Here is a 57671-nt window from a genome sequence, read left to right on the forward strand (position 1 = left end):
AGTTGACAAGGCAAAATTGGCGACCTGGGGTTTTGTCCCTGGCACTAAGGGCCTGCTGCACGATTTGTCAGGGACCGCCGCTCAAAGCGCCAAAACCAGCCAAAACCAGCCACAAACCAGCCACAAACCAGCCCGAAACCCCTAGACCTCCGACACACCCCGGCGGATGTCGCGGGTTTCAAAGAACCAGTTCTGAACACGCTGGATGATCAGGCCAACCAAGGACCCCAGCGCAACGCCGACGATCATGGCGAGCAGGGGGTAATCCGCAAGCAAGGAGCCGCCTGCGTAGCCCAAGCCCACGGCGAGGGTGGCCCAGAGGATGACACCGATGGTGTCGTAAATAAAGAAGGCGAACCAGTTGTAGCCAACGGAAGCAAAAACAATGGTGGCGACCCACCTGGCCCAGGGGAGGAAACGGCCGACGAGGATGGTGATGCCGGCGCTGCGTTTCATGTTGCGACGCACCCATTGGATGGCTTGGCCGGCTTTGGAGTCTGGGTCGAGGCGGTTGACCACGCCGATGAGGCGGCCGCCGAGGGCGAAACAGATATTGTCTCCAACCACACCACCGATGATGGCGGCGATGATGGTGTACTTCAGATCGGGTACACCTTGGGACGCGGAGAATGCCCCGGCCAGGTTAAGAATGGTTTCGCTGGGCAGGAGGGGGCAGATGGCGTCGCCCACAATGACAAGGCTGAGCAGCGGGTAGAAGAACGGCGTTGCCATCAGCATGTGCAGGAATGCAATGAATGCGTCCATGAGTGATGACATTGCTTCCACGCCGTAAGCCTCCTTCCAAATGCAGGGCCAAATGCAGGGCCAAATACAGGCCCAAAATAAGCTCCCCAGCGAGTGTAGTCTTCTGCGCCTCAAACCCTTGGGGGCAAGGTTCGCAGGGTCCTTGCAGGGGTAGTGTTGCCGTGATCTGCTACAAATGAGGAAGTTTCGGCAAAGTGAAGTGAGGTGTCACATCAGCGTGGCTGCGAGCGGCAAGACCCTGGTGATCGTTGAGTCGGCGACCAAGGCGAAGAAGATCCAAAAGTATTTGGGTGACAATTATATTGTGGAGGCCTCGGTGGGCCATATCCGCGATTTGCCCAGTCGCGCTGCCGATATTCCGGCGAAGTACAAAAATGAGCCGTGGGCGAAGCTGGGTGTGAACCCGGATGAAAGCTTCGCGCCTATCTATGTGGTCAGCCCGGATAAAAAGAAGAAGGTTTCGGACTTAAAGGCCAAGCTCAAGGAGTCGGACAAGCTTCTTCTGGCAACAGACCCGGACCGTGAGGGTGAGGCGATTGCCTGGCACTTGCTGGAGACGTTGAAGCCGAAGGTGCCGGTTGAGCGCATGGTGTTCAACGAGATTACTGAGTCCGCGATTCGTGAGGCCGCCGAAAACACTCGCGAGTTGGATATGGATTTGGTGGATGCGCAGGAAACGCGCCGCATCTTGGACCGTCTGTATGGCTATGAGGTCAGCCCGGTTTTGTGGAAGAAGGTTATGCCGCGTCTGTCGGCTGGCCGTGTGCAGTCGGTGGCTACGCGTGTGATTGTGGAGCGTGAACGTGAGCGCATGGCGTTCATTGCCGCGGAGTATTGGGATCTCACGGCGTCGTTGACCCCACAATCCGACGACACCAACTTCGATGCGAAGCTCATCACTATCGACGGCGCACGCATCGCCCAAGGACGCGACTTCGACGATAGGGGGCGGCTGAAGGGGGAGGCGGTGGTCGTCGATAAGCAAAAAGCCCAAAGCTTGGCTGGTGCGTTCGGCGACACCATGCGGGTGACCAGCGTGGAGGAGAAGCCCTACACGCGCAAGCCCTATGCGCCGTTTATGACGTCGACGCTACAGCAGGAGGCTGGCCGCAAGCTGCACTTTACGTCCGCACGCACGATGCGCATTGCGCAGCGTTTGTACGAAAACGGCCACATTACCTACATGCGTACGGACTCGACGTCCCTGTCCAAACAAGGGCTGGATGCGGCGCGAGCTGCGGCGCGTGAGCTTTATGGTGCGAACTTTGTGGCGGATTCACCGCGCGTCTATGAGCGTAAGGTGAAGAACTCCCAGGAGGCACACGAGGCGATCCGCCCAGCTGGTGAGCGTTTTGCAACGCCGGGTCAGCTGGCGGGGTCTCTGGACGCCGAGGAGTTCAAACTCTATGAGCTGATCTGGCAGCGCACTGTTGCCTCCCAGATGACGGACGCGCGTGGCAACTCCACGAAGATCACAGTGACCGGTGAGGCGAACACGGGCGAGGTGGCAGAGTTTGCCGCGACCGGCCGCACGATCACCTTCCCGGGCTGGCTGCGCGCCTACTCTGACCAGGACAAGGAGACGCACCTGCCGCAGGTGGCGGAAGGTGACGCGCTGAACATCAACGGCATCACCGCTGATGAGCACTCCACGAACCCGCCGGCGCGCTACACGGAAGCTTCCCTGGTGAAGAAGATGGAGGAGCTTGGCATCGGCCGCCCGTCCACCTACGCCAGCATTATCAAGACCATCCAGGATCGTGGCTACGTAGCTGCCCGCGGCAACGCACTTGTGCCTACGTGGGTTGCGTTTTCCGTGGTTGGCTTGCTGGAGAACAACTTTGACGCGCTGGTGGATTATGACTTCACCTCCTCCATGGAAGATGAGCTGGATGAGATTGCGCACGGCAATGAGGACCGTACGCAGTGGCTCACCGGCTTCTACTTCGGTGATGCGGATGCGCGTGACACCATGGCGGATGCCATTGCGCGCCGCGGCGGTTTGAAGCACATGATTGACGCAAACCTGGAGTCCATTGACGCCAGGGAGGCGAACTCGCTGAAGCTGTTCGAGGACAGCGAGGGCCGCGACGTGATCGTGCGTGTTGGCCGCTACGGCCCCTACATTGAGCGTGTGGTGGGTACCACCGCAGACGGCGAGCCGGAGTACCAGCGCGCGAATCTGTCCGAGTCCGTCACGCCGGATGAGATCACCCTTGAGATGGCGGAGAAGCTGTTTGCCACCCCGCAGTCCGGCCGTGAGCTGGGCGAAAACCCGGCCAACGGTCGCATGATTGTGGCCAAGGAGGGCCGTTACGGTCCGTACGTAACGGAGCTCGTGCGTGACGACGAACGCGTGAAAGCCGAAGCCCACGCCGAAGAAGTTGTCGCCGAAGAGCGTGCCGCGGAAGACAAGCAGCGTGCGGAAGAAGGCAAGCGCGCCAAGAACTGGGAGACCAAGACGGCGGCTGCGCAGAAGGAAAAGCGCATCGCAGCGCTGGTGGACGAGCAGCTCAAGCCAGCCACCGCATCCCTGTTTGCCTCCATGGAGCCGGCGACGGTGACGTTGGAAGAAGCGCTGAAGCTTTTGTCTCTGCCGCGTGAGGTTGGCGTTGACCCGGCTGACGGCGAGGTCATTACCGCGCAGAACGGCCGCTACGGCCCGTACCTGAAGAAGGGCAGCGACTCGCGCTCCCTTGCCAGCGAGGACCAGATCTTCAACATCACCTTGGAAGAGGCGCGCCGCATTTACGCGGAGCCGAAGCGTCGTGGCCGTGCCGCTGCGAAGCCGCCGCTGAAGATGCTGGGTGACAATGACGTGACCGGCAAGCCGATGTCCATCAAGGACGGCCGCTTCGGCCCGTACGTCACCGACGGCGTGACCAACGCGTCTCTGCAGCGTGGTGATACGCCGGAGACCATGACGGATGAGCGCGCCAACGAGCTGCTGTCTGCCCGCCGCGCCCGCGAGGCGGCGGATGGTGGTGCCGCCAAGAAGACCACCAAGAAAACCACTCGGAAGCCGGTCAAGAAACCAACGAAAACCACCAAGCGCGTGGTCAAGGCCCGCAGGAAGTAGCGGTCCGCGGGTGAGGACGGGTTAGGAGCGGTCCGCCAGGGTGGAGCGCACCGGGCGGGCCAGCTGCGTCATCTTGTTGCGGCCGCGCAGCTCCACGGACTTCATCAGGGTCCAGCGCTGCTGCTCCACCTCATTGGCTGCGCGCAGGGTCGCCGCGTTGGTGAGCACCTTGCCAGGGGTGTCCTTTGCCAGTTCCGTCAGGCGTGCGGCGGCGTTAACGGCGTCGCCGATCACGGTGTACTCGAAACGGTCGGAACCACCGATGTGGCCGGCAACCACGTGCCCGGACGCCACACCGATGCCTGCCTGGAGTTCAAGGCCAGCCAGTTCGTCGGTGAGTTCGCGGGCGGCTTGGAGGGCGTGTGACGCAGCGTCGTGAAGCGAAACTGGAGCTCCAAAAACCGCCAAGGCAGCGTCGCCCTGGAACTTGTTGATGATGCCCTTGTTCTCATGCACCACCTCCACGACGATCTCGAAGAAGCGGTTGAGCTCCGCCACAACCTCCTCCGGGGTGTGGTCGACGGCGAAGGTGGTGGACCCGATCACGTCGATGAACAGCACCGCCACACGGCGATCCTCACCACCTAGCTCCGGCTTTTCCTCTAGGGCCTTCTGGGCAACCTCGGCGCCGACATAGCGGCCAAAAATGTCGCGCACGCGCTGGCGTTCGTTCAGCCCGCGCATCATCTCGTTGAAACCGGCCTGCAGGACGCCGATCTCCGAGCCATCGTAGATATCCACCTGCGTGTTGCGCTCACCGCGACGCACGCGGTTAATCGCGTCCTGCAGCTCCTTAATCGGGTCCACCACGTTCATCACCGAAAATGCGGTGCCCACAAAGCCGGTGATCAGCGCTGCGATGGTCAGCACCAGAGCCGCCGGAATCAACTCGCCGGGTGTGTGGGTGAAAAAGCCTCGGGCCTGCGCAACAAACAGCAGCAGGATGCCCAGAAGCGGCACGCCGGAGGTGACCAGCCACGTCATGTACAAGCGCTGCTTGATCGGTGGCTCAAGCGTGGAATCTTCAAACCTGCGCGCCAGCGCCTCAGCCGCAACCGGTCGCACCAGGCGCTCTGCCTGCAGGTACGTCAACACCGCCATGACAAAACAGGTGAGCAACGTGGCTACGAAAATAACTAACGCCAGCTGCCACGACAGACGGGAGGCCACAAACGTGATGATTGCAATGCCAACCAGCCACACCGCAACCACAATGCCCGTCTGCAAAACAGGTAGGCGAAGCACCAGGTTGCGCACCATATTCGGGTCATGATCGTCCGGACTTAACTGCCATTCCAACACCGGGCGGAAGAGCAGCAGCGTCACAATCAGGCCAATAACCACGGCCAGGGCGAAGTAGATCACGCCGATGAGTCCCAGGCCCATGTGGTCCAGGCTGAGCTCTTCAACCTCGCGCATGGGCAGCAGGTAGCGCACGAACAACATGATGGCGATGGCGCCGACGACATTGGTGCCCAGCACACTCGCGGCGTACAGCGGCCACGATGTGCGCATGAGCCAGGTAAGGCCGCGCCAAAGTCGTTTCATGGTGTATCACCTTAGCGCCGAGTACCCTTAGCCGTTGTGACTACCGTAGCTCCGCGCAGCGTTGCTCAGCGACTTGCTGATGCACCCAAGGTCCGCGACACAATTTTGGCCGCCGCCGCAGCCGCCCGCGGAGTGGAAGGCGCGGACCCCCACGCCTTTGCGCACGCCTGGTTGTTCACGGGCCCGCCGGGCGCTGGCCGCTCCAATGCGGCGCTGGCGTTCGCCGCGGCGCTGATGTGCGAGGACCCGTCCGAGATCGGCTGCGGCCGCTGCAAGTCCTGCCGCGACGCCCTGGCCGGTACCCACACCGACCTGGTGCATGTTGTGCCGCGCGAGCTTGCCATCAAAGTTGAGCCGGTGCGTGAGATTGTTGCTCAAGCTTCCCGCTTGCCGACGGTTGCGTCACACCGCATCCTCATCATCCAAAACGCCGACCGCCTTACCAAGGAGGCGGCCGACGTGCTCCTCAAAACCGTTGAGGAGCCGCCGGAACAGACCGTGATCGTGTTGTGCGCGCCGTCCACGGACCCCCAAGACATCTCGCAGACGCTGCGCTCACGCTGTAGGCACCTCTACATCCCGGCGCCCTCGCAGCGGGAAGTGGTCCGCGTGCTTATGGAGGAAGAGGGCGCCAGTGAGCACGATGCGCAGCTGGCTGCGGCGGCCTCGCTGCACCACATCGGGCGCGCCCGCAAGCTGGTGACCATGGAATCGGTGCAGTCGCGCCGCGCCGCCGCCATCAACCTGGCGGAGCTGGTCTTCCATGGCGCCCAGGGCTTCCAAGCCGTGTCCACACTGGTCAAGCGCGTGCAGAAGGAGGCGGTGGACGACTACGCCGAGGCCGACGCTCTAGAGCGCGAAAAGCTTGAGGTGGCTCTTGGCGTTGGCACGAAGGGGCGCGGTGCCGCCAAAGCAATGTCCGGCACTGCCAGCGAGCTCAAAGAGCTTGAGGCCGCGCAGAAGGCGCGTGCTACTCGACGCAAACGTGACGCCCTCGACCTCGCCCTCGTAGACCTCGCCGGCATCTACCGCGACGCGCTGGTACTCAAGTCCGGTGCGGAAGTGCCCCTGACCCACCCGGACTTCTCCGGCCTGGCAGGCGAGATCGCCGCGCGCGTATCTCTTGACGGCCTGGTGGCCTGCCAGGACGCCATCGCCCAGTGCCGCGCCCGCCTACACCAAAGCGTTGATCCCACCGTGGCGTTTAACGGCATGCTTGGGCACATCCGTAAAGCTTGCGGCGCCCGCTGATGAGGTTTTTCTGGCCCTGACCAGTGCGTTTCTTTTGTTCGGTGATGTCCACTACACTGTCATCCCGGTACACACTGCGTACTGTGTTGCGCACAATGTTGTGTCCGGCCACCTTAGCTCAGTCGGTAGAGCATCTCACTCGTAATGAGAAGGTCGCGAGTTCGATTCTCGCAGGTGGCTCAACTAAAATCCCAGCTAGACAATAGTTTTAGCTGGGGTTTCGTTGTTGGTGTGGCTTGCCGAGTTGTCCCCGGTTGTGGTGGCCACCCCTAAAAGAACTCGGAGAGAAATTTGCTCTATGTGGCTCTTGGCGCAGTGGTCGCGCTCTTCATCTCGTTATGCATCATGGCAATGGGGTACCTAGTCCACCTGTCGGCTAAGCGAAAGGTGCTTTCTCCATACCGTTTCTTAGTCGTGATGGTTGTGCTAGCACCGGTTTTTCTGATCTACGACATACTCAGCGATGAGATGTGTAGCGGCCTTTTCAATTACGTGGTCAGCGGTTACTTAATTACCGCAGTCATCATCAGTTCTCTGTGGCGCATCATCACGGATGGTTTCAACAACGCGCGGGAATAGGGGCGATCACTGGGAAAGAGACCGCGTGCAGTACCGGATAGCCGGATGCGTCGATTAATCCGTTACGAGTACTAACTATGCGGAATCGACAGCCGTCTCGCCGCGCCCTCTAAACGGAGCTAGCTCCATCTAGGCCCGCATACCCACGACGCCACACACCCCGAACCTCAACCCCCAACAACCCCGCGCACCAGGTACCCGCGTTGAATCTGCGCGCTGCGGATGAGTGCGGAGCTCGCGGCGAGCACGGCGAACACCGCAAACGGCAGGCTCGGCCCGACGCGCGGCGTGATCCACGCGATCAGCGGCGAGATCCCGAACCCGATGTAGGTGGCCACGTAGTACAGCCCGATGACGCGGCCGCGTTTCTCGGGAGGGGTGTACTCGTCGACGTCGAGAAGCCCCTCGCGCAGGCACAGCCCGTACGCCAACCCGAGCAGCGCGGTAGCAGCCAGGAACACGGCGGCAGAAGGTCGTGCCCCGCCTACCGCGATGAGCGCCATGCCGCCGGCCGCACCGAGCGCCCCGACCACGCCTGCGCGCGGCCCCCACTGCCCGCGGCGCGCGAGCGCCTGCACGGCCAGCGCCACGCTAAAGCCCAGCACAGCGGCCACGCCGGGCATAAACGCCGCGCCGATGGCAAAGTCGGTGCGCCCGGCCAGCACCACCATCGCCGTCGTGATTGAGGCGAAGACCCAGATCCCCATCGGCACCGCAGTCGCAAGCGCCTTAGCCTCGCTGTGGGTGGGGTGAGCCTCAGCAGTCTGCGTCACCGCGGGTGCGCCGTCGTCGCGCATGCGTATCGACGCCACCATCACCCCCACAGCCATCACAATCGGCACCACGAACGGGATCTTCACCGCGTCCGCGGCCAGGTGGGCGACCACGCCGGAGGAAACCGGACCAAGCATGAACCCGGTGGTCAAGGCGATGCCCGCGGCGGTGGCGCCGCTCGCGCCGCGGAGCCTGCCTGCCCAGGCGGTGCCGGCGCTGACCACCAGACCCACCCCGAGCCCAACGATGAAGCGGCCGAGGAGCAACCCGTGTCCGGGGACGCCCAGCATGAGGTAGGCGTTGCCCGCGGCCGCGATGACGGTGCCCGCAACCACGGCGGGACGCGAACCGAAGCGGTCGGCGACCCACCCGCCGATGAGCAGGCTAGGGAAGAGCCCAACCGCGTAGATACCGTAGGCGCTGTTGGCCAACACGGCGGAGACGTCGTGGTCGCGGCGCAGCAGCACCAGCACCGACGCGAAGTGGTTCGCGGACCACCCGGCGGTGATCAAAAACGCGAGGGTGAGCGCGTACGTGGCGCGTGCCATTAGCTGTCCCGGCGGCTTTCCGGCAGCAAGCGCGGCACGACCTTGCCAATGGCGTTTCGCGGCAACTCCTCAACAAAGTGCACGTCACGCGGGATGGAATGGTCCGCCAGGTGGTTGCGCACCCAGTCGCGGACGGAATCTGCGGTGAGTGCATCCCCCGCCGAGTCACCAGCGCGGACGATCCAGACGGCGATGCGTTTAAACATCACGTCATCATCAACGCCGTGGGCGTAGACCTCGTCCACACCCGGCATCTCTTCGAGCACCTCAATGACGGATTGCGGGTGGACGTTTTCGCCGCCGACGATGATCATGTCGTCATTGCGGGACAGGACGTGGAGGAAGCCGTCCTCGTCGAAGTAGCCGAGGTCGCCGATCTCGATAAGCCCGTCGATTACTTCGGCCTTGGTCGCCGGGTTGGTGTAGCTGCGCAGGGCGGTTTCGTTGTGGAGGAAGATGCGGCCGGTTTCGCCGGTGGGGACTTCGTTGCCGTTGGCGTCGAAAAGCTTGAGCACCGTGCCAGGGGGAACCTTGCCCGCGATGCTTGGGTCTGCCTGCAGCTGTTCGGGTGTTGCGGCGGCGGCCAGGGCGAGCTCGGTGGAGCCGTAGATATTGGCAATGATCGGGCCGAAACGTTCGGTGGTGCGCCGCAACAGCGCCGGCGTGATGGCGTTTCCGGCGGTGGCTAGGTAGCGCAGGGTAGACGTGTCGTAGTTTTCGTCCAGGTCCAGCATCTGCTTGAAAAAGATCGGTGAGGAGATCAGGCCGGTGCAGCGGTAGTTCTGGATCTGTTGGAAGCACACTTCCGGGTCAAAAACGCGGCGCGTGACAATGGTGGAGCGGGTTGCCAGCGCTACCTGCAGTGCGGACCAGCCCCAGGTGTGGAAGATGGACGCGGAAAGCTGCACGGTGTCGCCGGCGCGCCACGGGATCGCCTCCAGGTAGCCCGCCACCACAAACGGCAGCTTCGGCTCGGGCCGCACGATGCCCTTGGGGATGCCGGTGGTGCCCGAGCTCATCAGCACAATGTTGCCGTGCTTGGGCCACATGGGCAGTTGCTTGCCGACGCCACGCCGACCCACCAACTCCGCCAACCTCAACATTCCCGCGCTGTCTTGGGCGGCCTCCTCTTCAAAGGCCTCTTCAAAGGCGCGGACAACCGTGATGTTGTCCATGATGGTGTCGGTTTCGGGGAGGCGGGGGAGGAACTCATCATCAATGAACAAGATGTTGATGCCGGTTTCTGCGAAGATGCCGCGCAGCTGCTCCGGGGAGGAGCCGATGTTGAGCAGGAAGATGTGCCCGCCGGCATAGCCCTTGGCGCCTAGCGGCAGGATGATGCCGCGGCCGTTGCGCGCCATCACGCCAATGCGTAGCTCATCAAGACCGCGTTCCTCCTTGGTCTCAAGGAGCCAGGCGGCGAGTGAGTGCGATTGGTCGCGAAGTTGGCGGTAGTTGAGGACGCCGGAGTCGTCGATAAGAGCGGTGCGCTCAGGCGTAGCGGCTGCGCCTTGTTCGATCTCCCTGGCGGTGGTGAAGTGGAAACGTGCCAGGTTGGGCAGGACTTTGAGGGCCGCAAGGGGGCCGCCTTCGGCGCTGATGATGCCCGCACGTGTAACGGCCGGGACGAATCGGGCGAAGGATTTCAGTAGAAACGTAGGGTGTGCGGTTGGTCGCATAGTGCTACGGTAGCGTAAGTTACTGAAGTTACAAATGTTTCCAGTGGGAAAATTGGGAGGAAAGCGAATGTTTGGAAAAACCGGGCGCACCAAAGCCCGCAATAAAACCAAAGCGCTCGTCGCTGCTGCGCTGTGCCTCGGCACATTCGCACAGTCTGTAACCGCACCACAGATGGCCCAGGCGCAGCAGCGCAACATGGTCGTTTTCGGTGACTCCGTAGTCTCCGACCCGAACATGGGACAGTGGCTCGGCGGCAAACTGGGCATCGGCGGCCAGGGCTCCTCCGACATCACCACCTGGTGCCCAACCAGCCCAACCAGCTGGGGTAAGCGCTCCGCCGCCAAGCTGGGCCTGCCAGCCTGGGACTACTCGTGCACCGGCACCGTTTCCATCCAAAAGGGCCCGCAGTTTTCCTCCCAGGTCACCCGCGCGGTTAACGACGGTGGCCTGAACCCCAACACCGCCCGCGTCATCATCTCCACCGGATTCAACGACACGTACCACAACGACGGACGCGATCGCGCCACCTTCCGCCGCGACTGGGTCGCCGCCATGGCGCCCCAAATCCAGCGCATCCGTGCCGCAGCCCCCAACGCGCGCATCCAGATTGTGGGCTACCCCAAGGTCACACAGAACGGCAACGTCTGCCTCTTCCACGTTGCGCCGAACGTCAGCGACACCACGCCGTTCCCGGCCGTTGCCGATTGGGAAGACAGCATCCAGTGGGCACAGGTAGACCTGGCGCGAGCAACCGGCATAGAGTTTCTGGACCTGAAGCCGTCCACGTGGAACAACAGCATGTGCGCACCTGACCACGCACGCATGTGGGCTGGCCTAGTGGACTTCTACAGCGGCGCCGGCAACCTGCCGATTCACGTGAACCAGCGCGGCCACGAGCACGTGGCCAACGTGATTGCGGCGTCTTAGTCTGCTTGCTTAGTCTGCTTCCGGCGGTACGGCGTTTTGTAACGCCACCGCCCGTGCGAGGCGCGCGTAGCGCAGTTCTTGTTCGCGGAAGCGGGTCCACGTGGAAATCGTCGTAAAGAAAAAAGCGACGATTAGCACGTACAGCATCAGATCCGTACCGCGGTCAACCCCCAACCAGTTGGCCAGGACCGTGACGTCATCCGGACGCAGAATCGCCCACACGGCAGCGAGCATCATCAGCACAAAACCAATCTTCACCCACGCTTTGGCATTCGCCTTCTTGCGGTTGGTGAAGAAATACACCGCCAACGCCACCGTGGCGGCAATTAGGATCAGCTGAATCACTTGAGCCTCCTCGCCATCAGGCCGTCTGCAAGAATGTTCACACCGTTGATCAGGGACTGGCCCTTGGACATGGAGTACTCCGTGTACAAAATATCCACCGGCTGCTCAGCCACACGCCAACCGTGATGATCAATCATCGCCACGATCTCAGAGGCGTGGCTCATCCCGTTCATGCGGATGTCCATCTCCTCGGCCACCTTGCGGTTGAAGGCGCGGAGGCCATTGTGAGCGTCGCTAAGACCCAGGCGCTTCGTGCGTGGCGACAGCATCACCACCGTTTTCAACACCACACGTTTAATCCACGGCACCTGCGAATTATCCTGGCCGGCAAAGCGTGTGCCCACGATGATGTCCACCGGCTCCGTGCGCAGCCGCTCAACCATCGCCACGACATCCTTGACCTGGTGCTGGCCATCTGCGTCAAAGGTGACAAAGTACTGCGCGCCCGGTTGTGCACGTGCGTACTCCACACCCGTCTGAATTGCCGCGCCCTGGCCCAAGTTCACCGGGTGGTTCACCAAATGCGCACCAGCAGCGTGGATGGCTTCCGCCGAGTTGTCGCGCGAGCCGTCATTGACCGCAACGATGTTGGGGAACGTCTCGCGAGCATTCGCAATAACGTCAAAAATCACCTGGCCCTCATTGAAGCAAGGAATGACAAGCCAGGTGTCGCTGAAATCAGGGAGTGTACGCGACGTATCCATCGCAGGGATACCTTAGTCGCCCTTACTGGCCACGGTGGAATAGACGCGAGTACACACGCTTAGTCACACCGATTGGCAGCATCCGGTACGCATTTCGCACCGCAAAGTTGAATACCGCCCGCGGGCGCGACACCAACCCATAGGCCACCAAGTTGCGCTGCATTGTCAGCTCCGCACGACGCGTCTCACCAGCCGCACGACGCCGCAACTGCGCATCATTAACCCGCAGATACGTCAACGGCTCCGGTAGATTCGCCAGCTCCCACCCGTTGCTGAGCAGCCGCGCCCAGAGGTCATAATCCTCCATAAACGGCACGTGCTGGTAGCTGCCCACCTGGCGCACCGCATCCGCGCGGAACATTACGGACGGATGATTCAACGGCGAATTCATCTTCGCGTAATTCCGTGGATTCTCCGGAAGTGCACGGACCGGGCCAGCGTCTTCAATACGATGCTCAAACTCGCGCACCGCCGAGCCAACGGCGGCCACCTCCGGGTGGTGGGCCAGAAACTCCAGCTGGCGCTCAAAGCGCTGCGGGTATGCCGCATCATCCGAATCCAGGCGGGCAACAAACTCCGAATCAACGGTTTCCAGTCCAGCGTTGAGCGCCTTGCCAAGGCCGACGTTGTGCTTCAACGGCACCAGGCGAGCCGGGAACCCCGCTAGCACCTCCATCACCGCTTCGGAGACCTGGCCGTCCAGCACCACCACAACCTCATCCGCCGGACGCGTCTGCGCCGCCAGCGACTGCAAGCACACAGCCAACTCGCCCGCATCTGTGCCGCGGTACACGCTCATCAAAACAGCTAGTGAAGCCATGTCACAAAACCCTAGTCCCGCACCGCATCCAGTAGGTAGCGCCCGTAGCCGGACTTCATCACCGGCTCCGCCAAACGCTCCAGTTGCGACGCGTCAATGAAGCCCTCCCGGTAGGCGGCCACCTCCGGGGAACCAATCACGGTGCCAGTACGCTTCTGTATGACCTCCACATACGCGCTGGCCTCACTCATGGAATCAATCGTGCCGGTATCCAACCACACGTCACCCCGGTGCAGGCGGTGCACCTTCAGCTGGCCGCGCTTGAGATATGCGTCATTCACCGCAGTGATTTCCAGTTCCCCGCGCTCGCTCGGGGTAATGGACTTTGCAATCTCCACCACCGAGTTGTCGTAGAAATACAGCCCCACCACCGCAAAGTTGGATTTCGGCGTTTCTGGCTTCTCCTCAATGGACAACACCGTGCCATCCGGGTCAAACTCCACCACGCCATAACGCTGCGGGTCCGAGACCTCGTAGGCAAAGATCGCGCCACCCTCCACCTTGCGCGTTTCGCCCAGGATGCGGGTCAGCTCCGAGCCGTCGAAGATGTTGTCGCCCAAGACCAGGGCCACCGAGTCGTCCCCAATGAAGTCCTCGCCGATGATGAACGCCTGCGCAAGACCATCCGGGGAGGGCTGCTCTGCGTAGGAGAGCATGAGGCCGAGCTGGGAGCCGTCGCCAAGCAGCCGCTCAAATGCCGGCCTATCCTCCGGGGTGGTGATCACCAGGATCTCGCGGATGCCCGCACTGATCAGGGTGGTCAGCGGGTAGTACACCATCGGCTTGTCATAAATAGGCATCAGCTGCTTCGAAATGCCCTGAGTAATCGGGTATAGCCGGGTGCCGGAACCGCCCGCGAGGATGATGCCCTTCATAGCTGCCTAGGGGTTAAAACGGCAGGTCGGGCAGTTGCTTGCGGACGTCCGCGAGCACCTTATCCACCTGCTCCTTATCCATCTGCAACGCCATATTTAGCAGTGCGGTGATGATGCCGATGACAAACAGGATGATGCCCGTCGTGCTCACCTCAGAGAAGTCACCCGAGGAAAACGCACGCAGAATAGTCAGCGTGTCGGACTTCTGCTCCGTGGTCGTCGGGGTGGTGGTCTTGGTGGACTTCGTCACCGTCACCGTTGGCTTGGTGGTCACGGTGGTGGTCACCGTCGAGCCCGGGGTGGGGGTTGCAGTGGCTGTTGGTGTTTCGGTGCCTGTGGCAGTTGCTGTTGCTGTTGCGGTTGGGGTCTCGGTTTCAGCGTCAGCGTTACTGACCAAAACAGTGGCGCACATGGCGGCTGTAGCCAGGCCAATTGCGGTGCGGGTGCGAATCATGCATGACAGTGTATGTCATCGATCGCCGCATGGTTGACTGATCGGTCGCGACATGGCGGGCAAGCAGGTGCCTCGGTGTTCAACCTCTTGGGGTGACGGGTTTTTGGGGCGGGGTGGCCCCAGTTGGGCTCGGTGAAGTCTCGTTTAGCGGTGCGGTTCGAACGGTTGTTTGGCATTTTCTTATCGACGGAAAGAGCGTGTAGAGGTAGGGGTCTATACTGAATGCAACCGCCAGCATGTGTGGTGAATGTGCATGCGGAAATAGTGCAATAAATGCTGGTTTACCCCTTGCGTATAGAACGGTTTGGCGGGTATAATTAGGGGCACAAAACAACGGGAACATAGGGAACACAACACTGGGGGTAGACCGTGGGCGAACCATACTTCCGCACACAGCGACCAGAAGATCCACTAAGCACGTTCAGTCAAGGCATTCGCGATATTTACTGGAATGCCTTCGGCCACTTCGCCACACCCGGGGCAAGTGTTGATATTGATGACTTCGACGTGACTGTGGTGGCCATGAGGGAAGCAACCGGCTGGACTAAAAGCTCGGTTGAGCAAGCGATCTTCTCCCATGCACGCCTGCAACACTTACCGAAGCTACGAGCCCTCCAGGCCAAGACGCGTGTGATGGATCTGCAGCATTTACGCGCCATCGATACCGTGCTTGCCGAGCTTGGCCCAGACATTACGGATGAGGCGTATGCCGAGTTCGACGAGATGTTGACTACTACGTTTACCCCAACCCGGCCTGGGCAACACACCCCACAAACCACCACGATTACTCGTCGTATCCGGGAGATGATTAAACGTATTGACCCAACCTGCGCTTATCAGCCGAAGCGACGCCAACAGCGAGTTGCGCAGGCACACGCGGCTGATGATGCGGTGATCTTTGACGTGTCTGCACAGTCCGGCACGGTCAAAACACTGGTTACGTTGGCGACCAACCCGTTGACGGCACAGGTCGTGCGTAACCACGTCTTGGCCACCGCACGGGAGCATAAAACCTCCATGGCAGATGCGATGGTCAAACTACTGTCCGGGGAAATCACCCCAACCAAGACCACGCTGCATGTGTTTGTGCCGAAAGACCGCGCACCTGGTGGGCCAGCCTATGTACCAGGGGTTGGGGCACTGACTCCGGAAGCCACCGCGGCACTCGATGATCTCCTGGCGTCAGCGAAGGTCACCGAAGTGGATATGGAGGCGGAACTTCAAGCACATACGGATAGCTACACCCCGACCGAAGCAATGCGACGAGTCGTGTGCGCACGCCACACGCATTGTGTATTCCCGGGATGCAGTGTGCCGTCATTGAGGTGTCAGTTGGATCACCGGATCCCGTTTGGCCAGGGTGGCAAAACCACACCGGGAAACCTCTACCCGTTGTGTCAAAAGCACCACAACCTGAAAACCGATAAACGTGGGTTCTATGTTCCGGATCCGGATACGGGTGAAATCTTGTGGCTTTTTGCCAACGGCACGTATGAAACCTGCACCCCAGATAGCTTGATTGCGCACAACACGAACGCCGCGGCGCCACGGTGGAAGTCAAACCTTGAGCAAGTGTGCCAGCGTCGCAGCCGAGTGGCGCAGTTTTACGCCAAGGGCCACAAAATATTGGATGATTTTGATAACCACCACAACCTTGACTTGGCCGATGCCCAGATCGCAGCGTTGGAGGAAGAATACGGCCTTATCTTCCCAATCAAGGCAGTGCTTCCGGAGCCGTTGCCAAAAGAACCCGATTTTTTCGAACCACCATTCCCCGACCCAGAAGATGCCTACGCCTGGTCGGAGAACTTCGACCCAGCAGAACTGGTCGATACCCGACCCCAATAAGGGAATGCAGGTAGCCAGGTTCAAAACAAAAAACAGGCCATTTTTCCGAGGGAGGCCTCGGCGTGGTTCCTGACTTGGGACAAATGAGTGACGAAATGAGCGCCGAACTTTCACCAACCACAAGCCCAAGCCCAAACCCAGAGGCCACAATGTCGAAGGGATCTTCAACGACCAACCGCGACCCAAGCCAGGTTCAGAACCGAAAAACAGCCCGTTTTTCCGAAGAGGCACGGGGCCGTCGTGGCTTCAGGCAATGCGGGAGCTCCCAAGCAGTGAGCTCCGAAACGTGTCAGCAGAAAACCCCAATTACAGATGCGCAGCAAGGTGGATAGCAAGTGCCGCACGCCAATTCATCGGCTGGAACCCGGTCGCCTTGATCTTGCTCAAATCCAGCGTGGAGTGCACTGGCCGCGGCGCCTCCGGGCCGGCAATCTCGGCATACTGCTGGGTGGTCACAGGTGTTACATCCGCAGGATCTTTGCCCACGCCCACGAAAACCGCCATAGCCATCTCATCCCGACCCACCGCATCACCATCAGACGACAGGTTGTACACGCCAAACTCCGCCTTCGTCCGTAGCAGGTGATCGATGCCCTTGGCCAGATCTTCCGTCCAGGTGGGGCGGCCCACCTGGTCCATGATCACGTTCACGCTCTTGTCTGCAAGGGCAAGCTTGGCCATGGTGTCCATGAAGTTCGCGCCGTCGCCAAACACCCAGGAGGTGCGGATCACGTAGTGGCGCCTCGCGGTCTGCGCCGCCGTATCGCCCGCTGCCTTGGACGCCCCGTACGCCGACAGCGGGCTGGCGTGCTCGGCTTCGGTGTGGACTTCGACGGTGCCGTCGAAAATGTAATCGCTGGACACGTGTACCAACGTCAAGTCGTGCTCATTGGCCACCCGGGCCAGCGCCGCCGGCGCATCCGCGTTCACGGCCCAGGCGGTCGCGCGGTCAGATTCTGCGCCGTTGACGTCGTTATACGCAGCGCAATTCACAATCGCGCTGTAGCCCGAGAAGTCAAAGCCCTCCGGAATCGCCGTGATGTCAAACTCCTCGCGAGTGACATATTCCGCACGATCCTCGCCCCACAATTGACGCAGCGCCCTGCCGAGCTGCCCGTTCGCGCCCGTGACTAGGACCTTCTTTGGCGGGACGGGGGTGGATTCGCTGAAGGGGGGATGTGTGGCGTCGGCAAGCGAAAGCTCTGTTGGCGCAAGCGGCCAGTCAATCTCCTTGTAGGAGCAGTACGCGTAGGTGCCGTTCGGGTTGTAGCGCTGGTTGACCAGGTAAATGTAGGCCGTGTTGTCCTCCAACGTCTGGAAACCGTTGGCCACACCCCGCGGCACAAACACCGCCTGGCCAGGGCCGATCTCGATGCCGAAAGTCTCGCCGAGAGTGGGGGAATCCTCACGCATATCCACCCACGCGGCAAACACCCTGCCCGTGGCAACCGAGATCCACTTATCCCACGGCTCCGCGTGCATCCCACGCGTCGTGCCAGCCTTGGCGTTGAAACTGACGTTGTTCTGCTTCGGCTGCAGCAGCTGACCAGCCCAGTTCTCCTTGAACCAGCCGCGGTTATCTTCGTGCAGCGGCAGGGTGTGGACGCTCAGGCCTTCGATCGGGGTTGTTGTTTGGGGCAATTCGGGCAATTCGGACACAGCTCCTTAGGGTATCCCAGGGTTATGTGGGAGTGAATGGGGATCGGATGCAGTAATTTCCCGAGATGGTGCAGCCACCTGGGCGAACGGGGGCCGAAATGCAGCAATTTCCAAATTACTGCGCAACCGCAACCCCAACGACACCCACCACTACTGCCCGCGCTGGGCGTAGGCCTCCTCAACGCCGCGCTTGGTGTCGCGCCACCACCATTCGTTCTCGCGGTACCAGTCGATGGTGCTTCCCAACCCAGCGTGCAGGTCGGTATAGTGGGGCTGCCAGCCAAGCTCGGTGCGCAGTTTGGTGGCGTTCATGGTGTAGCGCTGGTCGTGGCCGGGGCGGTCGGCGACGTGCTCGAAGGTGCCACCCATCAGCGAACAGATTGTCTCGATGACCTGCTTGTTCGTGACGTGCGGGGAGCCAGCAACACTTGCGCCAATGTTATAGGTCTGGCCGATCTCGCCGTGCTCAAGGATGGTCAGTACGGCGTCGTTGTGGTCGTCCACGTGGATCCAGTCGCGCACCTGGGCGCCGGTGCCGTAAAGCTTGGCGGGCTGGCCGCACAAAATATTGGTGATCTGGCGGGGGATGAACTTCTCTACGTGCTGGTAAGGGCCGTAATTGTTAGAGCAGTTCGAGATAGTCGCCGCGATGCCGAAGGAACGCACCCACGCGCGCACCAAATGGTCGGAGCCGGCCTTGGTGGCGGAGTAGGGCGAGGAGGGGTTATACGGCGTGGTCTCTAGGAAGGCGTCGGTGCCGCCCAAAGCGAGGTCGCCAAAGACTTCGTCGGTGGAGATGTGGTGGAAGCGCTTATCAAACTTGCGCACCGCCTCAAGCAGTACAAAAGTGCCCAACACGTTGGATTGCACGAACGCGGAGGGGTCACGCAGCGAGTTGTCGTTGTGGGATTCCGCGGCGAAGTGGACCACAGTATCCGCGCGAGCAACCAGCGGCTCAACAACAGACGCGTCCGCAACATCGCCGTGGACAAACTCCACGTCCAGTCCGGCGAGGTTGTCGCGGTTGCCGGCGTAGGTAAGTTTGTCCAGCACGATCACCTCGTGCAATCCCCGCCCACACACCATGTGTACGAAGTTGGATCCGATAAACCCGGCGCCGCCGGTGACCAGCATTGTTCCCATGGCTGGCTATGCTACTCGAACCCGTGCGCCCCACAGCCCGATGACGTGCACAATCGCACCCGCCAAAGGGCCCGCGAACAGGGCGACAACTACGGCGGTAACCACACCCCACGGCGCGGCGAAAAGCACCGCGAAGGCAACCACGGAGGCGGTGAGCCACCCGGCCACGTACCACCCGTGGCGCTGCAGGGCGAGCACAGCCACGCCGGTGATCATGAGGGTGCCCATGAAAGCGGAGGCAAACGTCAGCAGCGCAAGCGTGCGCCCAGGCACGAACAGTTCCGGCGGGAATGCCAGCTGCAGAATCCACGGCCCCAGCAGCCATGCCAGCGCAAACCCGACCACACCCAGGCCGAGCACAGCCACCACCGGCCCCAAAAGTGCACGGTAGATGTGCTTTTGCTTCTCGACGAAGCGCACAACCAACGCCGCCTGAAACCTTTGAAGGGGCACCAACACTGGTGCACGCGTAAGGATCACAGCGTTGTTAATGGCGGCAACCAGGATGGACACGGAGGCATCATTATCCGGAAACGCCGCGGACACGGCGGTGGGGAACCCCGTGATCAGCGCGGCTGACGCGCCGGAGGCAAGCATGGCGGTAAAGACGCGGCCGACGAACGCCTCACGGTCCACGTCCAGCGCGATGCGGATGCGGGAGCGCGCTTCACGCGAGACACCCAGGATCACCACCCAGCTCACCGCGCCGATGACCGTGATCAGCAAAAACGCGGGCAGCCCCCAGCCCAGTGCCCACGCCACCACGGCCAGCACCAGGCGGATGCCGGAATCCAGCGCAACCAGCGCCGCGTACTGGTTCCACAGCTGCGCGCCGGACAAAATACCCGAAAGTACCGCCTGGAAAACATAGCTGACCAGGCCAAACACCAGCAGCGTGGTGGCCGTGCCGGGGGACATGGGCACCCAGGCCCGCATCGCCCACAAGCCAAGGCTTAGGCCCACAAGCACCACAAACGTTGCCGCGGCAGCGCCGAAGCGCCAGGGATTCGCCGTGCCGCGAGAGCCAGTTTCGCTTGACGACGCCACAGCGCGCGTCGTTTCGTGCGTTATCCCGTCGATAAGACCCGCGGAGGCGAAAAACAACCCCCAGAACGCGGTGAAGTAACGGTAGGCGCTGCCGGTGTCCAGCGCCCAGCCAGCCACCCACATGAGCACGAACCCGGCGAGCGCCGAAAAGGCGGTGGCCAGCGTCAGATTTCTCATGAGCTATCGGAGCCTTATCGGATCTTCGGCACGTCGGGCAGCTCCGTGTGGTTCAACCATGCGTCCATGATCCCGGCGATGTCCACGCTAGGTGCGGCCGCCTTCAGCGCATTCTTCAGATCGAAGGGCTCCACAATGCCGTGCGTGGACTTGGCCACATAGGAGCGCACGCCGCTAAAGAACGCCTCATCACCCATGGCGGCGCGCAGTGCGTGCAAGGTGATCGCGCCGCGCTTGTACACCCAGTCATCAAACATGTGACGCGGGCCCGGGTTGGCAAGGGTCACGGTGGGGGTGGGGAGTTTGGCGTAGTGGTGGTTCACCGAGGCGTCGATAAGCATGCTGCCCTGCGCATCAGCCCACAGCCACTCGGCGTAACAAGCGAAGCCCTCATTGAGCCAAATGTCATCCCACTGCGCGATGCCCAGCGAGTTACCAAACCACTGATGGGCCAGCTCATGGGCAATCAGGCGCTCATTGCCGCGCGTGTGGTTGCGGCCAAAAATGGACTGGCCGGCCGCCTCAAGCGGGATCTCCAACGTCTCATCGTGCACGATCGCCGTGTAATGCTCATAGGGGTACGGGCCGAAGCAAGTCTCGAAGAAGTCCAGCATCTCCTGCTGCTTGGCAAAATCCCCCAACTGCAGGCCGCGCGGCAGGTACGCGCTGGTGTTGCGGCCAAGTTTGTGGTGCACAAACTGGCCAACGTTCACAGTGGCCAGGTAGGTCGGCAGCGGGCGAGACGTCTGCGTAGCAATGACCTGATACGGCTGGTCCGGACGCAGCGTAATGCGATACGTGGCCTTCTCATCAGGCGTGTCATCGCACGGGAACCACGTGGGCGCGCCATTCGGCTGGTTCGCAGTCAACGCGCCGTTTTCCAGCTCCTCCCACCCCAGCTGGCCCCAAGACGTACGACGCGGGCGCGGGGTGCCCGTGTACCGAATAGTCAGCTGGAACTCCGTATCCACCGCAATATCCTGCGTAAACGTGATACGCAGCTTGTTGCGGTAATGACGGAAACGCTTAATCTCCCCATGCGTTGTGGTGACGCTGCGCACCCGCAGGTTATCCATCAAATCCAACGTCATGTGGTTCAAATCGCGCCACGGCGTCAACGTCAACGTGGCGGTGGCGTCCACATAGTTCGGACCCACCTTGTAGTTCATCGCCACGTCATAATGCGTGACGTGGAACCCCAAGTTGAAGTCCACGCCCGTGTACTGATCACGATGCCCGGGGACCGGGGTTGAGCGGAGCCGATGAGTAGTCATAATGTTCGGCCATTCTAGCCCGCCGCGGCACAGGGCTGGTTATCGCTAGCTTGGGTCGGGGCTACATCCCAAACGCCGGGGCGATGGTGGTGAACCAGGACTTCTCCAGATCCTCACGCCAGTACGGCCAGGAGTGGGTGCCCACATTGCGCATCTCGTACGTTGCCGGAATGTTCAACGCGTCGAGCTTCGTCTTCAGGTCATGGGTGCACTGGTTGATCGCGGCCTCAATCGCACCGCCCTCAACCTGCAGCGTTACGGCAGCAACCTGCGCAACAACCTCAGGCGCACCCTGGCCAATCAGGTAGCTCACCTGGTCCTGGCGGCCCGCAAGGCCCGTAGCGGAAGAGATGTAGAGCGCGGTACCGCGCAGACGCTCAGCGTTGAGCAGCGCGTCGTTCCAGCGGTTGTACGGCCCGCCCATCGGACCCCACATCATCTCCGGGGTAACGGTTTTGAAGTCAGAGTAGCCACCGCGGTTCACCGTCACGCGGGCGAAGTTGTAGCCGTGCAGCGAGCTTGTAGACGCACACCCGGAGAACGACGCCGCCGCATCATAAAAGCCCGGATTGTGCTGCGGCAGCAACAGCGAAGACGTGGCGGACATGGAGAAACCAACAATCGCACGACGGTTGTCAGCGTTTAAGGTGCGCTCAATCGGGCCCGGCAGCTCCTTGGTCAGGAACGTCTCCCACTTCTGCGGTCCGCGCAGGTAGTTGGTGTTGAGGTTCGTCTCCACCCAGTCGGTGTAGTAGGAAAACGCGCCCGCCTGCGGGATGACCACGTTGACGCCCTTACCGGCGAAGAAGTCCTTCACCGGCGCCATCTTCAGCCAGTCCTGGTTCTGCTCCGCGCCGCCAGCACCGTTGAGCAGGTAGATGGTCGGCGCGTTTGCCACGCGCTGGCCCTGCGGGTTCGTCGCCGGCACAACGGCAACAGGGATGTCCCTGTTCATCGACGGCGAATGGACCAGGTAGCTCAGCGCCGTCTTGTGGTCTACCTGCTGGGTCCATTCTTGAGGACGATTCGCGTTGACCACCATTGGCGGGTTCGCCTTAGCGTCCCAAAGCTTGATCGTGCCCACCGGCGTCTGGCCAGCAACTTGGGCGGGTGTAACAGTCGCCGCGTTGGCTGGGATAGTTGCGGTGACGGTACCTGTGGTGATTGCAGCCGCGGTCAGGGCGGCAAGGACTGCAGATGCGGTGCGCTTCAGGCTCATGACTGGCTATATTACGGTCACACAAGACAAATTGTGTAACAATAATGAACAATTGCCACATCGTGTCTCAAGAAACATCAAGAAAAGGACAGTGAACAATGATCATTGAAAACGCACAGCTGCAGATCAACGAGCTCCTCGGCCAGCTGCTCCACTTCGGCTCCTCTGCGTCCTCCCAGATCGCCTTCGGCCTAGGCATGTTCTAAAACCCTAAAACGCAAAAAACATCGGGTAAGCGGTTATGCGCCGCTACCCGATGTTTTTGTTTTGTAAGGCTTTTCGCTGACCTACTCGCTCTCAAACAGTGCCGGGCGGATGACCTTCTCCCAAGACACCTTCAGGTCATCGCGCCACAGCGGCCAGGAGTGGGTGCCAACCGGACGCTTATTAAAGTAGGTATCCACGCCCAGGCTGTTCAGCTTGGTATTGAAGTCATGCGTGCAAGCGTTCATCGCGGCCTCAATTGCGCCACCCTCAACCTGCAGCGTGAGCGCCGCACTCAGCGCCTCCGTGGAACCGGAGTTCTCACGCAGGTAGCTGAGCATATCCGTCTGGCCAGCAAGACCCGTGCCTGCAGAGAGGTAGAACTTGGTCTTGGTCACGCCGTTCTCACCAACCAGGTTATCCGCCATCACCAACGCGTCGTTGTAGCGGTTGTAGTCAGAACCGCGCGGGCCCCAAAGGTTCTCCGGCGTAATGTTGCCCGCACCTGCGGAGCCGCGGTTGACCGTCAGACCCGCAAAGAAGTTTGGCAGCGGGGTAGAGGTGGCAGCGCAGCCGGAGAAGGAGCCGACAGCGTCGAACATATCCGGGTTGTGTACTGCCAAAAGCAGCGAGGATGTTGCGGACATGGAGAAACCAGTCACGGCACGCTTCCCGTTGGCGTTCAAGTAGTTTTCCACCGACGGGATCATTTCCTTAGCCAGGAACGTCGACCACTTCTGCTCACCCTTGAAGTACTTGCCCTCACCCGGGTTGCTCAGCCAGTCCACGTAGTAGGAAAACGCGCCCTCCATTGGGATAACCACGTTCACCGGCTCATTGCCAAGCACGTTGCGTACAGTTTTCGGGGCCATGGCCAGCCAGTCCGTGTTCTGCTCGGAACCACCAGCACCGTTGAGCAAGTAGTAGGTCGGCGCCTTTGCTAGCGGCTTGCCGTTTTCATCCACCGCGCGGATCAGCGCTACCGGGATGTCGCGGCCCATCGCCTTGGAGTGCACCGTAATAGCCTCACCACCCGGGAAGGCTTTCAGCTCATCGAACCATTTCTGCGGGTTCTTCTTGTAGTCATCCGGAGCCGCAGTAAGCGGCTTGATCTCCATAAAACTCTCGGAGTCCGTGGACTCTGCGTCCGACTCATCCGGTATTGGCATGTTGTCTGCTTCTTCGCCCGTAGCCTCTGGCTTCAACGCGTCTTTTGCCTGCTTCAGCAGACCCTCGCGGTCGCCGTCCGGCACCGAAGCGCCGTCAATATCAGCAACGTCCTTCGCTTCCGTTGTCTCCGTTGCTGCAGTGCTGGTTGCTTCACCGGTGGTTGCTTCAGCAGTAGAAGTGGTGGCGCTGGCTTCGGTGGTAGCGGTGTGGGTGGTTTCCGTAGACGTCGGCAAGCTAGAAGTGCTCTCCGACACTGCGGGGCGCACGCGCTCGATGGTGGCAAGACCCTGGGGAGACTCGGCGGCCTGGAAATGGCCGGCCACGGGAACAGCGCCAGCGGCGATTGCTACAGCTGCGACGGCAGCAAGGGCCGGACGCGTGATCTTCATAATGGATGCTCGCTTTTCTTTAGAAAATGGTGGGAACAAGCAGCGGCTCCCCTGTCACTTCCACATATATTGCCAGAGGTGCCAAACATTACGCGCGACTCTTCCCCACACAGCTTGCTAACCGACGTATCCTATTGGGCGTGACTAAAGAACATTTTGACGTTGTTGTACTCGGCGCTGGCCCCGGTGGCTATGTCGCCGCTATCCGCGCAGCACAGCTTGGCAAGAAAGTTGCTGTCATTGAGAAGCAGTACTGGGGCGGTGTGTGCCTCAACGTAGGCTGCATCCCGTCCAAGGCGCTTATCAAGAACGCTGAGGTTGCGGAGATCTTCAACCACGAGGCGAAGACGTTCGGCATCAAGGGCGACGTGGAGTTCGACTACACGGACGCACATACCCGCTCCCGCAAGGTCTCCGAGAAGATCGTTGGCGGCGTCCACTACCTGATGAAGAAGAACAAGATCACCGAGGTCAACGGCCTCGGCTCCTTCACGGACGCCAAGACCATCGAGATCACCGAAGGCGATGACAAGGGCAAGGTCATTACTTTCGACGATTGCATTATCGCCACCGGCTCCGTCGTCCGCACCCTGCCTGGCATCGAGCTGTCGGACAACGTTGTGTCCTACGAAGAGCAGATCCTCAACCCGGACGCGCCGAAGACCATGGTTATCGTTGGCGCTGGCGCCATCGGCATGGAGTTCGCCTACGTCCTGTCCAACTACGGCGTAGACGTCACCGTTGTTGAGTACATGGACCGCGTCCTGCCGAACGAGGACAAGGACGTGTCCAAGGAGATTGCGAAGCGCTACAAGAAGCTTGGCGTGAAGCTGCTCACCGGCCACGCAACCACCGCTGTACGCGACAACGGCGACTCTGTTGAGGTGGACGTAAAGAAGAACGACACGGACTCTGTTGAGACCCTGACCGTGGACCGCGTCATGATCTCCGTCGGCTTCGCACCGCGCACCGAGGGCTACGGTCTGGAGAACACCGGCGTTGAGCTGACCGACCGCGGCGCCATCGCTATCGACGAGCGCATGCGCACCAACGTCGACGGCATCTACGCGATTGGCGACGTGACGGCGAAGCTCCAGCTCGCCCACGTAGCCGAAGCACAGGGCATCATCGCAGCCGAGACCATCGCGGGCGCAGAGACCCTCGAAATCGAGGACTACATGATGACCCCGCGCGCCACCTTCTGCAACCCGCAGGTTGCCTCCATGGGCTACACCGAAGAGCAGGCTAAGGAGAAGTGGCCGGAGAAGGACATCAAGGTTGCTACCTTCCCGTTCTCCGCAAACGGCAAGGCGGTAGGCCTGGCAGAGGCAAACGGCTTTGCCAAGCTGGTCGCTGATGGTGAGTTCGGCGAGATCCTCGGCGCCCACTTCGTTGGCCCGCACGTCTCCGAGCTTCTGCCGGAGGTTGTCCTTGCGCAGCGCTTTGACCTGACCGCAGGCGACATCGCACGCTCCATCCACATCCACCCGACCCTGTCCGAGGTGGTCAAGGAGATCGCGCACGGCGTTGAAGGCCACATGATCAACCTGTAGCGCTGGCGTCTGCGCCGCGTGGCGCAGGTTCCACGCAGTTTGCAGCTACCTACCTGCAGCTACCAGTGAAAAAATCGCTTGGTAGCCGGGTCTAGGTAGCTGCAAACGCGTTTTTTGGGGGCGCGTTGGGCGCGCTGGGCATGCGGGGCGCTGGGCGTGCGGGGGCGGAGGGGAAAGAAAAACGCCAGCCCTGAGGTGGGGTGGCGTTTGGGGGTTAGACGTGGACGTCGATAAGCAAGCTAGTTCCCGGAAACCGCTGCGGCGAGTGAGTCGAGGGACTTGATCAGGAAATCATCATCGAAGGTCTCGCTGAACTTACGTACCGGGTCCAGCTCGATTTCATCGCGCAGGTACGTCAGGGTGACGCGGGTGTTGTCGGCATCGATCGGCTCAAGCTCGTAGAGCCACTTCGCGCCAACACGGACGCCTGCGGTGGTGTTTTCCACATTCTTCCAGCCAATAATGCGGTCCTGCTGGAATGCGAAGACCTCGTTGGTGGTCTGGTAGTCACCATCTTCCTTCGTCATGTTCATAGTGAAGGTGTCACCGACCGCCTTGATGCGCTCAGCCTTGTCGGCGGAGACCACCATGCCGGAGCCATCAGTTTCGGGGTGGCGCTCCGGGTTGGAAAGAAGGTCGAAGACCTCCTTCGCCGGTGCGTCGATGTCACGGATTACTTGGTTTTGATCGTTTTGGTTTGCGTCAGTCATGGCGCCAAGAGTACCAAAACACAAGGTTAGGGCATGCTTACCAACCAAAGTATGACGCTAAAAGGGGTAGCGGGGGCGAGACGTGGGCAAGATCACAAAAGGGGCCGTAAAGATGGAAATGCCCTACGTAAAGGTGGGGCAGGAGTAAATGAAACGGGGGGAACCTGAAGAAGCTGGGAAGCGGCTGGCAAACCTCTCGACTGAAAGTTCACACATGTGGCGTCCGTTACTTAGAGTGAAAACGACACTGGAGGTGCCATGACTGTAAAAAACGCAGACCGTGAAGCCATTCGTCACGGAAAAATTACTGAAACGCCGCTGCGCGAGCGGCCGTCATTCCCAACTTGGGCTTTGAAGCTCACCATGGCCATCACCGGCCTGATCTTTGGCCTGTTCGTACTGGGTCACATGGTGGGTAACCTGAAGATCTTTATGCCGCTGCACGCCAACGGCGTCGCCCCCATCGATGAGTATGGCGAGTTCCTGCGCACGATGGGTGAGCCGCTGTTCCCGCGTGAGGGCTTCCTGTGGATCATCCGCATCGTGTTGCTTGCCTGCCTGGTGCTGCACGTGTGGGGCGCGTTTGCGCTGCACGGTCGCTCGAAGCGTTCCCGTGGCAAGTTCAAGCGCACGAACCTCATGGGCGGCTGGCAGCCGACGGCGACCCGTTCCATGCTGATTACGGGCGTTATCCTGCTGCTGTTCCTGATCTTCCACATTCTGGATCTGACCATGGGCCAGGTCGTTGCGTCCGACGCGTTCGTACACGGCGCTGTTCGCGACAACCTGCTGGCTACCTTCGCTCCTGAGCGTTGGCCGGTCACGCTGTTCTACGTTTTGGCAATGGTTGCGCTGTGCCTGCACCTCACCCACGGTGTGTACCTCGCGGTATCTGACCTGGGCTGGTTGGGCGAGCGCGGCAAGGGCCTGATGGTGATTCTGGCGTACGTGCTGCCGTTCATCGTTGTCATTGGCAACATTGTGATGCCGATCGCGCTGGCATTCGGCGCCGTTCCTGGGTTCACTCGCTAAAGGCTGAAATAGGAGAAAAACTATGACTACCCCAATTTCCGCGACGCAGGGCGCATCCGGCGAAACGCAGGACACCCTCGCCGCTACCAAGGGCGCTGACGTCAACGCGGGTTTCCGCCAGCCTGAGTCTGTCGTTCCGGGCGTAACCCCGGGCGAGATCCTGGCCAGCAACGAGCCGAACCGTGACGAAGTGCGCATGAAGGACATGTGGCAGTACGCGAAGGACCACATGGAGCTGGTCTCTCCGCTGAACCGCCGCAAGTTCACCGTCCTGGTTGTTGGCACCGGCCTCTCCGGCGGCGCAGCTGCTGCCGCACTCGGTGAGCTGGGCTACAACGTGAAGGTCTTCACCTACCACGACGCGCCGCGTCGTGCGCACTCCATTGCTGCACAGGGTGGCGTGAACTCCGCCCGCGGCAAGAAGGTGGACAACGACGGCGCTTACCGCCACACCAAGGACACCGTCAAGGGCGGCGACTACCGCTGCCGTGAGTCCGACTGCTGGCGCCTGGCTATTGAGTCCGTGCGCGTGATCGACCACATGAACGCGATCGGCGCTCCGTTCGCTCGTGAGTACGGCGGCACCCTGGCCACCCGTTCCTTCGGTGGTGTGCAGGTTTCCCGTACCTACTACACCCGTGGCCAAACAGGCCAGCAGCTGCAGCTGTCCACCGCTTCGGCGCTGCAGCGTCAGATCCACCTGGGCAACGTGGAGATCTTCACCCACAACGACCTGATGGACCTGATCATCACGGAGAAGGACGGCAAGAAGCACTGCTCCGGCATTGTCACCCGTAACCTGATCACCGGCGAGCTGGCCGCGTTCACCGGCCACGCAGTCATCCTGGCTACCGGCGGTTACGGCAACGTGTACCACAAGACCACGCTGGCGAAGAACTCCAACGCTTCTGCGATGATGCGTGCGTACGAGCGTGGCGCTTACCTGGCGTCCCCGTGCTTCGTGCAGTTCCACCCGACCGGTCTTCCGGTTAACGCGTCCTGGCAGGCAAAGACCACCCTGATGTCTGAGTCCCTGCGTAACGACGGTCGCATTTGGACCCCGAAGGAAAAGGGCGACGATCGCGATCCGAACACCATCCCGGAAGACGAGCGCGACTACTTCCTGGAGCGTCGCTACCCGGCGTTCGGCAACCTGGTGCCGCGTGACGTTGCATCCCGTGCGATCTCCCAGCAGCTCAACGCTGGCTTCGGTGTGGGCCCGCTGCGTAACTCCGCATACCTGGACTTCTCCGACGCCATTGAGCGTCTGGGTGAAGAAACGATCCGTGAGCGTTACTCGAACCTCTTCGAGATGTACGAGGACTCCACGGGTGCAGACCCGTACAAGGAGCCGATGCGTATTGCTCCGACCGTGCACTTCACCATGGGTGGCCTGTGGACGGACTTCAACGAGATGACCTCCATCGACGGCCTGTTCGCCGCCGGTGAGTGCTCCTGGACCTACCACGGTGCAAACCGCCTGGGCGCTAACTCGCTGCTGTCCGCTTCCGTTGATGGTTGGTTTACCCTCCCGTTCACCATCCCGAACTACCTGGCGCACCACCTGGGCGAAGCCGCCCTGGATCTGGAGGCACCGGAGGTTAAGGAGGCGCTGACCCGCACTCAGGATCGCATCGATGCTCTGATGAACATTGAGCCGGTAGAGCCGCACGGCCCGGAGTACTTCCACGAGCAGCTCGGCGCAATCCTCTACGAGCACTGCGGCGTTGCCCGTACCGTTGAGGGCCTGCAGGAGGGCATTCAGAAGGTTCGCGCACTGCGCGAGGACTTCTGGCGCAACCTGCACATCCCGGGCGGCCAGCACGATATGAACCAGACGCTCGAGGCTGCGCTTCGACTGCTGGACTACATCAACCTGGGCGAGCTGATGTGTGTGGACGCTCTGGACCGCGACGAATCCTGTGGCGCGCACTACCGCATGGACCACCTCACCGACGACGGTGAGGCAGAGCGCGACGATGAAAACTGGTGCTTCGTGTCGGCTTGGGAGCCGGCAGGTGACGGCCAGTTCATCCGCCACGCTGAACCCCTGTTCTTCGATTCGATCCCGCTGATGGCAAGGAACTACAAGTAATGAAACTGACACTTGAGATCTGGCGTCAGGCCGGACCCGACACCGACGGCGCATTTGAGACTGTCCAGGTGGACGACGCTGTAGAGCAGATGTCCATCCTGGAGCTGCTCGACCACGTCAACAACCAGTACGTTGAGGCTGGCAAGGAGCCCTTCACCTTCGCACATGACTGCCGCGAGGGTATCTGTGGCACCTGTGGCCTGAACGTGAACGGTCGCCCGCACGGCGCTGGTAAGAACACCACCGCCTGCCTGCAGCGCCTGTTCAACTACAAGGATGGCGACACGCTGCGCATTGAGCCGTTCCGCTCCGGGGCGTTCCCGGTTATCAAGGACCTGGCTGTGGACCGTTCCGCACTGGACCGCGTTATGCAGCAGGGCGGCTACGTTTCTGTCAACGCTGGTACCGCACCGGACGCTGACACGCTGCACGTCAACCACCACGACGCTGAGCTGGCACTGGACTACGCAGCCTGCATCGGTTGCGGCGCCTGTGTGGCTGCCTGCCCGAACGGTGCTGCGCACCTGTTCACCGGCGCCAAGCTGAAGCACCTCAAGCTGCTTCCGCTGGGCCAGCAGGAGCGCGCACGTCGTGCACGCAAGATGGTGGATGAGCTGGAGACCAACTTCGGTCACTGCTCCCTCTACGGCGAGTGCGCCGATGTCTGCCCGGCAGGCATCCCGCTGGACGCTGTGGGCGCCATCAACGCAGAGCGCGCACGCGCAGCGTTCAAGGGCGGCGACGACTAAAAACAGCTTTCAGTTACGGTTCATGCGCCCTAGGGCGCATGCCGTATACTGAACCGTGATATTTCACCTGGAAACCCCTGGAAAACTGTTCCAGAAAAACTGACGCAAAGGACATGAACATGGCATCCCAGCACGCGGTTGCAGACATCCAGTCGGAGTCGTTCCCGGACTACCAGACGCAGCTGCAGGACTCCTACATTGAGGGCTACGACCCGGTTTCCCTCGGCGCTCCGCACTCCTCGCTGCTGCGCCACAGCACCTGGCTGTCCATGGCGTTCATCCTTGCGTTCCTGTACGGCCTGGGCATCTTCGTTTGGGGCCTGTGCGCCAAGTACGTTGGCTGGGGCGCTCAGACGCAGGATTACTCCTCCATCCTGATGATCCTCGGTGGCATTGAGATGGTGGCCTGCGTCATCCTCGCAGCAGTGCTCTTGGGCATTGGCCGCAAGGACTACAAGAACTACCGCAAGACCACGGGCCGCGTGAACTAACACGGACTAACACGTCTAACACGGACTAACCCCCGTAAAACAGCTCCCCGCTTCCACCTGGAGGCGGGGAGCTTGTGTTTAATCGAGGGCATGTCACATGTGATGGAGATGCCGTCGCCAAGCAATGAGGCTCAGCGGCGGCGGACGCTGCGAAACCACAAGATCTTTGTCACCAGCCTGCTCGGCGTGGCGGCGGTGATCTTTTTGGCGTGTTCCTGGTGGCAATCCCAAGGCACCGCGCCCGGCTGGGTGGGCTACGTGCGCGCCGCGGCGGAGGCTGGCATGGTCGGCGGGCTGGCGGACTGGTTTGCTGTCACCGCGCTGTTTAAGCATCCGATGCGGATCCCGATCCCGCACACCGCGATCATCCCGAACAAGAAGGACCAGGTTGCGGACGCGCTGAGTGAGTTTGTCAGTGAGAACTTCCTCAACGCCCAAACCATTACCAGCAAGGTGATGGAGGCCCGCATCCCTGAGCGGGTGGGTAAGTGGCTGGTGCAGCCAGCGAACGCGGAGCGGGTGAGTGCGGAGCTGGGCACGTTCGCCGCCCGCATGATTCGCGGCATCAACCCGAAGGATGCGGAGGCCTTCCTGCAAACCTATGTGGTGGATCGCGTCGCTGAGCCGATCTGGGGTCCGCCGCTCGGCAGGATGCTGGAGGGCTTTATTGCGGACGGCAAGGTGGAGCCCGTCGTCGACGACATCCTGGCGTGGGCGCGCACAAAGGTCGACGAGATGGAAGAGCCCATTGTCACCACCATTGACCAGCGCATGCCCACCTGGGCGCCGCAATTTGCCAAAGACCTCGTCGGCGCGCGCGTGTACCGGGAGCTGACGGAGTTCGTGGCGGATGTGGATGAGGACGAAAACCACCAGGCCCGCCGCGCGATCCGCCGCACCATCAACCAGTTCGCGCAGGACCTGCAGTTTGACGGCTCGATGATCAGCCGCGTCGAGGACATCAAGGCCGATGTAATGGCCTCGGCAGCTGTTACCGCTGCGCCCGGGCAGATGTGGGAGCAGCTGTCCACCACGTTGTTGGGGATGGTGGAGGATGGGGGTTCGGCGTTGCGCATACAAGCAACAAGCTCCATTGAGCACTGGGGCATGCTGCTTGCCGACGACCCGTCGACCCGCGCCACCGCCACCCAAAAACTCGAAACCGCGGTCCACTTCGCGGCGGAAAACGGTGCCGACCAGATTGTGGGCATCATCGCGGAGACCATCCAGGCGTGGGACGGCGCGGAGGCCGCGGACAAGATCGAGCTGATGGTGGGCAAAGACCTGCAGTTCATCCGCCTGAACGGAACTTTGGTCGGTGCACTGGCCGGGTTGGTTATTTACACTGTGAGCCAAGTGCTGTTTTTCTAGATTTTGAGAATACGGAGGAAACAATGACTGAGAACAACACCAACAACGCCAACAACACCGAAAACCAAGAGGTCCGCGACAACCTGCGTGAGGTCGGAGACGCCCTGCTGTCTGCCGGCTCCGCACTGGGTGCCGCTGTGGGCAAGTTTGTAGACGGCCTGCCGGAGCGCGTGGCTAACGCGAGCGAGAAGGCTCGCGAGACGCTGAACTCCGCCACCACGGACGGTGAGGTGAGCTCGGTTGCCACCAACTTTGCCAACGAAGCAGAGAAGCTGTTCAACTCTTTCCGCGAGCGTGATCTGAAGTTCTCCGAGGACGCAAAGAACACCGTGATGGATGCCATCGGCGATATCCGCGAAAGCTTTAACAAGCGCCTTGAGAACGTGGACACCGAAGGCGCAGAGAAGGCCTTCAACGAGGTGCGCGACCGCTTTGAGAACCTAGCGCGTCGCGTCCAGGAACAGTTCGCCGAAGCCAAGGATGCTGTGGCAGACGCTGCGGAAGACGCTGCGGACGAGATCATTGACGGCGAGGTTGTCGAGGATACGGATTCCACCAAGTAGGGTGTAACGCATGCTCGACTCTGCCACCGTTGAACAAATTTTTATGATCATGCGCGTGCCGCTGATTGCGGAGCGCCTTCTGTTCATCCTTGTCGGGGTGGCAGGCATTGTCGGCGTGGTGTTGGCGTCCACCACCCGCGCCGACGCGTTTGAGGCAGCTGGCCGTCAGCCGAAGATGGCGTGGGCGGCAATCCTGTTTGTTTCATCCGCCGCGCTGTTGCTGCGGATCCCGTTCGTGGCGTGGTTCGGCGCCGTTGCGGTGGGCATTTACTGGTTTGATGTGCGCCCGCAGCTTAAAGGCCTTGAGCCTGGTGGCTCCTGGTAACTGACATCTGCTGCAGCTCGTAGAAGTTCACCTTCTCACCCGTCATCTCAAGCACTAGGCCTGCTGGGGTGACGTGGACGTTATTAAGCCGCATGGCCCCCGCCTCCTGGTTGGCTAGGCCTTCCTGGAGTGATTGGGTGATGGCGTCTGTGATCTCGCCTGGCAGGTCGAAGCCGAACAGTTGGGTGCCGGTGGTTTCAAACTGCACGCCCTCGGCGGTGGGGACGGGGCGGATATCTATGTTGGCCACGCCACGGGTGAAGGACAGGGTGAAGGTGCCTGCCTCCGGGTCAGTGGTGACTGATGAGACGGTGATCAGCGTGTCCAGCAGCGCGTTGTTGCCAAGCTGCTCGCTGATCGCCTGGTTCAAGATGGCCTGCAGGAGTGCGGACGGTAGCTCGGCCTGCATGCTGAGGTGATCAGCAATCGGTTCCTGATCAACCAGGCGGACTTTGTCCATGGCGATGGTGGCGGCGGGTTCGCCGGTGATTTGGCCGTCATTGATCATCAGGGTGGATGGCGTCTGGATTGTCATGTGCGGAAGCGCGCCGCCGAGCATGCCAATGGTCAGCGGGGTAGCGCCGAAGGACACGTCTGGTTTCGCCGCGACAACGCCGGGGGATTGCGCCGCGTACTGGGCTTCAAAGCCGTCTTCGATCTGCTTGGACAGGAAGATGCGCAGGCCGGCTTCTGCGATGAGAAGCAGGATCAGAAGCGCAGCTAGGACACCGATGAGGATTTTCCACGCTGATTTCATGGGGGCTAGTCTACGGGTGCGACTGCCCGCCAGGCGACGGTGAGGGTGTTGTCGCGCAGGCGGCGTCGGAAAGGAGCCAGCGGCCAGCCGCGCGCAACGAGCTCCTTGTGGGCCTCCCGCCAGCGCACGCGTGGGCCGTGTGGGGCCCAGCCGGCGGCGTTGGCGTGGGCGCGGTCTGCGTCTTGAAGCAGCTGCCAGATGGGCTCGCCCTCAACATTGCGGTGGATGAGTGCTTTGGGGAGGCGCTCAGCAATGTCGCTGGGTGTTGCAACGTCGAAGGGGTCCCAGGCAAGGGTGAGGCTGACGGGGCCATCAGCATCAAGAAGCACCCAGGCGGCGCGGCGCCCCAGCTCGTCGCAGGTGCCCTCAATGAACAGGCCGCCGGGCGCCAAACGCGAGCACACGGCCGACCAGACTGAGGCCACCTCGGCCACGTCGTACTGACGCAGCACGTTAAACGCCCGCACCAGGTGGGGTTGGTAGCCGGCGAGTTCGAAGCCGCCGAGCTCGAAGCGCACGCCGTTACGGGGCGGAAGCACCCGTTCCGGGTCGATCTCCAAGCCGACAACCTCCACCCGCGGGTTGAGCTGGCGCAGCCAACCAGCCCACTCCACGGTGGTGGTGTGGGAGGCGCCGTAGCCAACGTCTAGCGCAAGTGGAGTGGCCACAGAACGCAGCAACGCCCCGACGCGCGGGTTGTATCTGGTCCAGCGGTCGGAGCGTCGAAGACGGTTCACGCCGGTAGTTCCGCGCGTGATCACGCCATATGGTTTTCCTGCGGCCGAGGTGGAGCGCAGGTTGTGATAGTGGGGCACAGGGATAACCCCGAGGCACTAGAGGTTTTCGGTGATCCACGCCTCGGTGAGCTTGGCCTCATTGGCCACGATCTCCTCGAGCGCTTCCGCCACCTTCGGCTCCAGTGCGGCACCCATGAACGGGATGTCTACCTTGACCTCATTGTCGTAGGCCAGGGTGGTGGTGTCGCCTGCGCCGCTGAGTGCGATTTCGCCGGAGAAGTCCACCGGGGTGCCCTTGACGTCACCGGTGAAGGTGTGGGTTGCGGTCTCGCCGTCGAGTGCGCCGATGTTTACTACGCGCTTGAGCTTCAGGTCCTGCGAGATCATGGCCTGAGCGGCTGCCGGCATGATGGATTTCGGCAGCACCTCAAAGAGGACCACGGAGTCACCGGTGAACTCGTTGACCGAGCCCGGTTCCGGGGAGAGCTTTGCAGCAATGTACTCCCAGTACTCCTTGGAGGCGTAAGCCTTGGCCACCTTTTCCGCTGGGTGGTTGATGGTAACGGAGGTTTCGCTACGTACAGTCATGCCCAACAGACTACCGTGGCTTACGTGCAAGACCTATCTTTCGCCGATTTGACCACCCTGCGTGTTGGCGGTGTGCCCGCCGCGGTCCGTGAATGCGTGACAGCCGATGAGATCATCGCGGCCGTGTCCCAGCTGGATACGGCAGGCAGCCCCCTGCTGGTTGTTGGGGGTGGCTCCAACTTGTTGGTTGCAGACGGCCCCCTGGATCTCACCGCTGTGCTGGTGCGCAATGAGGGCATCCTGCTTGACGACGCAACGTTGACCATCCAAGCCGGCACCCCCTGGGACACCGTCGTGGAGTTTGCAGTGGAAAACGGCCTGGGCGGCATCGAGGCCTTGTCCGGCATCCCGGGCTCTGCGGGTGCGACGCCGGTGCAAAACGTTGGCGCGTACGGCGCCGAAATCGCCGACGTGCTTACGCGCGTGCGTTTGTACGACAGGAAGACGGGACGCGACGAGTGGGTACCGGCCTCTGCTCTGGATCTGGCGTACCGCTACTCCAACCTGAAGTTCACCTCGCGCGCCGTGGTGCTGGAGATTGAGCTGCAGCTTGAGCACGCGGAGCTGTCAGCGCCGCTGCGTCATTTGGGTGGGGAGCGTGTGCCGCTGGCGCAGGCGCGCCAGTCTGTGTTGGAGACGCGCCGGGCGAAGGGCATGGTGCTCGATGCCACCGACCACGACACCTGGTCCGCAGGCTCGTTTTTCACCAACCCGGTTGTGCCCGTTGAGGTTGCAGATCAGGTGTTTGCGCAGGTTGGGGAGGACACGATGCCGCGCTACGCGGCTGGTGAGGGCCAGGTGAAGCTGTCCGCGGCGTGGCTGATTGAGCGCGCCGGGTTCCCCCGCGGCTACCCGGGTGAGGATGCGCCCGCGCGCTTGTCCACCAAGCACACGCTGGCGCTGACCAACCGTGGTGGCGCGCGTGCCGCGGACATCGTGGCGCTGGCCCATGACGTCCAGGCAGGGGTGCGCGAGCGCTTCGGCGTGGAGCTGCACCCCGAGCCGGTGTGGGTGGGCCTTTAAGCCAGGCGCTCGAGCAGCGCCGCGCGTACTTCGCGGCGGCGCACCTTTCCCATCTGGTCCCGGTTGAGATCCTCGAAGTGGTAGAAGGTGCGCGGCACCTTGTAGCGGGTGAGGTTTTCGCGGGCGAAGTCTTTCAGCCCGTCGGGGTCGAGGGCGGCGCCGTCTTCAAGCACGATGCACGCAACGACGTCCTCGGAGCCGTCCGTACGCGGGCGGCCAACCACGGCAACGTCCTTGATGTCTGGGTGGCGAAGCATGACTTCCTCCACCTCCGCCGGGTACACGTTGAAGCCGCCGGTGATGATCAGCTCCTTGATGCGCGAGACCAGGCGCACGAAGCCGTCTTCCTCCATCACACCCATGTCGCCGGTGCGGAACCAGCCGTTGTGGAACGCGACGTCCGTGTCCTGCGGGTTGTTCAGGTAACCGGCGAAGACTTGCGGGCCCTTGGCCAGGATCTCGCCGGCTTCGCCTGTCGGCATATCCTCGTCCAGGTTCTTCGGGTTGGCAATGCGGATTTCCGTATCGGGGAAGGGGATGCCGATGTAGCCCGGGCGCCTGTCCGCGGAGCGCGGGTTACCAATCAAAATCGGGCCGGTTTCGGTCAGACCGTAGCCTTCCACCAGGTGGCCGCCGGTGAGCGCCTCCCAGTCCTCAATCACATCCGCCGGCAGTGACGACGCCCCCGAGAAGCCCACCTGCACCTCCGAGAGGTCCACGTTCTGCTCCTTTGCGGTGTCCACAATGCGCTCAAACACGGTGGGCACACCCGGTACGAACGTGGGCGGGGTCTTCTTCAGCGTGTCCATGATCAGGTTCATCTTCGGTGCCGGCAGCAGGACCAGCTCAGAGCCGATCAGCATCATCAGCGTCAGCGAGAACGTCAGGCCGTATGCGTGGAAGAACGGCAGGGTGGCCAGCATACGCTGGCCCGGCTCCTGCAGCTCCTTGACCCATGCGCGGCCCTGGATCGGGTTGGCCATCAGGTTGCGGTGTGTGAGCATTGCGCCCTTCGGCGCGCCAGTGGTGCCCGAGGTGTACAGGATGAGTGCTGGGGAATCCGGGGTCACTTCATCGGGGGTGGCAATGCTGTCGCCGTCCCCACCGATGGCAGAGCCGGTCAAAACCTCCCATGGCACGGTGTGTGAGCACGGTCCGGTGAGTGCCTCGCGTGCTTCACGGATCTTGCCAAACGGGATCTTCAAAATCAGCTGCTGCAGGTGCGGCATCGCCTTGGTCATGTCCACCGAAATGACCGTCTCCAACGGGGTGTCTGCGCGCAGTTTCTCCAGTGTGTCTGCGGTTTTATCCCACACGATTGCAATGCGGGCACCGTGGTCCCTAAACTGCGGGCGCAGCTCATTGGCGGTGTAGAGCGGGTTGTGCTCCACAACCACGCCGCCGAGCTTCTGCACGGCGTAGAACGCGGCCACGTGCTGCGGGCAGTTCGGCAGCATGATTGCCACGCGGTCGCCCGGCCGCACACCGAAGGCCTTCAGGCCGGCTGCGGCGCGGCGAACCTCACGGTCAAGCTCAGCGTAGGTTTGGCCGCGGCCGAAGAACCTTGTTGCGGGTTTCTCCGCGTTCTTTTCTAAGTTCTCGTCATACAGACGAGCCAGCGTGATCTCGCTGTATTCAAGGGTGTGATCAGTCCACTCGGGGTAATACTGCAGCCAAGGCTTTTCCATGGGCCCTAGCGTACCCCGAGACAACCTACGGCTCCGTAACTTCGTGGCCTGCTTCCAGCGTGTCGACGAGCATATCCCTCACCTCACGCCTCCGAATCTTGCCCGTCTGATCACGCTTCAGCTCTTCGAAGTGGTAGAACGTCTTCGGCACCTTGTAGCGGGTAAGGCGTTCGCGGGCATACTTCTGGAGGCCGTCGGGGTCGAGGGCGGCGCCGTCGACAAGCGTGATGCACGCAACGACATCCTCCGAACCGTCGTGCCGCGGACGACCCACAACCGCAATGTCATCGATGTCCGGGTGCTCGCGCATGACCCCCTCAACCTCATCCGGGTACACGTTAAAGCCGCCGGTGATGACCATTTCCTTAATGCGGGCGACCAGCTTGATCCACCCATCAGGCTCCATAATCGCCATGTCACCGGTGCGGAACCAGCCGTCATGGAACGCGCGCTCATTCGCCTCTGGATTGTTCAGGTAACCGGCGAAGACCTGCGGGCCGCGGGCAAGCAGCTCGCCCGGCTCACCGTCCGGCATCGTGCGGCTGGGATCATCCGGGTCCGCGATGCGAATCTCCGTGTTGGGGAACGGCAGGCCAATGTATCCCGGACGACGCGTGCCATCCAGCGGGTTACCCACCAAAATTGGCGACGTCTCCGTCAAACCGTAGCCCTCAATGAGACGGCCGCCGGTGGCGTTTTCCCAACGCTCAATCGTGGGCGCCGGCAACGTCGATGCGCCAGAGATAGAGGTATGGACCGAAGAAAGATCAACGTTGCTTTCCACAGCCCAATCGATGATCTTCTCGTACAACGTGGGCACACCCGGCAGCACCGTAGGCTTCGTCTTTGTAATCGCCGGCTGGTAGAGCTCCGGCTGCGGCGCCGGCACCAGCACCATCTGCGCACCAATGGTTAGCGGCAGGCCATAGTTCAGCGCCAGGCCGTAGATGTGGAACAGCGGCAGCACGCCCAGCACCTTCTCCTTGACCGCGCCCCAGTCCTCCAACCACTCCATGCCGGCACGCAGCACCGACACAATGTTGCGGTGCGTCAGCGGCGCGCCCTTCGGCTTACCCGACGTGCCAGAGGTGTACAGGATCACTGCCGTATCTTCCGGGCTGATCTGCGGGAAGTGCACCTTGTGGGAACCCAGGTGCATAAACGCGCGCCACGGCATCGTGCCCGGTGCAGCCTTGGTCAGCTGCGCGCGCTTCTTTGACACTGATGGGAGCGGCAACTGCAGCGCTGCGCGAAGATGCAACGGCATCTCCTCAGTCATATTCACCGAAACGACCTGCTCCAGCGGAGTCTTACCAATCAGCTCCGTGAACACATCCGCGCGCACATCAAACACCACAGCAAGCTTCGCGCCGTGGTCATTGAACTGATGCTCCAGCTCATAGGCGGTATACAGCGGGTTGTGCTCCACAACAACTGCGCCCAAGCGCAGGATCGCCGTGATTATCACGATGTGCTGGGGGCAGTTCGGCAGCGCCACAGCCACACGGTCGCCCGGGCCAACGCCCAACGTGGTCAACGCCGCAGCAGCCTTGCCCACCTGCTCATTGAGCTGCGCGTAGGTCAACTCCTTGCCCATGAACCACGTTGCGGCAGTCTTGGGCTGAGTTGCCACGACCTGGTTGAACCAGCTCACCAGCGTGTCATTGCCAATCGACGGATTCGGGTTGGTCCAGCTGGCGTACTGCTTGATCCAGGCCTTCTCTTCGCTTGCTCCCACGTGGGCTCCTTTGGTTATCTGTTTCCGTTGATGGTTTCCTTGGCAAAACAATGTAGCGGAGTATAACTTACGATGCCGTAGGTTTGGGGGTTTTGGCGGGTTGGTTTTGGGGGTTTGGTGGCTGTATTGGCGGGTTTCTGACAAATCTGACGTGACGCCCTCTCTGTCAGGCTGGCGACCTGGGCAAACGCAAGCCGCGTTGTCAGATTTGTCAGGATCCCCGCGTGCCCACTGACAAATGTGACGTGACGCCCTTAGTGCCAGGGTGGTGAACTGGGCAAACGTAAACCGCGTCGTCAGATTTGTCAGCCGGGTAATGGGGCGGCACCCTGAATCCTGAATTTGTTTCCCAAAAACGGGCAAAGAATTCAGTTGCCGCAGGTGGCCAATGGACTCAATCCAAAAGAATTCAGGATTTGACCCGGCCGTCTGAATTATTTCCGCCCAATTAGGCTGCGCTTGCGAAAAACTTAGCTAGACTTCAGGCGGAAGGGGGGATCGCGAAGGGAATCGCGATGCTATCCGGGGGAATCCAGTCTCTGCTACCAGCTGCTGTTCTCCGGTAGCTGCCTCCCACCGAACTACACGGCCCAAGACCAATGGGCATAACCGCAGGAGGCGACTATGGAAGAACGCACCGTTGACCGCACCGTGACGCAGCCGGAGCTGGAGGAGTTTTTTGCTCGACTGGCAGACCCGACACCGTACCCCGGCGATGACGAGCCCTGGGACAACACCCCGCCAGCCAACACCCCGCCAGTCAACACCCCGCCAGCCAACACCCCGCAAACCAGCTATCAGCCAGAACCCGCCTACTACGCCCAACCAGCCCATCAACTTCAACAACCAGCCCAACACCAACCCCAACCGAGCCGCCCTGCCAAACCCGGCGCGCTGGACACTCGCAACCTGCTGAATCCGGTGAAGCTTCCGCCGAAGAAGGGGTGGCGCAAACTGGTGTATTCGGCAACCGGAGGGAGGGTGAACCCGGGGAATTCGAAGAAGCAGATGGATGAGGATCGTCTGTTGGCGGCGGTGCGCGCGCCGCTTCGGGGCGATTACCGGATTGCGGTGATGAGCCTGAAAGGTGGCGTGGGCAAAACCACGACCACGGTGGCGCTGGGCGGGGTGTTTGCCAGGGAACGTGGAGACAGAGTGATCGCCATTGACGCGAACCCGGATTTGGGCACGTTGGCGCAGCGGGCGGCGGCGCCTTCCCCGGCGACGATCCGTGACCTGCTCAACGCCGAGGATACGGCACGGTACCCGCAGGTCAGGGCGTTTACGGCGCAGGCGAATTCGCGGCTTGAGGTGATTGGTTCGGAGCGTGATCCGGCGGTTAGTGAGGCGTTTTCGGAAAGCGACTACCGCCATGCCATCGACATCCTGCAGCACCACTACAACGTGATCTTGACGGATTGTGGGACGGGGTTGATGCATTCGGCGATGGCGGGCGTGCTGGACCTGGCCAACACGTTGGTGTTGGTGACCTCGCCGGCGTTGGATGGCGCGCAGTCGGCGGCGGCCACGCTGGATTGGCTGACCATGCACGGCTATGACCAGCTGGCGGCGAATGCCGTGGTGGTGGTCTCCAACGCGGCGCCGGGCAAGCCGACGGTGGATATGTCCAAGATCATCGAGCATTTCCAGGCGCGTACGCGGGCAGTGCACGTGATTCCCTTTGATAGGCATTTGGCGGAAGGGGCGGTGGTGGACGTCGATAAGCTGCAAAAGCCCGTGCTTGAGGCTTATAGACGCCTCGCCGCAACCATCGCCGACGACTTCAACTCCTGGCATCGCCACGCTGTGTAACATGCCCAGCGGCAAGGCGCGCTAGTCTGGCCCGCATGCGCGTTGCCATGATTTCCATGCACACTTCCCCGCTTGAGCAGCCCGGGATGGGCGATGCGGGCGGGCTGAACGTTTACGTCCACAACACCGCTATTCAGCTTGCGCGGAGCGGAGTGGAAGTGGACGTGTTTACGCGCGCCACCCGCCCCAGCCAGGGCGAGATTGTGCAGGTGGAGGACGGCTACCGGGTGGTCAACATCGTCGCCGGGCCGTATGAGGGCCTGGAGAAGGAGGACCTGCCGACGCAGCTTGCGGCGTTTTCGGGTGGCGTGGTGCAGTTCGCCCGCGCCAACAGTGTGGACTATGACCTGATCCATTCGCATTACTGGCTCTCCGGCCAGGTGGGCTGGCTGCTGTCGGATTTGGCGGGTGTGCCGCTGGTGCACACGGGGCATACGTGGGCGGCGGTGAAAAACGCCTATGCCGCCGACGCTTCAGAGTCCGAGGCGCGCCGCATTTGTGAGCAGCAGTTGGTGGACAACGCTGAGGCGCTGGTGGTGAACACGGAGGATGAGACGATGCAGCTCGCGCGGTTCTACGACGTGAACCCGGAGAAGATCGACGTGGTCAGCCCCGGCGCGGATACGCAACTGTTCACCCCGGGCACGAACCGGAATACGGAGATGGCTCGCCGTCAGCTGGGTATTCCGCTGCATGCGAAGGTGGTGGCGTTTGTGGGCCGCTTGCAGGATTTCAAGGGCCCGCAGGTGTTACTTCGCGCGATGGGTGAGGTGGCTCGCCGTAGGAAGGTGGATGCGCCGCTGCGCGTGATCATTTGCGGTGGTGCGTCCGGGGCGGGTGCGAGTGTGGAGCGCTACCACGACATCGCGCGGGAGGAGGGCATTGCGTGCATCACGAGGTTCCTGGGCCCGCGCCCGCCACAGGAGCTGGTGAGTGTGTACCAGGCCGCCGACGTCATCGCTGTGCCCAGCTACAACGAAAGCTTCGGCCTGGTCGCAGTGGAGGCGCAGGCCACGGGCACCCCGGTGGTTGCCGCGCGCGTGGGCGGCCTGCCGCTTGCGGTTGCGGATCAGGAGACCGGGCTGTTGGTCGACGGCCACGGTTCAGCCGCCTGGGCCGATGCGTTGGAGCTTTTGCTTGCCGACGACTCCCTGCGCATCACCATGGGACGCACCGCCACGGGGCATGCCGCGAAGTTCAGCTGGGCGGCCTCCGCGCAGCGTCTCATCGAGGTGTACGAGGAGACGCTATCCGGCTTCGAACCCGGCCAGGCGACGCGCCAGCCAGCGGGGATCTAGCGGGGAACTAACAGCGGCGCTGCTAGAGCGCGCCGAAGTTGTGGGCAACGGAAAGCCCCGCCCAGCGGGTGATTTCGTCGACGTGCTGGCCAGCGAGGTTGCCCACCTCAGCCGGGTTGAACTGGCCGCGCGCCGCGTCCTGGGCCACGCGGTTCGCGTCCGCCTGGGCGTTGGCAATGGCCTGGTTGAGTTTCTCGTTCGGGTTTGGCGGGACGTAGCCGCGGTTCAGCTCGTTGATCTGGTTTTCCAAACCGCCGAACTCCTGGGTGGCGGGCAGGAAGTCGGCGTGGGGAGCGTCAGACGGGGCGAGGGTGAAGTGCTCGTTGACCTGGCCGTCCGGGATCCCAAATGCTTCCTCCACAATACGATCGGCGGCCTGCGCTTTGCCTAAGGGACCCAGCACCATGGAGGTCACGCCGATGACGGAGCCGTCGCGCGGGTCATAGTTCACGCCGCCCGAGTCACCCTGGACGTAGTTCAAGTTCCACGAGAACACACCATCACGGTTGCGGAAGAGCTGCGTGCCGCAGGTGCGGCCCGTGGTAGAGCCGTCTTTGCAGATCGGCTGGCCAGCAACGTCGAAGGAGACCTCGCCTGGGCGCAGGGTTCGGTAGTCCTTCAGCGTGGTCAGCTCCACGGGAGCGCTCGGGCCCTCACCTGCGGAGGTTTTGGATTGGGAGATGTGGGTGGGGTTGACGCCAGCGTCGATAAGCACGAAGCCCCAATCAGCCGTGGTGTACGTGGCAACCGGATCGTCCAGGTTCATCGCTGCCGGCGGGACGTAATTCGCGCGGCCGCGCACACCGATCGGCTGGTAGGTGCCACCCACGTTGACCTGCACCTGATCAGTCATATCTGGCAGGTTTGGCAACGGGGTAATGCAGTGCGACGCAGTCAACATCACCTTCTGCTCCGAACCATCCAAATGCCGGATCGTGCCGGACGGGCCCTGGGAGCACACGTAGGTGAAAAATGACGATGGAACTTTCACGTCATCGCCATACCCATTCTTCACTGTGGCCGGCGGATTCTTCGGCATGATGCGCATCGGCGCACCCGGCGCAGCCAGCGCAGGTTCAGCCGCAACGGCCGGGGAAGCAAAGGGGGAAGCAAAGGTGGAAGCAAAAACAGTGGCCGCCGCGAGGCAAGCGGCAGCCCGAGTGGTTGAAAATCGCATGCCTCACAGCCTAAAGCGTGGCATGCTTGAATGCATGGGTAACGGAAAGCTGATCCTGGTCCGTCACGGCCAGAGCGAATGGAACAAGTCGAATCAATTCACCGGTTGGGTAGACGTTGACCTGACCGAGCAGGGCGAGAGCGAGGCAGTCAACGCCGGCAAGCTCATGGTGGAAAAGAATGTCCTGCCGGACATCGTGTTCACCTCCCTGCTGCGCCGCGCAATCCGCACCGCAAACATTGCGCTGAACGCGGCGGATCGCCACTGGATTCCGGTGGTGCGCAACTGGCGTCTCAATGAGCGTCACTACGGCAAGCTGCAGGGCCTGAACAAGGCGGAGATCCGCGAGCAGTTCGGTGAAGAGCAGTTCATGTCCTGGCGCCGCTCCTACGACACCCCGCCACCGGCAATTGACACGGACAACGAGTACGCCCAGACCAATGACCCGCGCTACGCGTTTTTGGAGGAAGTGCCGCGCACCGAGTGCCTCAAGGACGTGGTGGAGCGCTTCACCCCGTACTACGTGGACGTCATCCGCCCGGAGATCCTTGCCGGCAAGACCGTCATGGTTGCCGCACACGGCAACTCCCTGCGCGCGCTGGTGAAGTACCTGGACGGCATCTCTGATGAGGACATCGCTGGCCTGAACATCCCGACTGGCATGCCGCTGGTGTACGAGTTTGATGAAAACGGCCGTGTGGCCAACCCGGGTGGCACCTACCTCGACCCGGAGGCAGCAGCTGCCGGTGCCGCCGCTGTGGCAAACCAGGGCAAGAAGTAGTTCACTGGAGCTCACTGGAGTTTGACTCGGTTTGGATGAAGTAACGCCGATTTTCGCGTTCCTGATCGGCGTCGCGTTCACCGCGGCCGCCGTATGGGCGCTGCGCACGTACCGCAGCTGGCGCGAGCGTATGTCGGATGACGATGATGCTGCACCAAGCCAGATCTCCACGGTCAGCCAGCTGCTGAACCTGGCGGTGCAGGGCTCGCCTACGGGCATTGCCATCTTCAACCGTGGTGCGCGGGTGATCATGTCGAATGCCCGCGCCCACGACATGTCCATCGTGCATGACCGCACCATCAACCCCGAGGTGTGGGACGCAGCGCAGCTAGCGTTTGAGGATCTGGAAACGCACACGCTTGATTTGGACCTGCCGCGCCGGGCCACCGGCAACCGTATCCGCAACGTGTCCGTGGTGGTCAAGCCGCTCACCCTCACACACAACTCCTATGTCATTGCGTACTGCACGGATGAGTCTGAAAACGTGCGCATGGAGGCGGCAAGGCGTGACTTTGTTGCCAACGTTTCCCATGAGCTGAAAACGCCGGTTGGTGGCATGTCGCTTCTGGCGGAAGCGCTGATGCAGGACCCAGGTGACGCGGACATGGTGGAGCACTTCGGTGAGAAGCTGCTCAAAGAGTCCCACCGCATGGGGGAGATGATCACGGACCTGATCAACCTGTCCAAGCTCCAGGGTGCGGAGGCACTGCCGGAGATGGTGCCCGTGAGCATTGACGCGGTGATTGATGAGGCGATTGAGCGCAACCACGTCAGCGCCGAAAACCATGACATCGTGCTCACTCGCGGCGCCACCACGGGTGTGGAGGTGATGGGGGACCGCGCACTGTTGGTTGCTGCGGTGTCCAACTTGGTGTCCAACGCCATCAACTACTCGCCGAACGGCAAGCAGGTGAGTATCTCGCAGAAGGTGGTGCGTGAAAACGTGGTGCTGGTGCGGGTAACTGACCGCGGAATTGGCATCGCGCCCGAGGACCAGAAGCGCGTGTTTGAGCGTTTCTACCGTGTGGACAAGGCGCGTTCCCGCTCAACGGGCGGCACTGGCCTGGGGTTGGCTATTGTCAAACATGTGGTGGCTAACCACGGCGGTAACATCAAGCTGTGGTCGCGGCCCGGTACCGGGTCCACGTTTACCATCGAGTTGCCTATTTACCAGCCGGATCAGCGGCAGGTACCCGGGAAGGACTGACAGTTAAAGTGACAACAATCCTGATCGTTGAAGACGAAGAATCTTTGGCGGAGCCTTTGGCGTATCTGCTGAAGAAGGAAGGGTTTGACACTGTCTGGGCGGCCGACGGTACGGCTGCGCTTGAGCAGTTCAATGAGGACAGCATTGACTTGGTGCTGCTGGACTTGATGCTGCCGGGCATGAGTGGCACGGATGTGTGCCGCAAGCTGCGCGCTGAGTCGGATGTTCCCATCATTATGGTCACGGCTCGTGACTCTGAGATTGACAAGGTTGTTGGCCTTGAGCTGGGCGCGGATGATTACGTGACCAAGCCCTATTCCACTCGTGAGCTGATTGCTCGCATCCGCGCGGTGTTGCGCCGCGGCCCGGAGGTGGAAGAGGTTGATGAGTTTGATGACCGCATTGTTGAGGGCGGCCGCGTACGCATGGATGTGGAGCGCCACACGGTGACGGTGGATGGCCAGCCTGTGGCGATGCCGTTGAAAGAATTCGACCTGCTGGAGTACCTCATGCGCAACCCCGGCCGCGTGCTTACTCGCGGTCAGCTCATTGAGCGCATTTGGGGTGCGGATTATGTGGGCGATACGAAGACGTTGGATGTGCACGTCAAGCGCCTGCGCACCAAGATTGAGCGGGAGCCCTCGCGCCCGACCCAGCTGGTTACGGTGCGCGGTTTGGGCTACAAGTTTGAGGCTTGAGTTGCCGCAGGGTGCTTTTGCTTTGCGACGTCCGGCGCCAACCCCCTCGCCTCACAATGCGCCGCGAGTACCTCATAAGGTGCCTCGCCGATAAGCGCGATCAGTTCGGCTTTCATGGAACGCCAGACGGGGATCGCGTCAGCGTCGTTACGCGGGGCGTGGCACGAAGGTGCGCCGCTGCACCACCAGTCGAAGTCCTCACCACCTGAGCCCCACTGGCGGCGGTCGTACTCACCGATGGTGGTGCGAAGGATTTCTTGGCCGTCGGGGCGCTCCTCGTAGGCGTCCTCACGCGAGAAAGGCACCTGCCAGCACACCTCAGGCTTGGAACCGACAATATTCTTGCCCGCCGCCATGGCGTACTGGTGCAGGGCACAGCCCGGGCCGGTGGGATGGCCGTTGCGGTTGGCAAAGATGCAGCCGCCGTCAACCACCTTGGTTTTCATGTTGTCTTCTTCATCCCACTCAAGCCACGGCTCAAGCTCAGTGATGTCCCCGTTGGCCAGGAACAAGTCCGTGTCTTTGGGGCGCAGCTGCCAATACTTCGCCGGCAACTCCGCCACCGCGTTATACAAATCATCACGATCCTGCTCATCCGCCATATAGGCGCCGTGGTTGCAGCAGCCAACCTCACGGATCTCTTCATGCATGCCCAGGCACTCCGGAGTGCCGAAACGGCACGACCAGGTGGACTCCACCCAGGTCAAGTCAATAGTGAAGGAGTGCAGCGGATCCTCCGGGTGTACGAACTCGAACCACTCGCGGGGAAAATCAGGCGGTACTTCACGCCCCGCCGCGATGGATTTACCCGCGGGCGAGCTTGCAGGAAAACCTAAGAAAACTTCATTCGGGGCTGGTTGATTCACACCGAAGCACCTTATAACCGTTACGCTTGCTGTGTGCGTTTAGGTGTATTGGATGTAGGCAGCAACACCGTCCACTTGGTGGCGGTGGACGCTCACTCAGGGGCGCGCCCCACCCCAATGTCCGACTGGAAGCAGCCACTGCGGCTTGTTGAGCTTCTGGACAAAAAGGGAAACATTGAGGACAAGGGCGTAGAAAAGCTCATCAGCGTTGTCCAAGAGGCCGCAGACCTTGCGGGCAACCTGAAGTGCGAAGAGTTCCACGGGTTTGCCACCTCCGCGGTGCGCTCTGCCACCAACTCGGCGGAAGTGCTCAAAGCCGTGGAGAAGAAAACCGGCGTCAAACTGCGTGTCCTGAGTGGTGAAGAAGAGGCGCGCCTGACGTTTCTGGCCACCCGCCGCTGGTACGGCTGGTCTGCCGGCCGCATCACCAACTTAGACATCGGCGGCGGCTCTTTGGAGCTGGCCACCGGCACCGAGGAAGTACCGGATCTGGCAGTGTCGCTGGATCTGGGTGCGGGCAGGTTGACCCACGAGTGGTTCGACACCGACCCGCCGGAGCGCAAAAAGATCAACCTGCTGCGCGACTACATTGATGCCGAACTTGCTGGCCCCGCAGAGAAGTTCCGCGCGATGGGCGAAACCGGCCTGGCCGTGGGCACGTCGAAGACGTTCCGCTCACTGGCACGCCTGACCGGTGCCGCACCATCCTCCGCTGGCCCCTACGTCAAACGAACCTTGACCGCGCCGGGCCTGCGCCAGCTCATCGCGTTCATTTCCCGCATGACCGCGGCTGACCGTGCCGAGTTAGAAGGCATCAGCACGGACCGCTCCCACCAGATCGTGGCGGGCGCGCTTGTTGCGGAAGCTGCTATGCGCGCCCTAAACATTGATAAGTTGGAGATCTGCCCGTGGGCTCTGCGCGAAGGCGTGATCTTGAAACGCATCGATAATGACACCGCAGGCGCCGCCGCGGCGATGGATGAAGGAGTGTAGCTAAAGATGTCTGAGCCAAAACAGCTCACCGTTGCGGAGATCCTCGCCCGCGCACAGAAGGAGAATCCCGAGCTTGGCACCCGCCGTCGCCGTCGCCGCAGCCTTGAAGACGGTGGTGTGTCCGTCGCCGAACTGACCGGCTCCATAAAGAAGGTCGAGGCTAAGCCGGCGGAGTCGCGCCACTCCAGCGTTCCTATCGACGCGCCCGCTGAGAAGCCAGCCGCGCCTGCCGCGCCTGCGAAGCCTGTGGATTCTGAAGCGCCCGCTGCTGCGCCGAAGGTTGAGCCGAAGGTTGAAAAACCTGAGGTGAAAAAGGTTGAGCGCGCTTCGGAAGACGAGACCGCGGTAATCAAGAAGGTCTCCGACGTGCCGGCAGCGCCCGCACCAAAGGCTGAGGCGCCGAAAACTGAAGCGCCGAAGCCAGCACCGATCGTTGATCTAGATGCCGCTCCGACCAAGGTCGAAGAACTTGAAGAGCTCGACGAGTTCGAAGACCTCGAAGGCGCTGAAGACACCGAAGAAGCTGGCGTCAACCCGATCACCCTGGTGCTGATGGTGTTCCTCGGTGTTGTCCTGGGCATCCTCGGCTTCATGCTGTTTAAGTGGCTGTGGACCAGCACACCTACAGCGGTGGCGGCCATCCTTGGCGTGATCACGGTGGCTGGCTCCGTCTACGCGGCGCGCGCAATTGGCACTGGCCGTGACTGGCTGTCGGTTGGTCTCGCAGGCGTTGCCGCCGTCGTGATCGCGTTTGGTCCGGCGCTGCTCTAGCCGCTCTTCCAACACACTCACCACAAAAAGGGGTACCTAGTGCAGAATGCCGACGTGCAAAAAATCGCCGTTTTGGGTGCGGGCAATATCGGCGAGGCGTTGATCGCCGGCCTATTGAACTCCGGCGTTGACCCCAAGCAGATTGTGGCGACGAATAGGACGGAGGAGGCGTCGGCAAGCATAGCCCAGCGATACGGGGTGCTGACCGAAACCGACAACCGTGCCGCCGTGGATGAGGCCGATGTGGCGGTGCTGTGCGTCAAACCGGCGCAGATCCCGCAGCTGCTGGATGAGATCAGTGACCAGGTGGACCGCAACGACACCGGCACCGTCTTAGTGTCCATGGCCGCGGGCGTGTCACTTGCCGCCATGCAGGACGCCATCTCCACCGCAGGAGCCCCCATCGCGCGCGTCATGCCCAACACCCCCATGCTGGTGGGCAAGGGCGTGCTGGCAGTTGCTTATGGACGCTACGTTGACGACGAACAACGCACCCTCGTCCGCGACCTGCTCCAGGCTGCCGGCAAAGTCGTCGAAGTCAACGAATCACAGCTGGATGCCGTGACCGCGATCTCCGGATCCGGGCCCGCCTACTACTTTTTGATGACCGAGGCGCTCGTGGACGCGGGGGTAGCCCTGGGCCTCAACCGTGAACTGGCAACCGAGCTGGCCGTGGCCACTGCGGCGGGTGCTGGCGCGATGCTGGAAGGCGAATATACGCCAGCGGAGCTGCGTGCGGCAGTCTCCTCACCTGCGGGAACAACGGTTGCTGCTATCCGTGAGCTGGAAGAGTCCGGGCTGCGTGGCGCCTTGTACCGGGCCGCTGAGGCATGTGCGGAGCGTTCCGCGGAACTTGGGAACCACTAGTCACACACGTTCACAGCGGGCACTTTTGAAATTTCTTACCCCATAAGTCGCGCGCGACACACCGTTCACGGTAAGCTCGTTCAAGCACGTGCGTGTCCGTCCTGTGGGAGGGGAAGCCTACAGCGCGCCTACCGTGCGGAAGGTTAAAGAAAATTATGGCAAGTGAAGAGAAGGGCAAGTTCCTTACCGTCGCGGAAGTCGCGGAGATCATGCGCGTTTCCAAGATGACCGTCTACCGCCTCGTGCACTCCGGCGAACTGCCGGCAGTGCGTGTGGGCCGCTCGTTCCGCGTGAACGAGACCGCGGTCAACGAGTACCTCGAGTCCTCGGTGTACGACGTCGGATAAGGCTTCTTGCTTATCTACACCCCAAGCCCGGCACCTCCACATAGTCAGCGGAGGTGCCGGACTTTTTGTCCTGAACAGACACCCCTGTATGCTATTTAGCATTCTCACCGGCCTGGCCTGCCGGAGAACGAGTACATGTACCGATAAAGAAACGAGGAAACCCAGTGGGTTCAGTAATTAAGAAGCGCCGCAAGCGTATGTCCAAGAAGAAGCACCGCAAGATGCTCCGCCGCACTCGTGTGCAGCGTCGTAAACTTGGCAAGTAAGCCTTAGGTTTTGGGCCCGCTCTGGTTAGAGCGGGCCTTTTTCGTTTAATCCTGACAAATGTGACAATTTGGGGTGGCCCATTGGAGTGCGACCTGGGGAAACGCAAATTGCGTTGTCACATTTGTCAGCCGGACGTCCAGGCGGCACCCAGGCGGCGCCTCGAATCCTGAATTTGTTTCCCGAAATCGGCCAAAGAATTCAGTTTCCCCAGGTCGCTGATGGCCTCAGGCCAAAAGAATTCAGGATTCTCTTTTCCTGACTGCCTTTTCGCAACCACTCGGGCACGGCCGGAATGCAACAATCCGGCGATTGCTTCAGTGGCAGCGAATTTCGGTCGGCCGTCCGCCCGCACCATTTAAACCTAGGATCGGGTTTGAGACCGCTGTTCACTTAACCCCCTTTCGAGGGTTCTACTGAGAGAGGACCATTTCAATGACCACTCCCAATGTTGACCCGACCGAGGTTTTCAAGCCCACCAAGCTTGGTCCAGTTGAGTTGCGAAACCACTTCATCAAGGCTGCGACGTCTGAGGGACGTTCGCCAAATGGCAAAGTCACTGATGAACTGATTGCGTACCACGAGGGTTTTGCCGCTGGTGGTATCGGGATGACCACCCTGGCGTACTGCGCTACCTCGAAGCGTGGCTTTTCGGCACCAGGCCAGATCTTGATGGAACGTGATTCCCTGCCTGGACTGAGGGATTTCACTGCCACGATGCATGCTCACGGCGCGAAGGCATCTTCCCAGCTTGGGCATGCCGGGCCAGTGGCTACGCGTCCGCTGATTGGGGAAACCCCCTGGGCGCCGTCGAAGTTCTTCAGCCCCACAAGCTTTAACTACTGCAAGGGGATTTCGAAGGCAGAGATTCAGCAGGCCATCCGCGAGTTTGCTGATGCTGCGGAGCTAGCCGCAGAAGCTGGATTCGATGCGCTCGAGTTGCACTTCGGTCACCTCTACCTGCCGTCGAGCTTCCTGTCGGGCTGGATCAACCGCCGAGATGATGAGTACGGCGGCCACATTGAGAATCGCTCCCGCTTTGTCCGCGAGATCGCCGCAGCGGTGAAGGAGCGGGTGGGTGATGATGTTGCGATCATTGCCAAGATGAGCATGACGGATGGCATTCCGGGCTCCATTACCTTGCCAGATTCGTTGCAGACTGCGCAGATGCTGGATGCTGACGGCAACATTGACGCACTGCTGTTGACTCAGGGCTCCTCCGTGTTGCGGCAAATGTGGCTGTTCAGGGGCGATGTGCCCGTGGACGGGTTTGCTGAGCACATGCCATTTCCTTTCGACGTTGGCGTCAAGCTCTTTGGCAAGAAGATGATGGGCGACTTCCCGTACGAGGACATGTACATGTTCGATGATGCCCGTCAGTTCTTAGACAAGGTGAAGAACACCAAACTCATCCTGCTGGGTGGTCTGACCCGGCGTGAGCACTTTGAATTGGGGTACAAGGAAGGCTTTGAGTTCTTCGAGATTGGCCGCGCGTTGCTACGTGAACCGGACATGATTCAGAAGATTGAAAAGCAGCCTGAGTACAGGACGCTGTGCGACCACAATAACTACTGCATGCCGAGCGTTTTTGGACGCACGCATTGTGTGTACTCGCCTGACTACGCTGCGACTCCGGAGGATCGTCAGATTCGTCCAGAAGAAACCGCCGGTGCTTCCGGGTCGATGTATGACGGCATGACCGCCAAGGAGAAGGAGAAGTACGGTCTCTAACTCCGTTAGGGTTCCGGACGCCCAGGCGGCGCCTCGAATCCTGAATTTGTTTCCCGAAATCGGGCAAAGAATTCAGTTTCCCCAGGTCGCTGATGGCCTCAGGCCAAAAGAATTCAGGATTCTCTTTTCCTGACTGCCTCGGGAACGGCGAGCGACGAAACAATCCCGGTAGTACATGCAGTCACCTGGGCGTTTAGGGTCCGGAATGCAATAATTCGGAAATTACTGCGGCGGAAGGCCTCAGCGGAGGGCCTAAGCGGAAGGCCTCAGCGGAGCGCCTAAGCGGCCTTTCGGCGCCGGGCAATCCTTAGCGCTGCACCAACAACGCCAGCGGCAGCGATGGCCGGAATGGCGTAGGAGCGGATGAGGCGGCGCATGGAGCGGTAGTCGCGAATCTCCCAGCCGCGCTGCTTAGCGTGCTGCCGCAATTGACGGTCCGGGTTGATGGCCACGGCGGCACCGACCATCTCCAGCATTGGCAGATCGTTGATGGAGTCGGAGTAGGCGGTGCAGCGCTCTAGGTCCAGCTGTTGGAGGGCAGCCAACGCGGCGACGGCGTGCTGTTTGCCGGGGCCGTGGAGGATGTCGCCGACTAGGCGGCCGGTGAAAACACCGTCTTCCTCCTCAGCAACCGTGCCAAGTGCGCCGGTGAAGCCGAGGCGCTCTGCCAGTGCCTGGCCAATCTGGACAGGTGTTGCGGAAACCAACCACACCTGTTGGCCTGCGGCGAGGTGCATAGCCCCGAGTTCTACGGTGCTTTGGTACGCCTTGGTCAGCATGTGGTGGTCCACAATCTCGGCGCAAAGCTCCTGAAGTTCGGCGACGGACTTGCCTTTGACCAGGCTGAGGGCTTGCTCGCGGCCGGAGGCGATGTCATCGGCGTTTTCGGAGCCGGACACGCGGTACTTGACCTGTTTGACTAGGGCCGGGAAGATCTCACGAAGCGTGATGTAGCGGCGCTTAGCCAGCTGCTGGCCGAGCAGGATGAGGGAGGAGCCCTGGATCAGGGTGTTGTCGATGTCAAAGAACGCTGCCGCGCCGGGGTCCTGGGGGATGTCCGGGTCTGGCTGGTTGAGCTTTGGGCGTCCGGCGGTGGCAAAGGCGCCACCGACGGAATCAACACCAAGGGTGAATTCTTCAATGCCGATGCCGAAGGTTTCCTCGATGGCGGCTGCGGCGGCCGCTTCGCCGGCGGCGCGCTGCGCTTCGGCGTCGAGTGGGGGCAGTGCCAGGTCCTCAAAGAAGCGGCGCAGGTTGCCGTGGGAGACGGACCACTGGGCAAGGAGTTCGCTGGGCTCGGCCATAGGGTTCCTCGGTTGCGGTTGAGGTTGGTGCTCTAGCTGTCTGTTAGCAGCTGTCTGTTAGCGTTAACGCGTTAACTCGCACATCGTACCTAACAAAGCAAGAACTGGAGGACTCTAAGGGATGAGGACTGTAGAACTCATGGTGAGGCAGGGTTGCGGTTCGTGTGTGAGGGTTGAGGGGGAGGTTCGGCGGGTCGTCGATAAGCATGAAGCTCTCATGCGGGTTGTGGATGTGGATACGGACCCTGAGCTGGCATTGGAATACGGGGACCGGGTGCCGGTTGTGGTGATTGACGGTGATGAGTTCGCGTGCTGGGAAGTGGATGCGGACGAGTTGGACGCAGAGCTTCGACGTTAGAGGGCTATACTTTAGTTTGATTTTTTGGTGAGTTGGAGGAGATTGGGTGAGCGTACTCGTTGTGGGGATGTCCCATCGCTCGGCTCCTGTCGCGTTGCTTGAACGGCTGAGTATGGATGAGGCGGTGCAGGACACGACTGCAACCGCGTTGGTGGCGCAGCCGTCTCTCAGTGAAGCAATGATCATTTCCACCTGTAACAGGCTGGAGATTTACGCTGTTGCGAATGCATTCCACGTTGGTGTGGAAGATGTGTTGCAGGTGCTGGCTGACGTCTCTGGTGTCAGTGAGGCAGAGCTGCGCGGCTACCTGTACGTGCGCTACGCGGACGCGGCTGCAGAGCACGTGTTCTCAGTGGCCTCTGGGCTGGACTCCATGGTGGTGGGTGAGCAGCAGATTATTGGCCAGGTGCGCTCGGCGTATCTGGATGCGGCGGAGCGCGGTACGGTTGGGCCGACGCTGCATTCGCTCGCGCAGTCCGCGTTGCATACGGGCAAGCGCGTGCACACGGAAACCGCGATCGATGAGGCCGGTGGGTCTATGGTCACCTTCGCCTTGGATGAGGCGATGGCGGAGATGGGTGTGGATTCGTTTGAGGGGCACACGGCCCTGGTGTTGGGTGCTGGCGCGATGAGTTCTTTGGCCGCAACGCAGCTGGGGAGGCGCGGTGTGGACAAGCTGATCATTGCCAACCGCACGCGTTCCAATGCTGAGCGGCTCGCGGAGCACGCGCGGGAAGCTGGCGTGCCGGCGGAAGTGGTGGATTTCAACGCCCGCGCAGGTGCGATTTCGCGTGCTGACATCACGGTTTCTGCCACGGCGTCTGACGGCTTCACCATTACTGCGGAGGACCTTTCGGGGCCGACGATGTTGGTTGATTTGTCGCTGCCGCGCGATATTGCAGATGATGTGGCAACGCGCGAGGGCGTGCGCCTGATCAACATTGAGTTTTTGCACAAGAAGCGCACTGCCAAGGGGGATTCGGCGGATGTTGTGGCGGTGCAAAACGCCAAGGAGATTGTGTCTGAGCAGGTTCGGGAGTTTTCCTCCCAGCAGCGGGTGCGCGAGGTGGCGCCGGCGGTTGCCAGGCTTCGCAGCAGTGCCACGGAGGTCCAGGAATTCGAGTTGGAGAAACTCAGGGCCAGGCTTGTGGACGTCAGTGAGGACGACTTTGCCCAAATCCAACGCACCGTACGCCGCGTAGTGGACAAGTTGCTGCACACGCCGACGGTGAAGATTAAGGAGCTGGTGGCTACAACGGACACTGTTAGCGTGGATACGGTGTTCGAGGAGTTGTTCGGCTTGGGCCGTCCCCCGGTTGCCGTTGATGCGGGGAGCCTGCCGCGCCCGGAAGAAATGCAGGCCAAAATGCAGGTCAAGGAGCTGTAAATGTTGCGCATTGGTACTCGTGGATCTCACCTTGCTACTACCCAGGCAGGGCACGTCAGGGACTGGCTGATTGCAGGTGGTGCCCCGGCGGAGCTGCACATTGTGACCACCCCTGGTGATTTATCGCAGGCACCGGTTGAGCGCATCGGTGTGGGCGTGTTTACGTCCGCGCTGCGTGATGCGTTGTTTGCCGGTGAGGTGGATGTTGCCGTGCACTCGTTTAAGGATTTGCCGACGGCGCCGGAACCACGCGCACACCTGATTGTGCCGAAGCGTGAGGATAACCGTGAGGCGCTGATTGCTCGCGACGGTTTGACGTTGGCGGAGCTGCCGCAGGGCGCGAAGGTGGGAACGTCGGCGCCGCGCCGCATCTCACAGCTGCGTGCGCTGCGCCCGGACCTGGACATTCGCCCGCTGCGCGGCAACATTGAGCGCCGCATGAGCTTTGTTACCTCTGGTGAGTTGGACGCGATCATGTTGGCGTACGCGGGTCTGAGCCGCGGCGGGTATGCGGATCGCGCCACCGAGGTGTTTTCGCCGGAGGTAGTGGTGCCGGCGCCGGCGCAGGGTGCGCTGGCAGTGGAGTGCCGCGCGGGCGATGCGGACAACGCCGCACGTATTGATGCGCTGGCCTGCCCGGACGCCACCGTCCAGGCGACGGCGGAGCGCCAGGTGCTGGCAACGCTGCAGGCTGGCTGCACCGCGCCGGTTGCTGCTCACGCAACGCTGGATGGTGACACGCTGACGCTGACCGCAGGCGTATTCGCCCTGGACGGCTCGAAGCAGGTTGTGGAAACCCAGACTGGGCAGCGCTCGAATCCGGTGGCACTTGGCCAATCTGTGGCGGAAGCGTTGGTGGCACGCGGCGCAATGCCGTTGATGTAAGCACGGGCGTAAAACGCATATAAAAAACACAGGCGTTTTTGAATCCTGGGCACTCCACTTTAAGGTGGAGATACCAAACGCTTTCACGTCTCGGCACAGCGGGGTGGCATAACGGCACCCTCGTCCGCGCCGAGACAACTATTTGTGCCTAGAAAAGTTCACTGTATGACAAAGATCATCTTCGTCGGGGCAGGCCCGGGAAACCCTGATCTGCTGACCATCCGTGCACGCGAGGTGCTGGAGACCAATGCTATCGCGTTGGTTGATCCGGAGGTCTCTCAGGGTGTCCGTAACGTTGTTGCGGCAGGTCTTCCCGTCCCCCAGTCCAAGCTCGACGCGGCGAACGCGGAGTATGAGCAAATGGTGCTTGAGGCAAAACAGGCTGGTGCGCGCCGGAAACCTCCACGCCCGGAGCTGCCAACGGCGGCTGAGGTTGAGGAGTTGGCTGCGGGGGTTGACGGGGTCGTCGATAAGCTGAAAAATGCCCTTGAGCAGGCGGAAGCACTGTATGAGCAGGGCGATGGCGGCGACGGTGATGTGGTGCGCCTGGTCAGCGGCAACCCGTTGACGCGCGATTCGGTGATGGCGGAGGTGTCCGCGGTTGCTGCCGCTGGCCTGGAGTTTCAGGTGGTGCCGGGCATGAGCCTGCCGTCCACCGTGCCTTCCTTCGCCGGCATTGCGCTGGGCTCAACCTACACCGAGGCGGACCTGGCTAATGAGACCGTGGACTGGGATCAGCTGGCCACCGCGCCGCAGCCGCTGGTGTTCCAGGCAACGCAGGAACACCTGCCGCAGATGGCTAAGGAGCTGATGGATCGCGGTTTTGCGGCCAGCACTCCAGTAGCGGTGACCACGCACGGCACGACGCGTTTGCAGCGCACGTTTGATGCGACGCTGCAGACCGTGGCCAAGCTGGATGCGGACCTGACCGGTCCGCTGGTGGTGACCTTGGGTACCGTGCCGGATGAACGCGCGAAGTACTCCTGGTGGGAAAACCGTCCGCTCTACGGCTGGCGTGTGCTGGTG

Annotated in this window: 53 protein-coding genes and 1 tRNA gene (1 of these 54 only partly in view); 30 read left to right on the forward strand and 24 right to left on the reverse strand. The window is 61.4% G+C overall.

Annotated features, from left to right (window positions below; genetic code table 11):
* Positions 1-141: 141 nt before the first annotated feature.
* Complete coding sequence (locus tag I6I71_RS03915) at positions 142-765, reverse strand: DedA family protein (RefSeq protein ID WP_232305714.1); 624 nt, start codon at positions 763-765, stop codon at positions 142-144.
* 217 nt (positions 766-982) lie between these two features.
* Between I6I71_RS03915 and topA the strand changes: the two genes are divergently transcribed.
* Entirely contained in the window at positions 983-3844 is a 2862-nt protein-coding gene (gene topA, locus I6I71_RS03920) for a type I DNA topoisomerase (RefSeq protein WP_462101430.1), read from the forward strand.
* A 21-nt stretch (positions 3845-3865) separates the two neighbouring features.
* Here topA and I6I71_RS03925 read toward each other — a convergent pair whose 3' ends face one another.
* On the reverse strand, positions 3866-5392 hold the full coding sequence (locus I6I71_RS03925) for an adenylate/guanylate cyclase domain-containing protein (RefSeq protein ID WP_101733732.1): 1527 nt from the start codon (positions 5390-5392) through the stop codon (positions 3866-3868).
* Between the two features lie 36 nt (positions 5393-5428).
* Between I6I71_RS03925 and I6I71_RS03930 the strand changes: the two genes are divergently transcribed.
* From I6I71_RS03930 to I6I71_RS03940, 3 genes are all read left to right on the forward strand, one after another.
* A complete protein-coding gene (locus tag I6I71_RS03930; RefSeq protein ID WP_201822425.1) occupies positions 5429-6643 on the forward strand; it encodes a DNA polymerase III subunit delta' in 1215 nt (404 codons plus the stop codon).
* Between the two features lie 107 nt (positions 6644-6750).
* Positions 6751-6823 (forward strand) — tRNA-Thr (locus I6I71_RS03935).
* A gap of 120 nt (positions 6824-6943) precedes the next feature.
* Positions 6944-7222: a hypothetical protein gene (locus I6I71_RS03940; protein ID WP_070494224.1), complete on the forward strand. Its 279-nt coding sequence runs from the start codon at positions 6944-6946 to the stop codon at positions 7220-7222.
* A gap of 167 nt (positions 7223-7389) precedes the next feature.
* Here I6I71_RS03940 and I6I71_RS03945 read toward each other — a convergent pair whose 3' ends face one another.
* Together I6I71_RS03945 and I6I71_RS03950 are read right to left on the reverse strand one after the other, a co-directional pair.
* A complete protein-coding gene (locus I6I71_RS03945; protein WP_201822427.1) occupies positions 7390-8544 on the reverse strand; it encodes an MFS transporter in 1155 nt (384 codons plus the stop codon).
* A complete protein-coding gene (locus I6I71_RS03950) occupies positions 8544-10223 on the reverse strand; it encodes an AMP-binding protein (protein ID WP_201822429.1) in 1680 nt (559 codons plus the stop codon). The genes I6I71_RS03945 and I6I71_RS03950 overlap by 1 nt, the downstream gene beginning before the upstream one ends.
* Before the next feature lie 67 nt (positions 10224-10290).
* On the opposite strand from I6I71_RS03950, the gene I6I71_RS03955 reads away from it, so the two are divergent.
* Positions 10291-11151 carry a GDSL-type esterase/lipase family protein gene (locus tag I6I71_RS03955; RefSeq protein ID WP_201822431.1) on the forward strand — a complete coding sequence of 287 codons (861 nt, stop codon included), beginning with the start codon at positions 10291-10293 and terminating at the stop codon, positions 11149-11151.
* Positions 11152-11160: 9 nt separating this feature from the next.
* Here the strand turns inward: I6I71_RS03955 and I6I71_RS03960 are convergent, their stop codons facing one another.
* From I6I71_RS03960 to I6I71_RS03980, 5 genes are read right to left on the reverse strand one after another with little or no spacing between them, the layout of a single operon-like run.
* A complete protein-coding gene (locus tag I6I71_RS03960; protein ID WP_070465075.1) occupies positions 11161-11496 on the reverse strand; it encodes a DUF2304 domain-containing protein in 336 nt (111 codons plus the stop codon).
* Positions 11493-12200 carry a glycosyltransferase family 2 protein gene (locus I6I71_RS03965; protein WP_201822433.1) on the reverse strand — a complete coding sequence of 236 codons (708 nt, stop codon included), beginning with the start codon at positions 12198-12200 and terminating at the stop codon, positions 11493-11495. The genes I6I71_RS03960 and I6I71_RS03965 overlap by 4 nt, the downstream gene beginning before the upstream one ends.
* A gap of 22 nt (positions 12201-12222) precedes the next feature.
* Complete coding sequence (locus I6I71_RS03970; RefSeq protein WP_201822435.1) at positions 12223-13020, reverse strand: glycosyltransferase; 798 nt, start codon at positions 13018-13020, stop codon at positions 12223-12225.
* Between the two features lie 11 nt (positions 13021-13031).
* Positions 13032-13895, reverse strand: a complete 864-nt coding sequence (gene rfbA / locus I6I71_RS03975) for a glucose-1-phosphate thymidylyltransferase RfbA (RefSeq protein WP_070494239.1) — start codon at positions 13893-13895, stop codon at positions 13032-13034.
* 13 nt (positions 13896-13908) lie between these two features.
* A complete protein-coding gene (locus I6I71_RS03980) occupies positions 13909-14349 on the reverse strand; it encodes a hypothetical protein (RefSeq protein ID WP_070494241.1) in 441 nt (146 codons plus the stop codon).
* A gap of 369 nt (positions 14350-14718) precedes the next feature.
* Here I6I71_RS03980 and I6I71_RS03985 point away from each other — a divergent pair, with 369 nt between their 5' ends.
* Complete coding sequence (locus I6I71_RS03985; RefSeq protein ID WP_201822437.1) at positions 14719-16197, forward strand: HNH endonuclease signature motif containing protein; 1479 nt, start codon at positions 14719-14721, stop codon at positions 16195-16197.
* Between the two features lie 306 nt (positions 16198-16503).
* On the opposite strand, the gene I6I71_RS03990 is transcribed toward I6I71_RS03985, so the two are convergent.
* The 6 genes from I6I71_RS03990 to I6I71_RS04015 all read right to left on the reverse strand — a co-directional run bounded on the left by I6I71_RS03990 (position 16504) and on the right by I6I71_RS04015 (position 24479).
* Positions 16504-17856: a sugar nucleotide-binding protein gene (locus I6I71_RS03990; protein WP_414017445.1), complete on the reverse strand. Its 1353-nt coding sequence runs from the start codon at positions 17854-17856 to the stop codon at positions 16504-16506.
* Between the two features lie 150 nt (positions 17857-18006).
* Complete coding sequence (rfbB, locus tag I6I71_RS03995) at positions 18007-18999, reverse strand: dTDP-glucose 4,6-dehydratase (protein ID WP_201822439.1); 993 nt, start codon at positions 18997-18999, stop codon at positions 18007-18009.
* A 6-nt stretch (positions 19000-19005) separates the two neighbouring features.
* A complete protein-coding gene (locus tag I6I71_RS04000) occupies positions 19006-20223 on the reverse strand; it encodes a hypothetical protein (RefSeq protein WP_101733744.1) in 1218 nt (405 codons plus the stop codon).
* A 14-nt stretch (positions 20224-20237) separates the two neighbouring features.
* Positions 20238-21497, reverse strand: coding sequence for a M1 family metallopeptidase (locus tag I6I71_RS04005; RefSeq protein ID WP_201822441.1), 1260 nt, complete (start codon positions 21495-21497; stop codon positions 20238-20240).
* Between the two features lie 61 nt (positions 21498-21558).
* Positions 21559-22716 carry an alpha/beta hydrolase gene (locus tag I6I71_RS04010; RefSeq protein WP_201822443.1) on the reverse strand — a complete coding sequence of 386 codons (1158 nt, stop codon included), beginning with the start codon at positions 22714-22716 and terminating at the stop codon, positions 21559-21561.
* Between the two features lie 287 nt (positions 22717-23003).
* A complete protein-coding gene (locus I6I71_RS04015) occupies positions 23004-24479 on the reverse strand; it encodes an alpha/beta hydrolase (RefSeq protein ID WP_201822445.1) in 1476 nt (491 codons plus the stop codon).
* 140 nt (positions 24480-24619) lie between these two features.
* Here I6I71_RS04015 and lpdA point away from each other — a divergent pair, with 140 nt between their 5' ends.
* On the forward strand, positions 24620-26032 hold the full coding sequence (lpdA, locus tag I6I71_RS04020; protein ID WP_236587388.1) for a dihydrolipoyl dehydrogenase: 1413 nt from the start codon (positions 24620-24622) through the stop codon (positions 26030-26032).
* A 239-nt stretch (positions 26033-26271) separates the two neighbouring features.
* On the opposite strand, the gene I6I71_RS04025 is transcribed toward lpdA, so the two are convergent.
* Positions 26272-26742, reverse strand: coding sequence for an SRPBCC family protein (locus I6I71_RS04025; RefSeq protein WP_201822448.1), 471 nt, complete (start codon positions 26740-26742; stop codon positions 26272-26274).
* 258 nt (positions 26743-27000) lie between these two features.
* Between I6I71_RS04025 and I6I71_RS04030 the strand changes: the two genes are divergently transcribed.
* The 7 genes from I6I71_RS04030 (at position 27001) to I6I71_RS04060 (ending at position 33368) form a co-directional block, all read left to right on the forward strand.
* Positions 27001-27774 (forward strand): succinate dehydrogenase cytochrome b subunit, encoded by a 774-nt coding sequence (locus I6I71_RS04030; RefSeq protein ID WP_052205514.1) that lies wholly within the window; start codon positions 27001-27003, stop codon positions 27772-27774.
* Positions 27775-27796: 22 nt separating this feature from the next.
* Entirely contained in the window at positions 27797-29869 is a 2073-nt protein-coding gene (locus I6I71_RS04035) for a fumarate reductase/succinate dehydrogenase flavoprotein subunit (RefSeq protein WP_201822451.1), read from the forward strand.
* Complete coding sequence (locus tag I6I71_RS04040) at positions 29869-30618, forward strand: succinate dehydrogenase/fumarate reductase iron-sulfur subunit (RefSeq protein WP_052205513.1); 750 nt, start codon at positions 29869-29871, stop codon at positions 30616-30618. Before I6I71_RS04035 ends, I6I71_RS04040 begins: the two co-directional genes overlap by 1 nt.
* A 119-nt stretch (positions 30619-30737) precedes the next feature.
* Complete coding sequence (locus I6I71_RS04045) at positions 30738-31109, forward strand: hypothetical protein (RefSeq protein WP_052205512.1); 372 nt, start codon at positions 30738-30740, stop codon at positions 31107-31109.
* Positions 31110-31199: 90 nt separating this feature from the next.
* On the forward strand, positions 31200-32480 hold the full coding sequence (locus I6I71_RS04050; RefSeq protein WP_236587389.1) for a DUF445 domain-containing protein: 1281 nt from the start codon (positions 31200-31202) through the stop codon (positions 32478-32480).
* A 23-nt stretch (positions 32481-32503) separates the two neighbouring features.
* Positions 32504-33043, forward strand: coding sequence for a CGLAU_01105 family protein (locus I6I71_RS04055; protein ID WP_201822453.1), 540 nt, complete (start codon positions 32504-32506; stop codon positions 33041-33043).
* A gap of 10 nt (positions 33044-33053) precedes the next feature.
* On the forward strand, positions 33054-33368 hold the full coding sequence (locus I6I71_RS04060) for a DUF2516 family protein (RefSeq protein WP_083279003.1): 315 nt from the start codon (positions 33054-33056) through the stop codon (positions 33366-33368).
* On the opposite strand, the gene I6I71_RS04065 is transcribed toward I6I71_RS04060, so the two are convergent.
* The 3 genes from I6I71_RS04065 to I6I71_RS04075 are packed head-to-tail and all read right to left on the reverse strand — an operon-like array spanning position 33337 to position 35450.
* Positions 33337-34125: an LmeA family phospholipid-binding protein gene (locus I6I71_RS04065; protein WP_201822455.1), complete on the reverse strand. Its 789-nt coding sequence runs from the start codon at positions 34123-34125 to the stop codon at positions 33337-33339. The two genes, I6I71_RS04060 and I6I71_RS04065, sit on opposite strands and share 32 nt — an antisense overlap.
* Positions 34126-34130: 5 nt before the next feature.
* Complete coding sequence (locus I6I71_RS04070; protein ID WP_201822457.1) at positions 34131-34940, reverse strand: methyltransferase domain-containing protein; 810 nt, start codon at positions 34938-34940, stop codon at positions 34131-34133.
* Between the two features lie 18 nt (positions 34941-34958).
* Positions 34959-35450 carry a DUF2505 domain-containing protein gene (locus I6I71_RS04075; protein ID WP_201822465.1) on the reverse strand — a complete coding sequence of 164 codons (492 nt, stop codon included), beginning with the start codon at positions 35448-35450 and terminating at the stop codon, positions 34959-34961.
* 15 nt (positions 35451-35465) lie between these two features.
* Between I6I71_RS04075 and I6I71_RS04080 the strand changes: the two genes are divergently transcribed.
* Entirely contained in the window at positions 35466-36473 is a 1008-nt protein-coding gene (locus tag I6I71_RS04080) for a UDP-N-acetylmuramate dehydrogenase (RefSeq protein ID WP_201822467.1), read from the forward strand.
* Here the strand turns inward: I6I71_RS04080 and I6I71_RS04085 are convergent.
* Both I6I71_RS04085 and I6I71_RS04090 read right to left on the reverse strand, forming a co-directional pair.
* Positions 36470-38161 carry a long-chain-fatty-acid--CoA ligase gene (locus I6I71_RS04085; RefSeq protein WP_201822469.1) on the reverse strand — a complete coding sequence of 564 codons (1692 nt, stop codon included), beginning with the start codon at positions 38159-38161 and terminating at the stop codon, positions 36470-36472. The two genes, I6I71_RS04080 and I6I71_RS04085, sit on opposite strands and share 4 nt — an antisense overlap.
* A gap of 25 nt (positions 38162-38186) precedes the next feature.
* On the reverse strand, positions 38187-39899 hold the full coding sequence (locus I6I71_RS04090; protein ID WP_052205504.1) for a long-chain-fatty-acid--CoA ligase: 1713 nt from the start codon (positions 39897-39899) through the stop codon (positions 38187-38189).
* 624 nt (positions 39900-40523) lie between these two features.
* Here I6I71_RS04090 and I6I71_RS04095 point away from each other — a divergent pair.
* Together I6I71_RS04095 and mshA are read left to right on the forward strand one after the other, a co-directional pair.
* On the forward strand, positions 40524-41711 hold the full coding sequence (locus I6I71_RS04095) for a MinD/ParA family ATP-binding protein (RefSeq protein ID WP_201822470.1): 1188 nt from the start codon (positions 40524-40526) through the stop codon (positions 41709-41711).
* Positions 41712-41746: 35 nt separating this feature from the next.
* Positions 41747-43009 (forward strand): D-inositol-3-phosphate glycosyltransferase, encoded by a 1263-nt coding sequence (gene mshA, locus I6I71_RS04100; protein ID WP_201822472.1) that lies wholly within the window; start codon positions 41747-41749, stop codon positions 43007-43009.
* Between the two features lie 22 nt (positions 43010-43031).
* Here the strand turns inward: mshA and I6I71_RS04105 are convergent, their stop codons facing one another.
* On the reverse strand, positions 43032-44186 hold the full coding sequence (locus I6I71_RS04105; RefSeq protein ID WP_201822474.1) for a chymotrypsin family serine protease: 1155 nt from the start codon (positions 44184-44186) through the stop codon (positions 43032-43034).
* 34 nt (positions 44187-44220) lie between these two features.
* Between I6I71_RS04105 and I6I71_RS04110 the strand changes: the two genes are divergently transcribed.
* Genes I6I71_RS04110 through I6I71_RS04120 form a run of 3 tightly spaced genes read left to right on the forward strand, consistent with a single transcriptional unit; the run spans position 44221 to position 46872 of the window.
* Complete coding sequence (locus tag I6I71_RS04110) at positions 44221-44967, forward strand: phosphoglyceromutase (RefSeq protein ID WP_201822476.1); 747 nt, start codon at positions 44221-44223, stop codon at positions 44965-44967.
* Positions 44968-44998: 31 nt separating this feature from the next.
* Positions 44999-46174 carry a sensor histidine kinase gene (locus I6I71_RS04115; RefSeq protein WP_236587391.1) on the forward strand — a complete coding sequence of 392 codons (1176 nt, stop codon included), beginning with the start codon at positions 44999-45001 and terminating at the stop codon, positions 46172-46174.
* An 8-nt stretch (positions 46175-46182) separates the two neighbouring features.
* Complete coding sequence (locus I6I71_RS04120) at positions 46183-46872, forward strand: response regulator transcription factor (protein WP_201822479.1); 690 nt, start codon at positions 46183-46185, stop codon at positions 46870-46872.
* On the opposite strand, the gene I6I71_RS04125 is transcribed toward I6I71_RS04120, so the two are convergent.
* A complete protein-coding gene (locus I6I71_RS04125) occupies positions 46854-47738 on the reverse strand; it encodes a hypothetical protein (RefSeq protein WP_201822481.1) in 885 nt (294 codons plus the stop codon). The two genes, I6I71_RS04120 and I6I71_RS04125, sit on opposite strands and share 19 nt — an antisense overlap.
* Before the next feature lie 33 nt (positions 47739-47771).
* Here I6I71_RS04125 and I6I71_RS04130 point away from each other — a divergent pair, with 33 nt between their 5' ends.
* From I6I71_RS04130 to I6I71_RS04155, 6 genes are all read left to right on the forward strand, one after another.
* Positions 47772-48731 (forward strand): Ppx/GppA family phosphatase, encoded by a 960-nt coding sequence (locus I6I71_RS04130; protein ID WP_101733759.1) that lies wholly within the window; start codon positions 47772-47774, stop codon positions 48729-48731.
* 6 nt (positions 48732-48737) lie between these two features.
* Positions 48738-49502 (forward strand): hypothetical protein, encoded by a 765-nt coding sequence (locus I6I71_RS04135; protein WP_201822483.1) that lies wholly within the window; start codon positions 48738-48740, stop codon positions 49500-49502.
* 54 nt (positions 49503-49556) lie between these two features.
* Entirely contained in the window at positions 49557-50369 is an 813-nt protein-coding gene (gene proC, locus I6I71_RS04140) for a pyrroline-5-carboxylate reductase (RefSeq protein WP_070495043.1), read from the forward strand.
* A gap of 155 nt (positions 50370-50524) precedes the next feature.
* A complete protein-coding gene (locus I6I71_RS04145; RefSeq protein WP_052205496.1) occupies positions 50525-50716 on the forward strand; it encodes a helix-turn-helix domain-containing protein in 192 nt (63 codons plus the stop codon).
* Positions 50717-50880: 164 nt separating this feature from the next.
* Entirely contained in the window at positions 50881-50982 is a 102-nt protein-coding gene (locus tag I6I71_RS04150) for a 30S ribosomal protein bS22 (protein WP_003855542.1), read from the forward strand.
* Between the two features lie 433 nt (positions 50983-51415).
* Positions 51416-52711 carry an NADH:flavin oxidoreductase gene (locus I6I71_RS04155; protein ID WP_201822485.1) on the forward strand — a complete coding sequence of 432 codons (1296 nt, stop codon included), beginning with the start codon at positions 51416-51418 and terminating at the stop codon, positions 52709-52711.
* Positions 52712-52989: 278 nt separating this feature from the next.
* Here I6I71_RS04155 and I6I71_RS04160 read toward each other — a convergent pair whose 3' ends face one another.
* The gene (locus I6I71_RS04160) at positions 52990-54015 is read right to left on the reverse strand and encodes an HAD family hydrolase (protein ID WP_201822487.1); all 1026 of its coding nucleotides are present in this window, start codon (positions 54013-54015) and stop codon (positions 52990-52992) included.
* Between the two features lie 121 nt (positions 54016-54136).
* Between I6I71_RS04160 and I6I71_RS04165 the strand changes: the two genes are divergently transcribed.
* From I6I71_RS04165 to I6I71_RS04180, 4 genes are all read left to right on the forward strand, one after another.
* Positions 54137-54373, forward strand: a complete 237-nt coding sequence (locus tag I6I71_RS04165) for a glutaredoxin family protein (RefSeq protein ID WP_052205494.1) — start codon at positions 54137-54139, stop codon at positions 54371-54373.
* 46 nt (positions 54374-54419) lie between these two features.
* Positions 54420-55760, forward strand: a complete 1341-nt coding sequence (locus tag I6I71_RS04170) for a glutamyl-tRNA reductase (protein WP_201822489.1) — start codon at positions 54420-54422, stop codon at positions 55758-55760.
* Positions 55761-56645, forward strand: a complete 885-nt coding sequence (hemC, locus tag I6I71_RS04175) for a hydroxymethylbilane synthase (RefSeq protein ID WP_201822492.1) — start codon at positions 55761-55763, stop codon at positions 56643-56645.
* A 165-nt stretch (positions 56646-56810) separates the two neighbouring features.
* On the forward strand, positions 56811-57671 hold the start of the coding sequence (locus I6I71_RS04180) for a bifunctional uroporphyrinogen-III C-methyltransferase/uroporphyrinogen-III synthase (protein WP_201822496.1). The gene runs 864 nt beyond the window's last position; only the first 861 of its 1725 coding nucleotides appear in the window; its start codon is at positions 56811-56813; its stop codon lies off the right edge, out of view.

The sequence above is a fragment of the Corynebacterium riegelii genome (assembly GCF_016728505.1).
Taxonomy (GTDB): Bacteria; Actinomycetota; Actinomycetes; order Mycobacteriales; family Mycobacteriaceae; genus Corynebacterium; species Corynebacterium riegelii.

What these genes read in the sequence shown, in the direction of transcription:
- I6I71_RS03915 (WP_232305714.1), bottom strand. Translation starts at nt 765, where the DNA reads ATGGACGCATTCATTGCATTCCTGCACATGCTGATGGCAACGCCGTTC.
- I6I71_RS03925 (WP_101733732.1), bottom strand. Translation starts at nt 5,392, where the DNA reads ATGAAACGACTTTGGCGCGGCCTTACCTGGCTCATGCGCACATCGTGG.
- I6I71_RS03945 (WP_201822427.1), bottom strand. Translation starts at nt 8,544, where the DNA reads ATGGCACGCGCCACGTACGCGCTCACCCTCGCGTTTTTGATCACCGCC.
- I6I71_RS03950 (WP_201822429.1), bottom strand. Translation starts at nt 10,223, where the DNA reads ATGCGACCAACCGCACACCCTACGTTTCTACTGAAATCCTTCGCCCGA.
- I6I71_RS03955 (WP_201822431.1), top strand. Translation starts at nt 10,291, where the DNA reads ATGTTTGGAAAAACCGGGCGCACCAAAGCCCGCAATAAAACCAAAGCG.
- I6I71_RS03965 (WP_201822433.1), bottom strand. Translation starts at nt 12,200, where the DNA reads ATGGATACGTCGCGTACACTCCCTGATTTCAGCGACACCTGGCTTGTC.
- I6I71_RS03970 (WP_201822435.1), bottom strand. Translation starts at nt 13,020, where the DNA reads ATGGCTTCACTAGCTGTTTTGATGAGCGTGTACCGCGGCACAGATGCG.
- rfbA (WP_070494239.1), bottom strand. Translation starts at nt 13,895, where the DNA reads ATGAAGGGCATCATCCTCGCGGGCGGTTCCGGCACCCGGCTATACCCG.
- I6I71_RS03980 (WP_070494241.1), bottom strand. Translation starts at nt 14,349, where the DNA reads ATGATTCGCACCCGCACCGCAATTGGCCTGGCTACAGCCGCCATGTGC.
- rfbB (WP_201822439.1), bottom strand. Translation starts at nt 18,999, where the DNA reads ATGGGAACAATGCTGGTCACCGGCGGCGCCGGGTTTATCGGATCCAAC.
- I6I71_RS04000 (WP_101733744.1), bottom strand. Translation starts at nt 20,223, where the DNA reads ATGAGAAATCTGACGCTGGCCACCGCCTTTTCGGCGCTCGCCGGGTTC.
- I6I71_RS04005 (WP_201822441.1), bottom strand. Translation starts at nt 21,497, where the DNA reads ATGACTACTCATCGGCTCCGCTCAACCCCGGTCCCCGGGCATCGTGAT.
- I6I71_RS04010 (WP_201822443.1), bottom strand. Translation starts at nt 22,716, where the DNA reads ATGAGCCTGAAGCGCACCGCATCTGCAGTCCTTGCCGCCCTGACCGCG.
- I6I71_RS04015 (WP_201822445.1), bottom strand. Translation starts at nt 24,479, where the DNA reads ATGAAGATCACGCGTCCGGCCCTTGCTGCCGTCGCAGCTGTAGCAATC.
- I6I71_RS04025 (WP_201822448.1), bottom strand. Translation starts at nt 26,742, where the DNA reads ATGACTGACGCAAACCAAAACGATCAAAACCAAGTAATCCGTGACATC.
- I6I71_RS04030 (WP_052205514.1), top strand. Translation starts at nt 27,001, where the DNA reads ATGACTGTAAAAAACGCAGACCGTGAAGCCATTCGTCACGGAAAAATT.
- I6I71_RS04035 (WP_201822451.1), top strand. Translation starts at nt 27,797, where the DNA reads ATGACTACCCCAATTTCCGCGACGCAGGGCGCATCCGGCGAAACGCAG.
- I6I71_RS04040 (WP_052205513.1), top strand. Translation starts at nt 29,869, where the DNA reads ATGAAACTGACACTTGAGATCTGGCGTCAGGCCGGACCCGACACCGAC.
- I6I71_RS04045 (WP_052205512.1), top strand. Translation starts at nt 30,738, where the DNA reads ATGGCATCCCAGCACGCGGTTGCAGACATCCAGTCGGAGTCGTTCCCG.
- I6I71_RS04050 (WP_236587389.1), top strand. Translation starts at nt 31,200, where the DNA reads ATGTCACATGTGATGGAGATGCCGTCGCCAAGCAATGAGGCTCAGCGG.
- I6I71_RS04055 (WP_201822453.1), top strand. Translation starts at nt 32,504, where the DNA reads ATGACTGAGAACAACACCAACAACGCCAACAACACCGAAAACCAAGAG.
- I6I71_RS04060 (WP_083279003.1), top strand. Translation starts at nt 33,054, where the DNA reads ATGCTCGACTCTGCCACCGTTGAACAAATTTTTATGATCATGCGCGTG.
- I6I71_RS04065 (WP_201822455.1), bottom strand. Translation starts at nt 34,125, where the DNA reads ATGAAATCAGCGTGGAAAATCCTCATCGGTGTCCTAGCTGCGCTTCTG.
- I6I71_RS04075 (WP_201822465.1), bottom strand. Translation starts at nt 35,450, where the DNA reads ATGACTGTACGTAGCGAAACCTCCGTTACCATCAACCACCCAGCGGAA.
- I6I71_RS04085 (WP_201822469.1), bottom strand. Translation starts at nt 38,161, where the DNA reads ATGGAAAAGCCTTGGCTGCAGTATTACCCCGAGTGGACTGATCACACC.
- I6I71_RS04095 (WP_201822470.1), top strand. Translation starts at nt 40,524, where the DNA reads ATGGAAGAACGCACCGTTGACCGCACCGTGACGCAGCCGGAGCTGGAG.
- mshA (WP_201822472.1), top strand. Translation starts at nt 41,747, where the DNA reads ATGCGCGTTGCCATGATTTCCATGCACACTTCCCCGCTTGAGCAGCCC.
- I6I71_RS04105 (WP_201822474.1), bottom strand. Translation starts at nt 44,186, where the DNA reads ATGCGATTTTCAACCACTCGGGCTGCCGCTTGCCTCGCGGCGGCCACT.
- I6I71_RS04110 (WP_201822476.1), top strand. Translation starts at nt 44,221, where the DNA reads ATGGGTAACGGAAAGCTGATCCTGGTCCGTCACGGCCAGAGCGAATGG.
- I6I71_RS04135 (WP_201822483.1), top strand. Translation starts at nt 48,738, where the DNA reads ATGTCTGAGCCAAAACAGCTCACCGTTGCGGAGATCCTCGCCCGCGCA.
- I6I71_RS04145 (WP_052205496.1), top strand. Translation starts at nt 50,525, where the DNA reads ATGGCAAGTGAAGAGAAGGGCAAGTTCCTTACCGTCGCGGAAGTCGCG.
- I6I71_RS04155 (WP_201822485.1), top strand. Translation starts at nt 51,416, where the DNA reads ATGACCACTCCCAATGTTGACCCGACCGAGGTTTTCAAGCCCACCAAG.
- I6I71_RS04160 (WP_201822487.1), bottom strand. Translation starts at nt 54,015, where the DNA reads ATGGCCGAGCCCAGCGAACTCCTTGCCCAGTGGTCCGTCTCCCACGGC.
- I6I71_RS04165 (WP_052205494.1), top strand. Translation starts at nt 54,137, where the DNA reads ATGAGGACTGTAGAACTCATGGTGAGGCAGGGTTGCGGTTCGTGTGTG.
- hemC (WP_201822492.1), top strand. Translation starts at nt 55,761, where the DNA reads ATGTTGCGCATTGGTACTCGTGGATCTCACCTTGCTACTACCCAGGCA.